59 protein-coding genes, 3 tRNA genes and 3 pseudogenes (1 of these 65 cut by a window edge) are annotated in these 57,541 nt (G+C 55.2%); 50 read left to right on the top strand and 15 right to left on the bottom strand.

Translation table 11 applies throughout. The annotated features are described in order from the left end of the window. From JNJ66_00325 to JNJ66_00310, 4 genes are all read right to left on the bottom strand, one after another. Positions 1-625 carry the start of a hypothetical protein gene (locus JNJ66_00325; GenBank protein ID MBL8158885.1) on the bottom strand. It extends 1,979 nt beyond the left edge of the window, so only the first 625 of its 2,604 coding nucleotides appear in the window; it begins with the start codon at positions 623-625; its stop codon lies off the left edge, out of view. 93 nt (positions 626-718) lie between these two features. Continuing rightward, positions 719-794 (bottom strand) — tRNA-Pro (locus tag JNJ66_00320). Positions 795-888: 94 nt separating this feature from the next. Further along, positions 889-1,608, bottom strand: coding sequence for a glutamine amidotransferase (locus tag JNJ66_00315; protein MBL8158884.1), 720 nt, complete (start codon positions 1,606-1,608; stop codon positions 889-891). Then, a complete protein-coding gene (locus JNJ66_00310; protein ID MBL8158883.1) occupies positions 1,605-2,909 on the bottom strand; it encodes a DUF1727 domain-containing protein in 1,305 nt (434 codons plus the stop codon). Before JNJ66_00310 ends, JNJ66_00315 begins: the two co-directional genes overlap by 4 nt. A 72-nt stretch (positions 2,910-2,981) precedes the next feature. Between JNJ66_00310 and JNJ66_00305 the strand changes: the two genes are divergently transcribed. Further along, a complete protein-coding gene (locus JNJ66_00305; GenBank protein ID MBL8158882.1) occupies positions 2,982-3,353 on the top strand; it encodes a hypothetical protein in 372 nt (123 codons plus the stop codon). Positions 3,354-3,364: 11 nt separating this feature from the next. Further along, the gene (locus JNJ66_00300) at positions 3,365-5,815 is read left to right on the top strand and encodes an ATP-dependent Clp protease ATP-binding subunit (GenBank protein MBL8158881.1); all 2,451 of its coding nucleotides are present in this window, start codon (positions 3,365-3,367) and stop codon (positions 5,813-5,815) included. 22 nt (positions 5,816-5,837) lie between these two features. Here JNJ66_00300 and JNJ66_00295 read toward each other — a convergent pair whose 3' ends face one another. Beyond that, positions 5,838-6,305 carry a hypothetical protein gene (locus JNJ66_00295; GenBank protein MBL8158880.1) on the bottom strand — a complete coding sequence of 156 codons (468 nt, stop codon included), beginning with the start codon at positions 6,303-6,305 and terminating at the stop codon, positions 5,838-5,840. 71 nt (positions 6,306-6,376) lie between these two features. Next, a tRNA-Gly gene (locus tag JNJ66_00290) sits at positions 6,377-6,451 on the bottom strand. A 124-nt stretch (positions 6,452-6,575) separates the two neighbouring features. On the opposite strand from JNJ66_00290, the gene JNJ66_00285 reads away from it, so the two are divergent. The 11 genes and pseudogenes from JNJ66_00285 (at position 6,576) to JNJ66_00235 (ending at position 17,340) form a co-directional block, all read left to right on the top strand. Further along, positions 6,576-6,651: transfer RNA gene (locus tag JNJ66_00285), tRNA-Arg, on the top strand. Between the two features lie 64 nt (positions 6,652-6,715). After that, positions 6,716-9,928 (top strand): SGNH/GDSL hydrolase family protein, encoded by a 3,213-nt coding sequence (locus JNJ66_00280; protein ID MBL8158879.1) that lies wholly within the window; start codon positions 6,716-6,718, stop codon positions 9,926-9,928. A gap of 16 nt (positions 9,929-9,944) precedes the next feature. After that, entirely contained in the window at positions 9,945-10,577 is a 633-nt protein-coding gene (locus tag JNJ66_00275) for a hypothetical protein (protein MBL8158878.1), read from the top strand. A gap of 131 nt (positions 10,578-10,708) precedes the next feature. After that, on the top strand, positions 10,709-11,173 hold the full coding sequence (locus JNJ66_00270) for a hypothetical protein (protein MBL8158877.1): 465 nt from the start codon (positions 10,709-10,711) through the stop codon (positions 11,171-11,173). Between the two features lies 1 nt (position 11,174). Further along, positions 11,175-11,777 (top strand): hypothetical protein, encoded by a 603-nt coding sequence (locus tag JNJ66_00265; protein ID MBL8158876.1) that lies wholly within the window; start codon positions 11,175-11,177, stop codon positions 11,775-11,777. A gap of 36 nt (positions 11,778-11,813) precedes the next feature. Beyond that, positions 11,814-12,152, top strand: a complete 339-nt coding sequence (locus tag JNJ66_00260) for a hypothetical protein (protein MBL8158875.1) — start codon at positions 11,814-11,816, stop codon at positions 12,150-12,152. 85 nt (positions 12,153-12,237) lie between these two features. Beyond that, on the top strand, positions 12,238-12,807 hold the full coding sequence (locus JNJ66_00255; protein ID MBL8158874.1) for an HAD-IA family hydrolase: 570 nt from the start codon (positions 12,238-12,240) through the stop codon (positions 12,805-12,807). A 324-nt stretch (positions 12,808-13,131) separates the two neighbouring features. Further along, positions 13,132-13,662 (top strand): annotated as a pseudogene (locus tag JNJ66_00250) (DUF4082 domain-containing protein). Positions 13,663-13,773: 111 nt separating this feature from the next. Further along, positions 13,774-14,436, top strand: a pseudogene (locus JNJ66_00245) (DUF4082 domain-containing protein). After that, positions 14,416-16,554: pseudogene (locus tag JNJ66_00240) on the top strand (Ig-like domain-containing protein). The pseudogenes JNJ66_00245 and JNJ66_00240 overlap by 21 nt, the downstream one beginning before the upstream one ends. Before the next feature lie 201 nt (positions 16,555-16,755). Continuing rightward, positions 16,756-17,340 (top strand): DUF4082 domain-containing protein, encoded by a 585-nt coding sequence (locus JNJ66_00235; protein MBL8158873.1) that lies wholly within the window; start codon positions 16,756-16,758, stop codon positions 17,338-17,340. Between the two features lie 28 nt (positions 17,341-17,368). On the opposite strand, the gene JNJ66_00230 is transcribed toward JNJ66_00235, so the two are convergent. Beyond that, the gene (locus JNJ66_00230; GenBank protein MBL8158872.1) at positions 17,369-18,487 is read right to left on the bottom strand and encodes a hypothetical protein; all 1,119 of its coding nucleotides are present in this window, start codon (positions 18,485-18,487) and stop codon (positions 17,369-17,371) included. A 120-nt stretch (positions 18,488-18,607) separates the two neighbouring features. On the opposite strand from JNJ66_00230, the gene JNJ66_00225 reads away from it, so the two are divergent. The 15 genes from JNJ66_00225 (at position 18,608) to JNJ66_00155 (ending at position 31,825) form a co-directional block, all read left to right on the top strand. Continuing rightward, positions 18,608-19,336, top strand: a complete 729-nt coding sequence (locus JNJ66_00225; protein MBL8158871.1) for a hypothetical protein — start codon at positions 18,608-18,610, stop codon at positions 19,334-19,336. 75 nt (positions 19,337-19,411) lie between these two features. Further along, entirely contained in the window at positions 19,412-19,960 is a 549-nt protein-coding gene (locus JNJ66_00220; GenBank protein ID MBL8158870.1) for a non-canonical purine NTP pyrophosphatase, read from the top strand. A gap of 11 nt (positions 19,961-19,971) precedes the next feature. Continuing rightward, positions 19,972-20,553, top strand: a complete 582-nt coding sequence (locus JNJ66_00215; GenBank protein MBL8158869.1) for a histidine phosphatase family protein — start codon at positions 19,972-19,974, stop codon at positions 20,551-20,553. Between the two features lie 66 nt (positions 20,554-20,619). Next, positions 20,620-21,129: a hypothetical protein gene (locus tag JNJ66_00210; GenBank protein ID MBL8158868.1), complete on the top strand. Its 510-nt coding sequence runs from the start codon at positions 20,620-20,622 to the stop codon at positions 21,127-21,129. Positions 21,130-21,202: 73 nt separating this feature from the next. Next, positions 21,203-21,622: a hypothetical protein gene (locus JNJ66_00205; GenBank protein MBL8158867.1), complete on the top strand. Its 420-nt coding sequence runs from the start codon at positions 21,203-21,205 to the stop codon at positions 21,620-21,622. A 94-nt stretch (positions 21,623-21,716) separates the two neighbouring features. Continuing rightward, positions 21,717-22,280, top strand: coding sequence for a hypothetical protein (locus JNJ66_00200; protein MBL8158866.1), 564 nt, complete (start codon positions 21,717-21,719; stop codon positions 22,278-22,280). Positions 22,281-22,477: 197 nt separating this feature from the next. Continuing rightward, positions 22,478-22,831 (top strand): hypothetical protein, encoded by a 354-nt coding sequence (locus JNJ66_00195; GenBank protein ID MBL8158865.1) that lies wholly within the window; start codon positions 22,478-22,480, stop codon positions 22,829-22,831. Between the two features lie 48 nt (positions 22,832-22,879). After that, positions 22,880-23,491: a hypothetical protein gene (locus JNJ66_00190; GenBank protein ID MBL8158864.1), complete on the top strand. Its 612-nt coding sequence runs from the start codon at positions 22,880-22,882 to the stop codon at positions 23,489-23,491. Positions 23,492-24,309: 818 nt separating this feature from the next. Then, positions 24,310-27,150 (top strand): SGNH/GDSL hydrolase family protein, encoded by a 2,841-nt coding sequence (locus JNJ66_00185; GenBank protein ID MBL8158863.1) that lies wholly within the window; start codon positions 24,310-24,312, stop codon positions 27,148-27,150. A 20-nt stretch (positions 27,151-27,170) separates the two neighbouring features. Continuing rightward, complete coding sequence (locus JNJ66_00180) at positions 27,171-27,809, top strand: hypothetical protein (protein MBL8158862.1); 639 nt, start codon at positions 27,171-27,173, stop codon at positions 27,807-27,809. A gap of 56 nt (positions 27,810-27,865) precedes the next feature. Then, positions 27,866-28,522, top strand: a complete 657-nt coding sequence (locus tag JNJ66_00175; GenBank protein MBL8158861.1) for a hypothetical protein — start codon at positions 27,866-27,868, stop codon at positions 28,520-28,522. Positions 28,523-28,531: 9 nt separating this feature from the next. Then, positions 28,532-28,930, top strand: a complete 399-nt coding sequence (locus tag JNJ66_00170; protein MBL8158860.1) for a hypothetical protein — start codon at positions 28,532-28,534, stop codon at positions 28,928-28,930. A gap of 35 nt (positions 28,931-28,965) precedes the next feature. After that, entirely contained in the window at positions 28,966-29,400 is a 435-nt protein-coding gene (locus JNJ66_00165; GenBank protein MBL8158859.1) for a PAS domain-containing protein, read from the top strand. A 13-nt stretch (positions 29,401-29,413) separates the two neighbouring features. Further along, on the top strand, positions 29,414-31,177 hold the full coding sequence (locus tag JNJ66_00160) for a tetratricopeptide repeat protein (protein MBL8158858.1): 1,764 nt from the start codon (positions 29,414-29,416) through the stop codon (positions 31,175-31,177). A 60-nt stretch (positions 31,178-31,237) separates the two neighbouring features. Next, a complete protein-coding gene (locus JNJ66_00155) occupies positions 31,238-31,825 on the top strand; it encodes a hypothetical protein (GenBank protein MBL8158857.1) in 588 nt (195 codons plus the stop codon). Positions 31,826-31,882: 57 nt separating this feature from the next. On the opposite strand, the gene JNJ66_00150 is transcribed toward JNJ66_00155, so the two are convergent. Then, positions 31,883-32,479 carry a hypothetical protein gene (locus tag JNJ66_00150; protein ID MBL8158856.1) on the bottom strand — a complete coding sequence of 199 codons (597 nt, stop codon included), beginning with the start codon at positions 32,477-32,479 and terminating at the stop codon, positions 31,883-31,885. Between the two features lie 108 nt (positions 32,480-32,587). Here JNJ66_00150 and JNJ66_00145 point away from each other — a divergent pair, with 108 nt between their 5' ends. The 10 genes from JNJ66_00145 to JNJ66_00100 all read left to right on the top strand — a co-directional run bounded on the left by JNJ66_00145 (position 32,588) and on the right by JNJ66_00100 (position 44,225). Beyond that, positions 32,588-34,885 carry a hypothetical protein gene (locus JNJ66_00145; protein MBL8158855.1) on the top strand — a complete coding sequence of 766 codons (2,298 nt, stop codon included), beginning with the start codon at positions 32,588-32,590 and terminating at the stop codon, positions 34,883-34,885. 540 nt (positions 34,886-35,425) lie between these two features. Beyond that, on the top strand, positions 35,426-36,025 hold the full coding sequence (locus JNJ66_00140) for a hypothetical protein (protein ID MBL8158854.1): 600 nt from the start codon (positions 35,426-35,428) through the stop codon (positions 36,023-36,025). 66 nt (positions 36,026-36,091) lie between these two features. Beyond that, a complete protein-coding gene (locus JNJ66_00135) occupies positions 36,092-36,814 on the top strand; it encodes a succinylglutamate desuccinylase/aspartoacylase family protein (protein MBL8158853.1) in 723 nt (240 codons plus the stop codon). A gap of 38 nt (positions 36,815-36,852) precedes the next feature. Continuing rightward, entirely contained in the window at positions 36,853-37,653 is an 801-nt protein-coding gene (locus JNJ66_00130; protein ID MBL8158852.1) for a hypothetical protein, read from the top strand. Then, the gene (locus JNJ66_00125) at positions 37,650-39,302 is read left to right on the top strand and encodes a hypothetical protein (protein MBL8158851.1); all 1,653 of its coding nucleotides are present in this window, start codon (positions 37,650-37,652) and stop codon (positions 39,300-39,302) included. Before JNJ66_00130 ends, JNJ66_00125 begins: the two co-directional genes overlap by 4 nt. A 20-nt stretch (positions 39,303-39,322) precedes the next feature. Next, on the top strand, positions 39,323-40,450 hold the full coding sequence (locus tag JNJ66_00120) for an AI-2E family transporter (GenBank protein MBL8158850.1): 1,128 nt from the start codon (positions 39,323-39,325) through the stop codon (positions 40,448-40,450). Between the two features lie 4 nt (positions 40,451-40,454). Further along, entirely contained in the window at positions 40,455-41,141 is a 687-nt protein-coding gene (locus tag JNJ66_00115) for a hypothetical protein (GenBank protein ID MBL8158849.1), read from the top strand. 125 nt (positions 41,142-41,266) lie between these two features. Next, the gene (locus JNJ66_00110; protein ID MBL8158848.1) at positions 41,267-43,189 is read left to right on the top strand and encodes a DUF1565 domain-containing protein; all 1,923 of its coding nucleotides are present in this window, start codon (positions 41,267-41,269) and stop codon (positions 43,187-43,189) included. A gap of 63 nt (positions 43,190-43,252) precedes the next feature. Next, entirely contained in the window at positions 43,253-43,465 is a 213-nt protein-coding gene (locus JNJ66_00105) for a hypothetical protein (GenBank protein ID MBL8158847.1), read from the top strand. Positions 43,466-43,571: 106 nt separating this feature from the next. Further along, positions 43,572-44,225 carry a hypothetical protein gene (locus JNJ66_00100; GenBank protein ID MBL8158846.1) on the top strand — a complete coding sequence of 218 codons (654 nt, stop codon included), beginning with the start codon at positions 43,572-43,574 and terminating at the stop codon, positions 44,223-44,225. Positions 44,226-44,300: 75 nt separating this feature from the next. On the opposite strand, the gene JNJ66_00095 is transcribed toward JNJ66_00100, so the two are convergent. Beyond that, positions 44,301-44,534: a hypothetical protein gene (locus tag JNJ66_00095; GenBank protein MBL8158845.1), complete on the bottom strand. Its 234-nt coding sequence runs from the start codon at positions 44,532-44,534 to the stop codon at positions 44,301-44,303. Between the two features lie 51 nt (positions 44,535-44,585). Here JNJ66_00095 and JNJ66_00090 point away from each other — a divergent pair, with 51 nt between their 5' ends. The 3 genes from JNJ66_00090 (at position 44,586) to JNJ66_00080 (ending at position 46,751) form a co-directional block, all read left to right on the top strand. Further along, the gene (locus JNJ66_00090; GenBank protein MBL8158844.1) at positions 44,586-45,530 is read left to right on the top strand and encodes a prepilin-type N-terminal cleavage/methylation domain-containing protein; all 945 of its coding nucleotides are present in this window, start codon (positions 44,586-44,588) and stop codon (positions 45,528-45,530) included. Continuing rightward, positions 45,527-45,991 (top strand): hypothetical protein, encoded by a 465-nt coding sequence (locus JNJ66_00085; protein ID MBL8158843.1) that lies wholly within the window; start codon positions 45,527-45,529, stop codon positions 45,989-45,991. Before JNJ66_00090 ends, JNJ66_00085 begins: the two co-directional genes overlap by 4 nt. Positions 45,992-46,082: 91 nt before the next feature. Continuing rightward, positions 46,083-46,751 (top strand): hypothetical protein, encoded by a 669-nt coding sequence (locus tag JNJ66_00080; GenBank protein ID MBL8158842.1) that lies wholly within the window; start codon positions 46,083-46,085, stop codon positions 46,749-46,751. Between the two features lie 215 nt (positions 46,752-46,966). Here JNJ66_00080 and JNJ66_00075 read toward each other — a convergent pair whose 3' ends face one another. Continuing rightward, positions 46,967-47,491, bottom strand: a complete 525-nt coding sequence (locus JNJ66_00075) for a prepilin-type N-terminal cleavage/methylation domain-containing protein (GenBank protein ID MBL8158841.1) — start codon at positions 47,489-47,491, stop codon at positions 46,967-46,969. A 2-nt stretch (positions 47,492-47,493) separates the two neighbouring features. Then, positions 47,494-48,048, bottom strand: a complete 555-nt coding sequence (locus tag JNJ66_00070; GenBank protein ID MBL8158840.1) for a hypothetical protein — start codon at positions 48,046-48,048, stop codon at positions 47,494-47,496. Between the two features lie 81 nt (positions 48,049-48,129). Between JNJ66_00070 and JNJ66_00065 the strand changes: the two genes are divergently transcribed. The 5 genes from JNJ66_00065 to JNJ66_00045 all read left to right on the top strand — a co-directional run bounded on the left by JNJ66_00065 (position 48,130) and on the right by JNJ66_00045 (position 51,898). Next, the gene (locus tag JNJ66_00065) at positions 48,130-48,342 is read left to right on the top strand and encodes a hypothetical protein (GenBank protein MBL8158839.1); all 213 of its coding nucleotides are present in this window, start codon (positions 48,130-48,132) and stop codon (positions 48,340-48,342) included. 114 nt (positions 48,343-48,456) lie between these two features. Next, positions 48,457-49,545: a hypothetical protein gene (locus JNJ66_00060; GenBank protein ID MBL8158838.1), complete on the top strand. Its 1,089-nt coding sequence runs from the start codon at positions 48,457-48,459 to the stop codon at positions 49,543-49,545. A gap of 88 nt (positions 49,546-49,633) precedes the next feature. Continuing rightward, positions 49,634-50,251, top strand: coding sequence for a DedA family protein (locus JNJ66_00055; protein MBL8158837.1), 618 nt, complete (start codon positions 49,634-49,636; stop codon positions 50,249-50,251). Positions 50,252-50,340: 89 nt separating this feature from the next. Continuing rightward, positions 50,341-50,937 carry a LemA family protein gene (locus tag JNJ66_00050; protein ID MBL8158836.1) on the top strand — a complete coding sequence of 199 codons (597 nt, stop codon included), beginning with the start codon at positions 50,341-50,343 and terminating at the stop codon, positions 50,935-50,937. 19 nt (positions 50,938-50,956) lie between these two features. Beyond that, positions 50,957-51,898: a TPM domain-containing protein gene (locus JNJ66_00045; GenBank protein ID MBL8158835.1), complete on the top strand. Its 942-nt coding sequence runs from the start codon at positions 50,957-50,959 to the stop codon at positions 51,896-51,898. Between the two features lie 16 nt (positions 51,899-51,914). Here JNJ66_00045 and JNJ66_00040 read toward each other — a convergent pair whose 3' ends face one another. After that, entirely contained in the window at positions 51,915-52,565 is a 651-nt protein-coding gene (locus JNJ66_00040) for a peptidase C39 family protein (protein MBL8158834.1), read from the bottom strand. Between the two features lie 126 nt (positions 52,566-52,691). Between JNJ66_00040 and JNJ66_00035 the strand changes: the two genes are divergently transcribed. The 4 genes from JNJ66_00035 to JNJ66_00020 all read left to right on the top strand — a co-directional run bounded on the left by JNJ66_00035 (position 52,692) and on the right by JNJ66_00020 (position 54,736). Next, positions 52,692-53,120, top strand: a complete 429-nt coding sequence (locus tag JNJ66_00035) for a cupin domain-containing protein (protein MBL8158833.1) — start codon at positions 52,692-52,694, stop codon at positions 53,118-53,120. Further along, positions 53,110-53,568, top strand: a complete 459-nt coding sequence (locus tag JNJ66_00030) for a hypothetical protein (protein MBL8158832.1) — start codon at positions 53,110-53,112, stop codon at positions 53,566-53,568. The genes JNJ66_00035 and JNJ66_00030 overlap by 11 nt, the downstream gene beginning before the upstream one ends. Before the next feature lie 47 nt (positions 53,569-53,615). Next, complete coding sequence (locus JNJ66_00025; GenBank protein MBL8158831.1) at positions 53,616-54,257, top strand: type II secretion system protein; 642 nt, start codon at positions 53,616-53,618, stop codon at positions 54,255-54,257. Between the two features lie 101 nt (positions 54,258-54,358). Further along, positions 54,359-54,736: a VOC family protein gene (locus JNJ66_00020; GenBank protein MBL8158830.1), complete on the top strand. Its 378-nt coding sequence runs from the start codon at positions 54,359-54,361 to the stop codon at positions 54,734-54,736. A 33-nt stretch (positions 54,737-54,769) separates the two neighbouring features. Here JNJ66_00020 and JNJ66_00015 read toward each other — a convergent pair whose 3' ends face one another. From JNJ66_00015 to JNJ66_00005, 3 genes are all read right to left on the bottom strand, one after another. Beyond that, positions 54,770-55,489 (bottom strand): hypothetical protein, encoded by a 720-nt coding sequence (locus tag JNJ66_00015; GenBank protein MBL8158829.1) that lies wholly within the window; start codon positions 55,487-55,489, stop codon positions 54,770-54,772. Positions 55,490-55,567: 78 nt separating this feature from the next. Beyond that, positions 55,568-56,287: a hypothetical protein gene (locus tag JNJ66_00010; protein ID MBL8158828.1), complete on the bottom strand. Its 720-nt coding sequence runs from the start codon at positions 56,285-56,287 to the stop codon at positions 55,568-55,570. 32 nt (positions 56,288-56,319) lie between these two features. After that, positions 56,320-57,541, bottom strand: a 1,222-nt coding sequence (locus tag JNJ66_00005) for a hypothetical protein (GenBank protein MBL8158827.1), incomplete at its 5' end; no start/stop codon positions are given.

Genomic DNA, 57,541 nt, shown 5'->3' with positions numbered 1-57,541 from the left:
ATTTGGCATAAACTTGAGCTTGAGACACGATATCGCCATTGGCAAGATCAAGAGCGTAGAGTGCATTATTTTTATTGGAGTCCGTACAGTCTGACTGCGCGAAGCCAAAGACATAGAGCGTATTGTCAAAGCCAAGTGTTGGATAGTACAACTCGGCTTGCGATAAGTCGTTTGAGTTACTATTGTTGCAGCCAACAAATGATTTCGCCCAAAGTAATACATCATCTTTATAGGCCGCAAGTCGACGCTCCGTGCTGCTATTGAGATAACGGTTTTCGTACATGTAAACTGTATTGTCGTGGCCGGTGGCTATGCCTTGGTCATTACAATTGGCTCCCATCCAATCGCTAGTGTTGGCCTTTTCAAGACCTGTGACAATCTGATTGTTTGATGCATAAGTTTTGAGATAAGTCCAAGGATACGATGATGGGCTGCAGGATGAGCCCGTAACACTCCCGTCTCTGTGGGCGGATATTCTATTTGGGATGTACTGTGCCGAGGTGACGTTTAAAGGAATATGAGTGGCGGATGCACCTGCCGGGCGGCTACTGAGTCCTGCGAGGACGAGTGATGAGAAAAGCGTCAGTAGCAATAAAACGGGTATTGTGCGAATTAAGTTTTTCAAGTGTTTATTCCTTAAAATAATTATAACTTATGCTTTAACACTATCACATTGCCATAACTAAAAAATAGCCGCTAAAGGGCTAAAACTAAGACATGGTCGGGGTGATCCGACTCGAACGGACGACCTCGGCGTCCCGAACGCCGCGCGCTACCAACTGCGCCACACCCCGATAGGTGGTATCTTCTAGGACATTATACAATAAACGGTGTAAGCTGCACCCCTTGACATTTTAGATAAAATGTGCTATACGGATGACGAAAAGACTACCGTGGCCGCCGCTTGGCAATCGCCCGCGCCTTATCCGCAAACAAATCATCTATTACGTTAGGGTCAAACTCCAGCCCGGCATGCTCCACCGCCTTCTTAATCAGCTCATCGGCAAAATTCGGGTTCTTGGGCAATAGCGACCCATGCATATACGTCCCATACACATTGTTATACACCGCACCCTCGGTCTTATCGGTGCCGTTATTGCCAGCGCCCTTGCTGACGCCGCCAAAGCTGGCCTGGCCGCTATCGAGCATGGTCATGCCGCTATGGTTCTCGTAGCCGACGATCTCGCCGAACTGCGTGTTGACGACGATGTTGCCGATCATGCGCTTGTTGCTGGCGTGTGTCTCGGCGTTGAAGATGCCGATGCCGCGCAGCTTCTCATCAGTGGCGGTTTTGAAGAAGCGGCCAAAGAGCTGGTAGAGGCCGCAGACGACCAGCATTGGAACGTTATCATCCGCCAGGGCCTGAAGCGTCTTGGCGTGGCGCTGCAGATCGGCCTCCACCAGCATCTGCCCGGAGTCCTGCCCGCCGCCGCCAATCACAATATTGACGTTTTTGGGAACGTTCTTGCCGGGGTGCAACTGGGTGATCTTGGGTGTGTAGCCGTGCCACATCAGCCGGCGGGCTACCGTCAGCACATTACCCCAGTCGCCGTAGATATTCATCTCGTTGGGGTAGAGACACAGAATATGGATGGTGCCCTTACTCATAATGCTTTCTCCATACGCAGCTCCTTCTCGGCCTGGCGGCGCAGCTTCAGCATGGCGGTGTACGTACAATAAATACGCATCGGTTTGCCGCCGTGCTTGCTCAGCATTGCTTTAAACGCTTTGGCGGTGTCGGGTTCAATGTCGCCGACGGTGACGGCATCATACTGCAGGCGCAGGGCCATGTCGTAGGCACGCACACCGCTAATCATAGCCACGCCGTGGTCCTTGAGGCTGCTAAAGTCAACGTCCCAGAGCCAGGACATGTCGCGGCCATCAGCAAAATTGTCATTGATGGCGATCATGGTGGCTTCGGTAGAGGCGGCGGTGCCGGCCGAGGCCAGGGCCAGGCGGAAACCGGCCGGGTTCTTCACCAGCACAAACTCCAGTGGCTTGCCGTGGTGCATCACCCGCTCGCCGCGCCCAAAGGCCGGTTCTACCTTGGTCAGTGCTTTGAGCCAGGTTTCCACGCCGACGCGCGGCTTGACCTGCCGTACGGTGCTTATCGCCGCGGCGGCATTCAGATAATTATAAAAACCACTGACCTTCAGCTCAGATTTATACACTTTGCTACCGACGCGGAAGCCGACCAGCTGATCTTTGAAGGCGCAGAGTTCGACATCGGTGTCCTGATTGGCTGTGGTGCTTTTCTTGGCGGCGGCTTTCGGTTTGCCAGCGTTGACGGCGCCCAGCATCTCGTCGCTCAAAAAGAGGTGGTGGAGGTTGTCATGCGCGCCAAAGAAGACGGTTTTGACGCCGGGCTGTACGTTCTTGGCCAGCCGTTTAATTAAAGGATCATCATAATTTAATATCACCATTTCGGTCGTTTCGGCGGCGACGTCGCCCAGGAGGCGCGCGGTGTAATCAATTTCGCCGAAGCGATCCAGCTGGTCGCGCAACACATTTAAGAAAACGCTGATGCGTGGCTTGGCCTGGGCTGCGAATTTGACGGCGTGCGCCTCATCCAGCTCCAGCACCGCGATGTCGTACGGCAATGTGCCATCCTTGTTGACGGCCTCAATCAAGGCCGACACCACGCCGCGTGTGAAGTTGCTGCCGGTACGGTTGGTGAAGACGCGTAGCCCGGAAGCCTCCAGCAGTTCGGTGATCATCTTGGTCGTGGTCGTCTTGCCGTTGGTGCCGGATACTAAAATGACACCCTCGGGGAGTTGTCCGAGGGCTTCAGAGAGGAAGGCAGGTTCCAGTTTTTCAATCAGCAGGCCGGGGAGGGCAGAGCCGCCGCCGCGCAACCGCGCGATCCGGCGGAAGAGTTTTCCGGCCGCTATAGTGTGTTTACGAGGCATATCCGCCTGTAAGTATAGCAAATATATCTGGTAGGGCGACACCAAAAGGCATGTAGATGATACAATATGCTTATGATTCTCATAAGCATGGTTCGCTGGTGGTACAGCGAAGGCCTCTATGGGCAGATCGGCCGGGTGGCACGGATGCTTAGCGCTACGTCCGATTATTTTTCTATCGTCCTGCTGATGCGGACGCTGTTTGCGCCGTTCAAGCAGATCTCTGCCACCAATGTCAGCGGGCCGCTGGGCGTGCGCTGGCGGGCCTGGCTGGATAAGCTGGTGTCGCGCCTGGTGGGGGCGGTCATCCGTACCATTACTATGTTCTCTGGCCTGATAACCCTGGCGGTGGCGGCTGTGGCCGGCCTGGGATTAATTGTCGGCTGGGTAGTATTGCCCCTGATGCCGATTATCGGCCTGATTGCGAGCATCGTATGGCGGGCATAACCCAGGTAGGCATGTTGGCGCATCCGCGCTGGCAGCAGGCGCGGTTTGCCAACCGTTTCAATATTCCGCTGACCAAGGCGCTGTTAGTGCTGATTTCGGTGACCCTGCTACTGGGCGGGGTCATCCTGGGGCTGATGGGCGTCAACATCGGTTGGTTCCTGGCGAGCCTGGCCAGTCCCTTTATCATGATGATCCTGTGGCTGCAGCGCGGCTTGACTGATATTTCTACCGGCAGCGGACAGACCCTGGCAGATTTACTGGATAGCCGTATCCTGGGCAAGCTGGACGCCGAGCCGTCGCCCTCACGCCTGGCGGAGGCGGTGATGCAGACCAGCGGTGGGCTGTTCTTTGCCGGCCGCTTTGGTATCGGTCCTAACTTTTTGGCCTCGCTGACTAGCAGTAACCCGGCGGATACGGGTGATGTCTGGCGCGTAGCCTTGAGCCTGCACGGTTCGCGGCCTGGTCCGGTGCTTGGCTCCGAGCTGGTGGTGGCGCTGGTGCGCTCCATCCCCAATGTCGAGACGGTGTTGGCGCAGCTGCAGTTGGATCTGGATGACATTGAGGCGGGCATGCACTGGCACCGTCATATCCAGGACCTGATTGCCTACCATAACCGGCCCAAGCGGACCGGGGGCATTGCGCGGGACTGGTCGTTTGGCTACACGCCGCTGCTCAGCCGTTTTGGGACGAATATCAGTGAGCAGATTGCGCACGGCGCACTGCTGAACGTCGATTTGGAAAGCCACGATGCGGCCCGGGCGCAGATCGTCCAGCTGTTCACGCACAGCGGACGGCAGAACGCGGCGCTGGTGGGGCCGCTCGGCGTAGGTAAGACTACCATCGTTGAGGCTTTTGCGGCGCACCTGCTGGAGGCGGGTAGTCATAACCTGCCGGCTTCGTTGCGCTACCGCCAGGTCATCAGCCTGGACGCCAGCGCGCTTATCTCGCACGCGCCGGGCCGGGGTGAGCTGGAACAATTAGTGCATGAAATCTTGGTAGAGGCCTTCCGCGCCAAGAACGTTATCCTCTGCCTGGATAATGCGCAGCTGTTCTTTGAAGAAGGTACCGGTTCCGTAGATATCAGCAACGTGCTCCTGCCAGTGCTGGAGGGCGGGGCGGTGCGCGTCATCCTTACCATGGACGAGCACCGCTGGCTGCAGATCGGCCAGCGGACGCCGGCCTTGGCAACCGCGCTGAACCGCATCGTCATCGAGTCGCCGACGCGCGAGGAGACGATGCGGGTATTGCAGGATCAGCTGATTCCCATTGAGTATCACAACCGCATTACCTATATGTTCCAGGCGTTGACGGAATCGTACCGCTTGAGCGAGCGCTACATCAATGAACAGGCTATGCCGGGCAAGGCCCTGAAACTGCTGACGAGCGCCGCGCATTATGCCGAGGGCGGCATCGTCTCGGCCGTCTCCGTACAGAAGGCGATTGAGCAGACCACCGGTATCAAGGTCAGCAACGTCAACACGCATGAAGAGCGCGACCGCCTACTGAACATGGAGAACCTCATACACGAGCGCATGATCAACCAGACGCGCGCCGTCAAGGTGGTGAGCGATGCCCTGCGCCGCGCCCGGGCCGGTGTGCGTAACCAGGACCGGCCCATCGGCACCTTCCTGTTCCTGGGGCCGACCGGTGTGGGTAAGACGGAATTGTCCAAGGCGCTATCTGAGGTATATTTCAATGGCGAGAGTAAGCTGGTACGTCTGGACCTGAACGAGTATTCGCAGCCGGGTGACGTGTCACGCTTGATCGCCGATGCCGCCCAGGACCCGCACAGCCTGACGGCCCAGGTCTCCAAGCAGCCGTTCTCTGTAGTGTTGCTGGATGAGATTGAAAAGGCGCACCCCAGCGTGCTGAACGCCTTGCTGCAGGTGCTGGACGAGGGTATTCTGCGCGACATCAACAACCGCGATGTCAGCTTCCGCGACAGCATCATCATTGCCACCAGTAACGCCGGCGCCGATATGATCCGTAATGCGCTCAAGGCCGGCTACACCATGGAGCAGGTGGAGACGACGTTCGTCAATGAGCTTATCAACCAGAAGGCCTTCAAGCCGGAGTTCCTGAACCGCTTTGATGAGATCGTGCTGTTTAGGCCGCTGAACCAGGAGGAGTTGCTGCAGGTCATCGACCTTATCCTCAAGGGGATCAACAAGAACCTGGCCCTGCAGAAGATCGCCGTGGAAGTGTCCGAGGACGCCCGCCGCCTGCTGGTTGAAAAAGGCTACGACCCACGGCTGGGTGCCCGTCCGATGCGGCGCATGGTCAGCCGTAGTGTTGAGAACCTGGTGGCTAAGCAGATGTTGAGCGGGAGTGTGATGGCGGGGCAGACTATCACCTTGACTCGCGATGATATTGTGGCGAGCTTGGAGCAGCAGGGTGAGTTGCAGAGCGGCGCCAAGCCGGCGTTGCCGGCGACGACTGACGCGGGTGCGGGCGGCGAGTAGGCCCGCACTATTGGGCTAAGGCTTATTGCTGTGGAGCGGGCTGGTCGTTCTGAGCCCGCGGATCCTTATACGCCAACGCCATAATCTCTTCACGGTGCAAAATATACTCCTCAATGATGACACGAGCATCCTCCGCCCGCAGGTGCGTGCCGATGATATCAGTCGAATCATAATAAACGGCCTGCAACAGCTCGATGGCGCTCGGGCTTTCATCGGTGATGTCGTGATCGTGGCAGAAAAAGAGCAGCTCCTCGATGTCGACATGCCCGATCATCACCATCTGCTTCAGGTACAGTTCCCAGGCCAGTTTGCGGATAAGATTATTCTGTTTATGGATGGCCCACCACATCCGGCGGTGGCGAATGGTGCCGATGAGCAGGAACCCAAAGCCCAGCGCCAGCAGTGAACTGAGCGCAGCCACCATCCAAGGTTGTTCCTGCAGGACCCATTGCCAGAGGTAGATAAAAGGTTGGAGCCAGGACTCAAGCATAAGGCCAGTATAGGGGAATTTGGCGGAAACCGCTAATGCTTGGGAATTTCAGCAAACAAAAAACCACAACCTGGTGCGGGTGGAGAGAATCGAACTCTCTTCGCCAGTTTGGAAAACTGGAATAATAACCGTTATACCACACCCGCACGTGGCTGTGATTTCTTATGAGTACGCCTTAGTATAGCAAACTTGGCAATTATCACATATAAACACCCGCCAAGGAATACCCCAGGAACTGCGGCGCATGCTATACTCACACTGTATTTATACGCCCCGGTAGCTCAGTGGATAGAGCAGAGGACTTCTAAGCCTAAGGTCGTTGGTTCGATCCCAACCCGGGGTACCAGTTACTATTTTTAGTTTGATTTATCGCGTACAATAAAAGTACAAACTTAAGGAAAACAAAAAACATGAAAAGCCGTTTTGGCAGCCCAGGCAAAAGAGTAATTATTGCACCGCTACTGATAATTGCTGTGCTGGGCATTATTTTTGCATATGCATCTGCCGTTAAGGCGACGGCTATGTGGAGCGTCAGCTCCAATCCCACATTCACCTACACACCTCCGGACCCTAACAAAGCTCTTGATGGTACCGAAGGGAAGCACTGTTCCAAGGTGCCGCTAAGTATCTACAGTACCCTAGCTAACTATGGCCAAACAACTGTAACTATTGATAGGGATGAATGTGCTGTTCAGACCGCCTTTGGTGAACTCGGCCAGAGTGGTGCGCTCAAAATGGGCTTTAATAAATTGTCCTACGTTATTGATACCGGGCACTGGGCTGCGCCGGTGCTGGTGCCCAATACGGACAAGCTGGTTGTCGCCGGCGTAGGCAACTATGCTTGGCTGAAGATTTATGAAAATCCGGATACTATGCCAATTGGTTCAGGCTACAATGACTACCAAAAAATGTACAAGCTCGATAATTTGACAGTGGGGAAAGCCTTAAAGGACGCAAATGATAATGATGTTTACACTCGAGCCATCGACTCGTCTCCAAACGGAAAATGGTTGATTGCATACACCAACAACAATAAGGTACTACGCATCAACCTTGATACATATGAAGTGCTTACATTTGCTAGCATTCAGATTAACTCCCCTAGTGAATATGATATTGCTATCAGTAACGACGGCCAGCGAGCGGCAGTGTCGGGCGGCTCATTGTACTATGGTACTGACTATGTAAAAATATTTGACCTCGATTCTTGTGCCAGTCCCAACCCTCAAGATGAGCTCCAAGTGGTAAGCGGCTGCGGAGAAAAAGATCATACTCAGTTCTTGAAAAATCAAGTAGCGGCAGCGGGTGCACAGTATAATGGGGCATACTTTCTCTCATTTAATTACGACGGCACAAGCTTGAAGATTGGAGCGCAGCAGGAGTACACGCTGACGGCCGCAGGGCACAGTAATGACAGGCTTGAGTATTTGGCCATGGGCGACTCCTACTCGTCAGGAGAAGGGGACACAGAAATTAATCCAGAAACAGGTCAAAAATATTATAGGGCGATAACTGATGTGGATGGAGATTATTCGGCCAACCCAGTGGTTTTGCGCGAAAAATGTCATCAGAGTACAAGGGCATACCCCTATCGATTGGCAAAAATGCTGGGAATTAGCAGTGGTGATTTTAAGTCGGTGGCATGCTCAGGTGCAATGATTAATGACATCAAAAATTATAAAGTAGGATTAAAGAACTATCTCGGTCAGCCTGATATTAACTACGGGCTTCTTAACGGAAGACTTTCACATATTTTTTTGGACGAACTGGAAGTTGCAAATGCTAAAGCGGCAGCTTTACTGGATTTTATTCCAGGCAGAGAAAACCAAATAGAATTTGCAGAAAAATACCAGCCAGAAATTATTACCATCGGAATTGGTGGCAACGACGCCCAGTTTGAAAGAGTTGTAAAAGACTGCGTGCAGCATGACTTGCTTACTTGTGACTGGGCTGATACCGATAATGGCCGTAAACAAGTTGGTCTATTTATTCAAGAAGCGGGCAATAAGCTCGTAAAGTTATTCAAAGACTTAAAAGATGCAGCTCCCGACAGCAAAATATATGCAATTGGCTACCCTCAATTTGTGAATGATGAAGCAACTATATGTCCGGCAAATGTATTACTTACTTCTGCCGAGAGGGAAATGCTGAAGGAAGCGGTGGCTTACTTTAATAACCATATAAAATATGCTGCGAAAAAAGCTAGTATAGAATACATAGACATAGAAAACGCATTGGCAGGCTACAGGCTATGCGATGAGTTTACGCCAAAGGTCACTGGCATCGCGCTTGCGGGTGCCAGCGAAAGAAGCGAAAGCTTCCACCCCAATGCGGCAGGCCATAAAACTATATCCTCTGTAATTCTAAACCCCGACCCTTCAAGCCCAAAGACAATTGCAAGTGATGGACTAGCTTTGCCGAACAATCAAACCACCAAGCCGGGCGTACCAACCTACTTCAATCCAACTGGTGCCACCTACAACTTTTGGCCTTATTACCATGTTAACACTGAGCTCAGCACAATCGTTAAGTCTGACAGCCTATCGTTTGACATATCTGCTAAAGGCATCAGTCCTAATAGCCAGGTCGAGGTCGTAATGGCATCAACACCCACAAGCCTCGGAACGTTCACTGTTGATTCAGAGGGTAAGATTGAACAAGAGGTTTCTCTGCCCTCTACGTTTGAGCCCGGCTCCCATACACTTCACATTTACGGAACATCGGCGGCTGGTGACTCGATAGACCTTTACCAGCCAATTGAAGTACACGAATCTCAAAACGATAAGGATGGAGATAGCATTTTAGATAACCAGGATCCGTGCTTATTTGCCGCCGCTTTAAACGAAGACGTTGATATGGATGGCACGGACGATGGGTGTGACTTGGTAGTGGAAGGCCCCCCACAGCTGTATAGGGTAAGAAACGGAACAACAAGCACGACCGAAGATGTAATATACATAGAACGTAATGTTAACTTGGCTGAAGATGTAAATATAGTTGGAGACTATGACGACAATTCAGATGGCTGGGCTGTGGTTGCGCAAAGCCAAACTGCGGCAACAAAAGGTATAAAGGCGAATTTTTGGACTGACTCTCAAGGTGTGCCGCATGTAAGCTTCCGAAGCCCGGATAACGGCTGCGTACAAGTTGCGCCATCAAGTCTCGCGGTGGTTCAGCAGTCGCAAATCAGTGGTCTGACAGTTGAAGCATACAATACCTCTACATGCCGTCCAGAGAACCCCTCCCATGACGCTGATGGCAATGGCATTCCGGACAGTACCCAGCCTTTATATCGCGTACGCAATGGAGAAAGTAGTATCAGTGAAGATCCGCAGAAGATTTATATCGAACGTAATATCTTTTCGGCTGAGGCGCAGCTTGGAATTAGTGATAACGATACGAACTACGACGGATGGGCATTGATTGGTGTGTCAAGTGAGCCTTCGCAGTACGGAGTTTCCAATAGCCTAATTGATAATTCGGGAGTACCTACTGCCCTGTTTATGGATGCGAATGACCAATGTCAGGCATTAATACCTGCAAGCCTGTCTGTTGTCAAACATGGCGAAGCTCGAGATGTTTCGCTCGTAGCGCTGCCCAGCGGAAGCAGCTGTATAAATTAATAAAGATAGGAGAGCTATGAAAAAAACACATACAGTTTTAAACGGAGCGAGCTCTAGGAAGAAATTTATACTCACACTTTTAGCTGTGCTAGCTGCGATGATCCTTCTATACAACGTATACCTTCATATCATACGCACGCTTGATTTGAATGAATTGAAGGCAATGAGATCTGCGGTTACCGAAATAAGTGATAAAGTGCATCAGAACAACAAAAATATTGCTTTTACCCATGAAAACGATTGCCCTACCGGTGGTTTGACATTCAGGCCAAGGCCCGAGCCGTCCTCGTGCTGGATAATTGCACAGGCCCAGTATAAAGTGGATAGCACCGAACAGGTCAAGCGGCTGATTGATGAGACAAATAAGTTGGTCGAGCAGTCGGAGCATGTGGTGCGAGTAAGTGTTGCCGAGGATAAAAAGTACCCAAATCTAAAAAAACCATTAGACGAACTTATAAAAAGTGAGGGGTTTCTTGATTATGAAAAAAGAGCCAGCATGAGTTTCGAAATTAAAAAGCCTAATGCTGCCGATTGTGGAATCGGGTACTTTATTGGCGAGGCAGACTCGGATGAGGCTAGGGCATTGTTACAAATCGGTGTCAGCTGCACCATTGGGACGCTTGATAATTATGCGCCAAGCGAATGGTGAGATATCAGCCAACAACTCACAAAAAAGCAAAACCCTTACATATTATCCTAGGGGTGGCGGCAGCGGGCGTTCTATTGATTCTGCTAGTAAATTTTCTCCTAATGCTTCATTCAAAAAGCAATCTTTTGCACATGAAAAGTGAAGTTGAGAGGTTAGCGACAAATATAGAGGCAAAAAATAAGAATCTAAAGTTTACTTACGAGAAGAATTGTGAAGCCCCAGGAGAAGGTTTCATAAGGATGGGCGCAATGCTATGCTCAATATCTGCAGTTTCGGATAACGACGTGCATTCACCTATTTATGTTAAAACGTTCACGAGCGAAAGTGCCAGTGTAATAGAAGCAGACGCCAACGTGTCGAAATTTGAGCCCACTGTTCCGTTTGATCTGAAACTCCCCGAGGGTTATCAGGAGCTTCGAAGCCAAGTGAAAATATGGCACGCCGATTTTGCATTGAGTGATGTAACTTCTTCAAAGTGCTTTATAGACTACTATCTGCGTAATGAGGTACTGCTTGAGGGTGATCCTGTCAGAATGAAGACTGAGATACGATGCTATGCTCCCTCGCGAGCGTTATTGGCCGAGGATCAGTGGTGATATGAAAAGCACTAAAGCTACAAAAACGAACGGCGCATACCTCATCCTGCTCCTATCGGGACTGGCCCTTACGCCTCTGTTCTTGAGCCTCGGATACTTGATTTACGGCAGAGTTCAAGATTCGAATGACAGGGAAGTTCTTAAAACTACCAGTACTATAATGGACCGCATCGTGAGTGATATTGAAGCCTCCAGAGGCCTGACCTTAGAGAAGAATAAAGACTGCAGGGATGTAGGGGAGGGCTTTGGACTATTCAAGGGCACAGCCTGTAGGTATGATGCCAACGTGGAGCTGGCGGTGTCCAAAAAAGCAGAAGTTAGTAAAGCTGTGGGCGCCCTCCTTAAGGCAATTCGCAATGACCAGCATGTTGATGCATCTGAAGCGCCCACTACAGCCTACCCGGCTTACTCTCAAAATGACGAAGCAGCCCTGCGTTCGCTATCGCGTGAGTTTTCGTTCAATGTTCGCGCACAGAAGCTGGTTCAGTGCGGAGGAGCATATAGTGTTAAGCTTAGTAAACCCGAATCTGATGATGCAATACTTACATTGGCTATGAGCTGCACAGTGCCGACTCATGGCACTGGCTACTGGCCTCGTGCGTGACGGGTCAATTATTAAGTTTAGCCTTGGAGAAAAACGATGCGTCAAAACAAATTGTTCTACACCACCGCTCTTTCTAATATTATATTCTTGCCTCTGGCGCTACTGCTATTGTACGAATTTGCAGGCCCCGGCTTACTGAATGGCATCTGGGGCGGAAGCGCAGTCGCCCCATGGCGGATAGTTTTTGGGAATATCTTAATTGGCCTCCTGCCTATTGTGGGGTTGGCGGCTGCTTTGATTGTTTCATGGTTGGGGTTCACTGCAATTCACGGCCAGAAAACATCAAAAGTACGCTTGGCAGGGGTTGTTGTCACGGGGTGTATCGCCATTTTTGTTGACTTACTGATACTATTTTGGCGGTCGTTGACCACATAGGGGGCTATAAGGCTGATCAACGTCTTGTTTGAGAGTGGTTTAATACGTGGCAATTATGGTGCAAATGCAGAGTATTATTAAGGGTATGGCTAAAAAAGCAATCATCTTCGACTGTTTCGGTGTCCTGGTTGAGGATAGTATCACCCGTTTTTACTCAACATACCTATCCGATAAGCCTGACATTGTCGAGCAGATCAAGGCGCTAGACCACTTATCTACCGAAGGAAAAATAAGCTTCGACGAGCTACTGCAGCGGACATCTGAGTTGTCTGGCGTCGGGCTGGATGAGGTGAAGTCATTCCTGGAACTTAATCCAAACAACGATGAACTGCTCAATTACATCAAGACTGATTTGAAGCCCAAGTATAAGATTGGTTTTCTTTCCAATGCTGCCGATGATTGGCTTGATGAGCTATTCTCAAAGGAAAATCAGGCGCTGTTTGATGATTTCGTCCTGTCGTATCAGCATGGCATCCGAAAGCCTGACGCAAAGATATTTCAGCTGGCGGCGCAACGGCTTGGTGTTGGGCCTGCGGAATGCGTGTTCGTTGATGATGTGATTGCATATTGTGACGGAGCACGCTCCTTAGGGATGACGGCTATCCAGTACGAGTCGTTTGAGCAGCTCAAGCAAGATCTGGCTGCTGTACTTTAGCTCCAGTATTTCCGCCTCAGTCTACTACAACTGGACGTACGCATGGAGCGGTCGGTGCCGATAACCTCGCCCGGTACCTGCAGAAAGGCGGCATATCGCACTTAGTCGGGAAGGGACGGCAATTTGTCGCAGACCTTATAGCGAGCTTCGTGAGGCAATTGAACTGTACTAAACCGCAACCGAACTTGATGATTGCTCACATCATTTTTGGTGTATACTGGGTGTAAACCATTCAAAAAACAAAAACGGTGAAACAATCAGGGAGGCTATATGGCATTAGCTGTCATTAAACGCAATACAAGGGCGAGGGCGCTCGCCGCATTCATGGTGGCGGTGCTGCTGGTGGGCGCGACGTTGTTCGTCTCGCTCTCGCGACGGACCGAGGCAGCGTCGGTCTTTACTGGTGCAGAAGTACCGGCGGTCCTCAGCGACCCGGATAGTGACGCCGTCGAGCTGGGCACTAAGTTCCGTAGTTCCATAGCCACCACTGTGACCGGCGTTAAATTTTACAAGGGCACGGGCAACACCGGCACGCACACCGGCTCGCTTTGGTCCGCGAACGGTACGCGCCTGGCCACCGTCACCTTCCAAAATGAGACGGCCAGTGGCTGGCAACAAGCCCTATTTACGACGCCGGTTTCCATCGCCGCCAACACTACTTACATCGTTTCCTACCATGCCCCTAACGGCCATTATGCGGTCACTGAGGGGTATTTTGCCAACCAGGCTGCCACCAACGGCACCCTGACCGCCCTGCAAAGCGGCACTGACGGTCCGAATGGCGTCTACCGCTACGGCGCCAGTAATTTCCCCAACGCCTCCTTCAACTCCAGCAACTACTGGGTGGATGTGGTTACGGCCAGCTCAGACACCACCGGCCCGACCGTCAGCCTGACTGCACCGGCTGGGGGTGCGACTGTTTCCGGTACGCTCGCCGTCACGGCAGATGCTGCCGATAACGCCGCCGTGGCGCATGTCCAGTTCAAAGTGGACGGCAACAATATCGGTAGCGCCGATACCAGCAGCCCGTACAGCGTCAATTGGAATACATCCGGTGTCAATAATGGTACGCACGTCCTGACCGCCGTCGCCACCGACACATCCGGCAATGTCACCACCAGTAGCGCCGTCACCGTGACCGTCAGCAACCAGGCGCCGGCTGTGGCTGCCAGTATCTGGCCCAATTCAACCACGCCGGCGGTGGCCGCTGCCAATGACACGGGCGCCGTGGAGCTGGGCGTGAAATTCCGCTCCAGCACGGCCGTCAAGATCTCTGGCGTCAAATTCTACAAGGGCACCGGCAACACGGGCACGCACACCGGCTCGTTGTGGAGCGCCACCGGTACCCGCCTGGCCACCGCCACCTTCCAGAACGAATCGGCCACCGGCTGGCAGGAAGTGCAGTTTGCGGAACCGGTTGCTATCGCCGCCAACACTACCTATGTGGTCTCGTACTTTGCGCCAAATGGCCGCTACGCCGTCAACCAGAATTACTTTGCCAACACCGCCGCCACCAACGGCAACCTGAGCGCCCTGCAACAGGGAACGGATGGCGGTAACGGTGTCTACAAGTACGGCAGCGCCAGCAGTTTCCCTGACCAGACCTACATGGCCTCCAACTACTGGGTGGATGTCATCTCGGTGCCGCTGGATAACGCCGCCCCGACCGTCACTGCAGCCACGCCGACGGGTGGTGCCACCAATGCGGCCACCGATGCCACTATTACCGCTACCTTCAATGAGGCGCTGACCGCCTCGACCGTCACGGCTTCATCCGTAGTCCTGCGTAATGCCCAGAATGCCGTGGTGCCAGCTACCGTCAGCTATGATGCCGCTGCCAATAAGATAAGCCTGACCCCGACCGCCGCATTGGAGCAGGGCACGCAGTATACCGTCACCCTGACTACCGCCATCAAGGACGCTGCCGGTAATGCCCTGGCCGCCGATTACACCTGGAGCTTTACCACCCAAGCCACCACCGCCGGTGCCGTTGACCCGCTGGCGCAAGGCCACGACGGCCCCATCCTGGTCATCACCAAGGCCGGTCAGCCGTTCAGCGCCTACTACAGTGAGATCTTGCGCGCCGAAGGCCTCAACTCCTTCAAGACCGTCGAGATCGGCGCGGTCAACAGCACAATGCTGGCCAACTACGATGTTGCCATTCTTGGCGATATGACCCTTACCGATTCACAGGTCAGCAGCCTGAGCAATTGGGTGAACTCTGGCGGTAACCTGATTGCCATGCGCCCGGACAAGAAGCTGGCCGGCCTGCTGGGCCTGACCGACCAGTCGGCTTTGCTGTCTGATGCCTATCTCAAGGTGAACACGAGCACTGCGCCTGGTGCCGGCATCGTCGACGAGACCATCCAATACCACGGCGTCGCCGACCGCTACTCGGCCAACAACGGTACCGCCACGGTGGCCACACTTTACAGCAACGGCACTACCGCCACTACCAATCCGGCCGTGACCGTGCGCTCCGTGGGCAGTAACGGCGGGCAGGCAGCCGCCTTTACCTACGATCTGGCCCGCTCCATCGTGCTGATGCACCAGGGTAACCCGGCCTGGTCCGGCGACGAGCGCGATGGCAACTCCGTCATCCGTCCCAACGATCTGTTCTACGGTGCCAAAGCCGGTGACCTGCAGCCAGACTACGTCAACCTCAATAAAGTTGCCATCCCGCAGGCCGACGAACAACAGCGCCTGCTGGCCAACCTGATCGCCGAGGTCAACAAAGACCGTAAGCCGCTGCCAAAGCTATCCTACTTCCCGTACAACAAAAAAGCCGTCATGGTGATGGTGGCCGACGACCACGCCACCGGCAACGGCACTGTCTCCGCGTTGGACTACCAGCTGGCCCAAAGCGCCCCTGGCTGCTCGGTGGCAGACTGGGAATGCGTCCGCTCCACCTCGCTCATCTACACCGACACGCCGCTGACCGACGCCCAGGCCGCCGGCTATCACGCCCAAGGCTTCGACTTTGGTGTCCACGCCAGCACCGGCTGCAACAACTGGACGCCTGCCTCGCTCAGCGCTGCCTACGACAGCGACCTGGCTGCCTTCCGCGCCAAGTACGCCAGCCTGCCGGTGCAGCGCGTCAACCGCATCCACTGCATTGCCTGGAGCACGTATGCCGATGCCGCCAAGATCGGTGTCGACAAGGGCCTGCGCCTCGACCTCAACTATTACTACTGGCCCGGCAGCTGGGTCCAGAACCGCCCGGGCTTCATGACCGGCAGCGGCCTGAACATGCGCTTTGCCGACACCGATGGCAGCCTTATCGACAGCTATCAGCTGCCCTCGCACCTGGTCAATGAAAGCGGCCAATCCTTCCCAGGTAACATCAACCTGCAGCTGGACAGGGCGCTGGGGCCGGAAGGTTTCTACGGCGCACTCGGCACGCATTACGACTACTCCGACCAGTTTGACCGCCAGCTGGTGCAGGCCGCCAAATCCCGCGGCGTGCCGCTGGTCTCCGGCCAGCAGCTGCTGGACTGGACTGATGGCCGCAATGCTTCGTACTTCACCGGTACCAGTTGGAACGGCTCAACCCTGAACTTCACTGCCTCTATGGACGCTAAATTGCGCTCCATGGGCCGCGCCCTGCTGCCGCTGAGTTCCAAGAACGGCACGCTGCTGAGCCTGCAAAAGGACGGTACGAACGTCAGCTTCGATACCGAGACGATGAAGGGCGTCGCCTATGCCGTCTTCCCAGTGACGAGCGGTGCCTATGCTGCCACCTATGGCCAGGATGTGACGCCGCCGACCGTCACCACGGTGTCGCCCGCGGCCGGTGCTACCAACGTCGCGCCAGGCGGCAACATTGAGCTGACCTTCAGTGAGCCGCTGGACGCCAGCACCGTCAACAGTACTAATGTCCAGCTGCTGAATGGCACCACGCCGGTACCTGCCGCTGTCAGCTACGCCACAGCCAGCAACAGGATCACCATCAACCCGAACGCCTCGTTGAGCCCGGAAACCGTCTATACCGTCCAGGTCTCTACCGGCGTGAAGGATGCGAACGGCGTGGCCCTGGCCAGTGCATACTCCAGCAGCTTCACCACCGGCGCCAACGTCTTCTCGCTCTGGGCGCCACAGCCACAGACCGTCTCGGCCGCCGCCGACAACGACGTGGAACTGGGATTGAAGTTCGCCAGCAGCCAGAACGGCAGCGTCAAAGCCATCACGTTCTACAAATCCCCGGCCGATACGCTCACCAGCCACACCGTGACGCTTTGGGACGCTGCCGGCGCGCCGCTCGGCACGGCAACCACCGGCACGGAAACTGCCAGCGGCTGGCAGACGGCTACCTTCGCTACGCCAATCGCCATCACGGCTAATGCTACCTATACTGCTTCGTATCGCAGCACGGCCGGCCACTACAGCTACACGGCTGGCGGCCTGAACGCAGCCTTCACCAACGGCCCGTTGACGGCCCAGGCTGGCGGCGGGGTGTTCCGGTATGGGGGCGGCTTCCCGGAGAGTTCGTTCAATGGGAATAACTATTGGGTGGATGTGGTCATGGGAGAGTAGGCGGATATATAGCCCTCGACTGCGGGGGCTATTTACTTCTCATTACCCGCTTCTTCAGATACGGATTCAACCCACTCGTCCCACCCTGCAAAATCACCCGGTAGCTCGCCTGCAGCTTCTCATTCTCCCGCCGGATGCTCAGGGCCTGCATCAGGTTGGCAAACAGCCCGATGTAAATCACCAGCGTCAACTGATTAAAGATAAGGTCAAACGCCCCTTCGGGATACTCCACCAGCGCGATGATAATGATAGTCAGCGCAACCAGCCCAAAGCCGCCCGCCGCCACAAAGAACTTCAGCGGATTGCGTAGCAGCGTCCGCGCAAACAAGGTCACACTGGTCTTGCGGGCCTTGCCGGTCAGGCGGTCGTCGCGGTAGGTGTCGATGTTGTCGTTGAGGTGCTGGGCGATGGCACGGGCGTGCGCGGCAAATCCCTCGATCTCGCGCTCGTCAATCAAGGGTGCGTACAGCAGCAGCTTGTCGTTGATGATTTCGATGTCGTAGCGGCTGGCCTCAACCATCGCCTGCATGACTTCCGGGGTGACAAAGCTGAGTGAATCGATGTGGTAGCCATCCGGCACATATGTGTCAAAGATATCATCAAAGGCACCCTGCACGGAGAAGCGCTGCGAGCGCAGATACAAGTATTTGAACTGTGACCGCTTAGCCCGCTTGCTGTCAAAGACGATGTGCGGCAAGACCCGCCGCAGCGGCAGTTCGCAGACCACATAGAACGCCTGGCGGGCCAGGTACTCGTGGTCCTTGGATTTACCATAAAAATCAAAGGCAGCCAGGATGACCCGGGCATCGCCGAAGGTGGCGATGGGGTGGATGCGGTCGACTTCGTTCAGCTCGATATCGATAGAGGTGCTGGCGGTACCGGTGGCCGCCGGAACGCTGAGTAAAGAAGCTGAGTAGCGGCGCACGTAGCGGTTGACGATGAAGGTACGCAGAATGGAGCGGAGCAGGGCATAAGCGGCAATGGCGACCAGGCCGTAGATGGTGGTGTACGGCAGGTTGTTATCGACCGCGATGTCTACCAGCAGGCAGACGCCGACCGCCACCAATACGTATATATAGAGCATCCGCTCCACGGTCTGCTTAACATAAATGGACCGGAGGCCGAAGAGGGTGCGGATGAGTTGCATGATATCTGCACTATAGCATGAAGTCGCCCATGCTGCTTATGGCAGCGGATTGTTTGACAAAAAGCTAGTTTTACTATATAATAGTATAGTTCGACTGCACACGACCATTTTGGAGTTACCGTGTACGACACGACGCCCTTCATCAACCGCGACTTCCTGACCTTTCTGGAGGCGAACGACGGGCTTGGCCCGCGCAATGTCCGCGAGCTGGCAGGTACGTACGCCGAACTGTTGACGTACGGTTGGACTAGCGACGAACTGCTGCTGGCTGCCCAGACGGGGTACAACTACAGCACGCACCGTCTGCCCGAGGAGGGTGTGCCGGTACACCTCTGGCACTTCAACGCCGGCGGCGGCCCCGAGAACTTCCGAGCCTGGCTGCAGCACCACTATGAACGGTGCAAGGCCGGCGAGGCGGGCATCGCCATCGAGGCGTTCACTGAGCACTGGGCAGTACTGTCCGTGCCGTTGTTCGCCGGCGAACTCGGCAGCGGGCGTTCCCTGGGCCGCATCCGGGCCTACATCCGCGCCCGCCGCGCCGGCCTGGAGCACGACGAGTGCTTGTGGCTGGCCCAGTGGAATGCTATGCGGCACCGCGAGTACCTGCAGCTGCGCCGCCGCGGCATGGAGCGGGAGCTGGCGGAGGATCTGGTCGATCAGTGCCGGCTGTACGGTCAACTGGTGCTGGCGCGCTACCTGCTGGAGGCACACCGCCGCGGCGCCAGCCGTGACGACCTGCTCGACGCCATCCGGCACGACAGGGTGCGGGCGCTCGCCCTGGACCTGCGCCGCACGGACCGTGAGCTGGCGGCCGTCGCTGCGCAGGGCGCACAGGACCCATCGGCCTGACGGCCATCACCCCGTCCCCCTGAGACGAAATACTCCGGGGAGGCGGGGTATTTCATTTTTTGCTAGTATGAGGGCATGTTACCCGTCTTTATTACCGGCAATCAGAACAAGGCCGACTATCTGGCTAAGATTCTTGGCATCACTTTGGAACACCGAAAACTTGACCTGGATGAGATACAATCCGCCGACCCGAAGGTGGTGATTGAGCATAAGGTACTACAGGCGTATGAGCTGCTACAGGCACCCGTGCTGGTAGAGGACACCATCCTCGGCTTTAACGCGCTGGGTGGTCTGCCTGGCCCGTTTGTCAGGTTTTTCGTCGATGCGGAGAACGGTCTGGAGAATATGTGCCGTATGCTGGATGGCTTTGCTGACCGTTCAGCCTATGGCTCGGCTACCTACGGCTATTTTGATGGTACTGAGCTACGGTTCTTTGCAGGGCATCTGGACGGTGTCATAGCAAGCAGCCCACGCGGGAAGGGCGGCTATGGCTGGGACCGCATCTTTGAACCTGAAGGGTATGGCGGGTTGACGCGGGCTGAGCTGTCTGAGGAGGATGACCTTATTACGTATAACAAGCTGCGTGATTATGATGGGTTGCGGGATTTTTTGCGGCAACGATGAACGGGGGAATCATGCAAAACAAAGAAGGTGCCAATTTTGACGAAGTATTAATTGCGTATTTCGTCCACGGCACGACCACGGACAACGAGCAAGGCTTGGCAACCGGCTGGCTGCCCGGAGAACTATCGGAGACTGGTCGTGCCCAGGCAATAAAGCTGGGAGAGCAGGCGGCAGACAAACATTTTGACGTCGTTTTCTGCTCTGATTTGCAAAGAGCGGTCGATTCGGCCCGGCTTGGGTTCGGCGGCAAGTACGAGATCATCCAGGATGAACGGCTGCGCGAGTGCAACTATGGAGATCTGAACGGCACGCCTACCGCCGGCTTTAAGAGTGATATGACCCAGTACGTAAAAAAGCCATTTCCTCATGGCGAAAGTTATGAGGATGTGGCCGGTCGCATCCAGGACTTCCGCCGTGACATTGCTAAGAAGTATACGGGCAAGCATATCGCCATAGTTGCCCACCAGGCGCCACAATTGGCACTGGAACATATCGCCAACGGCAAGACGTGGGAGCGGGTCTTTGCTGAGGACTGGCGCAAAACAGGGGCGTGGCAACCTGGCTGGACGTATCGCCTAAAAATTTACCGTTAAAGGCAGAAGCGCTACACTATACCCTAGGCATCCCGCACCCGTCCCCGACCCGAAAGGACCCCGGTCATGGCCCGGCCTTCACCCCGTATCAACTGGCCGTACGCCGCCATCCTGCTACTGGCCGTGCTGGCGTTCGCCTTCCGTGTGTATCTGGTGGAGTGGTACTGGTTGCCGCGGCTGCTGCGCCACCACATGGCCGACTTTGGCTACCCTGCCTTCTTCACGGCCATCTTCTCCACGTTCATCGCGTTGCTGACGCCGCGCCGCCACCGGCAGCAGGGCAGTGACAGGGCCGTGAGATTCCAGACCAACCTACACATGGTCATCGTGCTGCTCGGCACGCTGCACGGCTTCTACATCGAGCTCGAGGACCACATGGGCTGGGACAGGGATGGCGGCTTTGACCCCGGCATCATCCTTCGCTGGCTGGGCGCGCCCGACACCGACATCTTCGACTCGATGGACCTGGTGGCCGCGCTGGCGGGAGGCATCGTGGTCATCCTGCTGCAGTGGTATTCTACGCAGCAGCTGCGCCGCTGGCGACGCTTCCCGTTGTTGCTGCGGCAGGCCGGCTGAGCCTCGCCCCTGGCCTCATCTGGCCAGGGGCGTTCTCCTTTCTGCCGGGTTTTCAGGTACAATTGGCATAAGTATGAAAGTATTCGTTTCCGGCCAGATCACCGACATCAGCAGCGTCCGCGCCGTGCAGCAGGCGCTGGTTGACGCCGGCCACACCATCACGCACGACTGGACCCGCAATGAGACCGGCGATAGGATGCTGGGCAGTGTCGAGGACAAACTGCGCGATACCGAAGAGACCGGCCGCCGCGCCCAGCTGGACATCCAGGGCGTCGTCGAATGCGACGCGTACGTCATCTGCACCGATAACGCCAGCAGCGGCAAGGGCATGTACGTGGAGCTTGGGGCGGCGCTGGCCTTGAATGTTACGCATGGGACGCCGCTTATCTTTTTGATTGGCCAGATGAACCATATGTCGGTGTTTTATTTTCATCCGGCGGTGATGAGGATGAAGACGGTGGATGAGGTGATCCGCTACCTCAACGAGCAGTAGTCTGCCAATTGACTTAGTTTTATTTTAGTTGTATAAGTACATCCGACGGTCAAGGACTGTCGACATCATCCCATCGCACCACGGAGGAGATACCGTGACAGGCACAAGTGCCGCAGGCACCAACGGCGAGGAAAGGAATCCGACCGGCAGTAAACCGGCCGCCTTCATCCTCATTGCGGTCCTTCTGGCTGGGCTGAGCGTCCTGGTTGGCAGGTTCCTGCTGCCGGCGGCGCCGCCGGAGTCGCAGCCCTCGCGCGTTGAGCAGGCAGCGACGTTCCTGCAGGTCGTGGGCTTTGGTGAACCCGAGTACATCGGCATCAGGCCCGGGGCTACGGAGGAGTACTCTGCCTTCCGCGCCAGGGCGATCGGCGGTGAGCCGGTCGTGCTGCTGCTCCACACCAAGCCCGATGGCGGACTGGAAATCCAGCCGGAGGTGACGTTGCAAACCGTCGCATCGGCCCACGGCCTGGCCAGCATGGCCCAGACGGCGGTGTACGAGTGGGAGAACATGCCACCGGACATCCAACCCCAGACCGACGGCAGCTTCGGGGAGTACGAGCGGCGCAAGTCGGCCTACGACCTGATGAGCAGGTACAACCCTCCCTGGGAGTACTGGTTCACGCCCGTCGACATGACGGCGGGCTGGCCGCGGCAGTGAGGCTGCAGTGCGTCGGCGGATGACGGAAAACCGCGCCCCCTGGCATCGACGATCAGGGGGTATTTTCTTTTCATCGGTCATGTTGCTTATGGTAGTCTGTAGCTATGATTACCAATGCCAAAGACAGTAATTATCTGCAAGAAAAAGCAAAAGGATGACAGTTTGTTGGGAAATTACCGTACCTACGGAGTGTCTGGATGAGTAAGCCAAAAAAGTATCTGGCCAGTTTCTACAGGCTGTTTTTATTGAACGTATTTGCACTGCCAGTAATATGCGTGTTGCTGTATGTATTCCTTGGCCCTGACATATTTGGCTTTGGAGGGGGCGGTTATGTCACTGGTGGCGGTGGCTTTAGAAATAATTTTGGATGGTTCATGCTGCATATCTTTATGCCGCTAAGTATGTCGCTGGCTTTTGTGCTGACGGGCATCGCTGCAGTAAAGGCGTTCCGATTTTCAGACGATGAGGGCAAAATGATGGTAGGCCTGCTAACGTTCATTGCATTTGGCGCAAGTTGCGTCGTCGGTTTTTGGCGCTGGATTACAACGTAATGCAAAGTTACATATGAAAAAACACAGAAGAAGCAAAGCGCTAGGAAGTTGGGCGATAGGCGCAATACGAATGCTGTTGATAGGAAAATCAGTTTTATCCTTATAGTAATTACACTTCTGATTGTCGCGCTGGCGTATGTTGGATTCTTGCAGCTTAGGGCAAATTCGCGAGCCGGTGAAATAAACGAATTAAGAAACCTGTCGGAAGTCTCATCCTTGATTGTAAGCGAAAAGTCTTCTGGTGATGGCGTTGATCCTGTACTAGAAAAAAGCTGTTACAAGGATATTCATCCGCAAAGTGGTTATTGTGGTGTCACGATAACCAGCAAGAAGCCTGTTGCTACTGTAGAGGAAGCGAGAGGTGTCATTGGTGCTATGCACGAAAAGCTTGCTACATCTAAGCACGTTGAGAAATTGCAAGAAGTGAACGGTATCTACCCTGATTCATCGCTATCACTTCAAGAAATTATATCTACAAGTAGTCATAAAATTGATAAGGGCGGGGTTGAAAAATTTCAGCTTGCAAATGTAGAAAGCAGTTACTGTAATGTTAGGTATGCAGTTGTGGCATTGAATAATGACAACACTGATGCAGCTGTGCGCACTCAAGTAGAATGCTCTAAAGAAACACGCGACTACTATGATTCATCGGAATGGTAGTTATGCTCCGTGGTAAGCATGAAGAATCAAACTTCTTGGTACCATTTTGCCTTATCGCTTTTCTAGTAATCGTCGGCTTGCCCGTATTCCTGCTGCACCTCTATGATACGTACGGCCCCGGCCTGCTCAACGGAGTGGGAAGCCCACCCACGATAGCGTATGGTCCTTCTGTGGCACAAGTATCGGTCGGGAGGTCCATATTAAGTTCGTTGCCGTGGGCGGGTCTGGGTGCGCTTATCGCGCTGGCCATGTTCGCGCGGCTGGCTTATAAGAGCATTCCGGGTGGTAAATGGCAACAAAGTGCAGTACTTGTTATCACTGCGGTTGGCATAATGATGGCGCTGTTAATCATGCTGTGGCCCTCAATGCTCAGCTAGTAATGTGGTAGTCTATAACTATGGTCAAAAAAGCTGTCTCACCCCCAGCTCAACATCAAAACGGTTCACGACCGATATGCCAGAAGCCAAGGCGTTCGGTAAAAGGAAATAAAAATGAGAAGTAATACATGGTTTTTAGGTAAAAGCGCATATCGAATGACGGGGGCACTTTTGATGATGGTTGTGATTTTGTCGCTATATACTTCCGCCGTAAGGGCAACTTCTATATGGACGGTCAGTGCCAACCCCACATTGACTCAAGCCAGTGGGACTGGGCAGCCACCAACTTTTAGCACTGGGAGGTACTGTAGTGCCCAGGCCACGAAAATTTTCAAATCCAGTAGCCAGACTGAAGATACACAGGGATGCGTGGTGCAAACTTCTTGGGGTGAAATATCTAGTGCGGGAGGCGTAAAAGTTGGTTTTAATAAGTTGTTTTATATGATTAACACCTATACCTCCAATGGCTTAGAGCCAGTCCTTGTTCCCAATACAGACAAGCTGGTGATGGCTGGTGGCGGAGGATTGTCTGGAAATTTAGATATATATGAACTCCCAGAAACTATGTACTTGGATACGGGGTACAATAACTATGATCTCAGATATAAGCTTGATAGTTTAACGATCGGAAAAAGGCTGCTTGATTCAAGTAACAATCCAGTTGCCACGCGCACAATTGATTCGTCGTCGAACGGGAAATGGCTGATAGTTCAGACAAATTCAGGCAAGCTTCTTCGCATCAATCTTGATAATTATGAAGTGATGACTTTTGCGGATGGATTGCCAACTAATGGATTTTATTCTGACTATGATTTGGCAATTAGTAATGATGGACGCTATGTTTCAAGCAGTTCGTATGGCTATTTAAAAATTTATGACCTGTCAACGTGTGGTACCCCTAACGCACAAGACGAGCTGGCGGTCGTAAGCGGATGTGCGATAAAAGACCTGACATCATTTATGAACAGTAACTTTACGGGTGGATTTAGTGGGGCATTTCACGCTAGCTTTAACTCTGATGCAACTGTCCTGCGCTTTGGTATTGATGGCCAAAACACGTTAACAGCATGGGGGCATAGCAATAGTCAACTCGAATATTTGGCGCTAGGTGATTCTTACTCGGCAGGAGAGGGAGATACTGAGCTCAATCCGGATAATGGCAACAAGTACTATCGACCAGGAACAGATTTAAACCTGAACTTGAATGCTCAGCCACCAGTCGCACTAGAAAAATGTCATCAAAGCACAAGATCATACCCCTATAAAGTAGCTTTTACTTTAGGAATTACCCAAGGCAATTTCAAGTCTGTAGCTTGCTCGGGTGCGCTCATGAAGGATATTAGCGGCAGCGGTGGCTACTTTGGCCAGGCAGCTGAAGGTTATATTGAGGGACGACTCAAAGGAGTGTACAATGACTTAACTATCGCACAGCTTCAAGTGGATGCTTTGCAAGATTTTACGCCAGGCCGCACAAGGCAAATCAACTTTGTAGAGAAGTATCAACCAGAAATCATTACCATAGGGATAGGAGGTAATGATGCTGGTTTTGAGGCAGTGCTTTCGTCGTGCTGGGGCAGCCACAGCAGTCCTGTTAGTTCTGACTGCTGGTATGCTGGCACGAATAATGGACGCATGGCCGTAGCCAAGTTAATTCAATCTTCCGGTAAAAAACTTGAGGCGTTGTTTGAGAAAGTTAAAAGAGAATCAAAATTAAGTAAAGTATATGCTATAGGTTATCCGCAATTTGTAGATGATGAGCTTGAGGCTGAGGACTGCCCGATGAATGTGCTGCTTAGTAAGACAGAGCGTACGATGATAAGGGAAGGAGTTCAATACCTCAATGATTACATTGAGTTCGCTGCATATGAGGCGGGAATTGAGTATATAGACATCGAGAATAGCTTGGCTGGTTATGAGCTATGTGGAGAATTTTATCCAGAAAAGGTAACGGGTATTGTTGCAAGGGGTGAACGGGGTGAAAGCTTTCACCCTAATGCAAAAGCACACAAAATCATAGCATCGATAATTAGTCATCCGGATTCAACTAGTCCCAAGACTATTGCAAGTAATGATTTAAACTTAACGTCAAGTCAAACTCAAGAACCCGGTACACCCACTTTCTTTACCGCGCTTGGAGGTGCGTATAACTACTTGCCCTACTATCGGCCTGAGATATCTGGAGATTTGATAGTAAAGGCTGATGACTTAGATTTTGAAGTTGTCGCCCAAGGTTTCTCTCCAAACAGTTCTGTGACAGTTGTGGCCTCATCGACACCCACAACACTTGACACTATTGGCGTTGACGCGAATGGGGCGATAAGTGGTGAAGTGAGTTTACCTGCGAACTTTGAGCCAGGCTTTCATATGCTGCATCTATATGGCCAGTCGCCTGCAGGTGACCCTATAGATTTATTCAAGCCAATTACCGTACATGCATCCACTTCTGACATAGACGGCGACAATATTAGCGACAGTCAAGATGTATGCTTATTTGCTACTGAAGCTAACATTGATATCGATCAGGACGGGACTGACGACGGGTGCGACCCAGTTATTGACCATGAACCACAACTTTATCGTGTACGTAACGGTTCCGCAGAACTAAACTCTAAAGTACTGTATTTCGAAAGAAATTTAGAATTGGCTAGCATTATTAATATGCCCAATGATTTTGACTCTAATGCAGACGGGTGGGCCGTAGTAGGAGAGAGCCTGACGACGAATACCGAAGGAGAGATGGCGAGGTTCTGGATAGATAGTCAAAACATACCCCATGCTTCGTTCAGGAATCCGGAAAACGGATGCGTTCAGGTGACCCCCTCAAACCTGAATGTTGTTACTCAGGCACAGACTCGAGGTTTGACAGTAGAAACAACTAACGCGAGTACCTGCCGCGCCAGTGAAGTGGATGCTGATGACGACAATAATGGGATTGCAGATAACACGCAAACGCTGTATCGTGCCCGCAATGGTAGTGCGAGCGTAGGGGAGAGCAACGAAAAAATATACATTGAGAGAAATATCGTAGCCGCAGAGGCACAACTTGGCATTAGTGACGATGATGAAAATGGTGACGGATGGGCGTTGCTAGGAAGTTCGGATACGACTGCACAAGAAGGCATATTTAATAAATTAGTCATAATCAATGACGCACCAGTGGCTTTATATAAGGACGCGAGCGATATCTGTAAGGCACTCCAGCCAGACTCTTTGCAGTTAGTAACTAGAGCGGGGCAAAAACTACTTAATACCGTCGGCGTCCCCACTAACCAAAATTGTTAAGTAAACCAGGAAAAGCAATTATGAGTAAAAAAATCATCAAAAAGTCTTCGCTAAGTTACCGTAAAAAACTAATCCTAGCCCTTATTCTCATGCCGATAGGGATAATATTAATCCATCAGGTATATCTGTTCACTCTGCGCGCGGCTGACATACAAAAATTGGAACACTTGAGCCAGTTCGTGACCCAACTTGCACGAGAGCTTGAAGAAGTTAAGCAGAAAGACAGATTTACCATAACTAATGACTGTACATCGCTGGCTAGGGTGCTGGAGTTAATTCCAGCAAGGGAATTGTGTACCACTACTGCAGAGGCACAAGAAAAAATATATACATATGAAGACGTGAAGCGGACAATCGACATTACGCAGGCTGCCTTGGGGAAGAGCCGCATAGTTGCGGAGGTTGGTCTTGCTAGTGATAATTTGTATCCTACTGAGAACGTAAGCCTTGTTGAAGTCGCGGCCTCTGTAGCTGACAGGCAAGACGATGCAGGGAATGCGGTCTTCAAGGCTGCCTCAGACGACGTTTCAAATTGTGCCGTAGAATATGATATTGATTATTCTAACGGTCAGAACGAACCTGAGAATCAGCTAGTTTTAAAAACAATTATTTACTGCTCGACCGAGACTAACGGATCATACAACTTTAGTACATGGTAGTCGATAAAAACCTTGCAGGGCGTCAAACAGTAATGTGCTTGTGGTAGTCTATAACTATGGTCAAAAAAGCTGTCTCACCCCCAGCTCAACACAAAAACCGTTCCAAGGCCGAGGCGGCGGAAGCTGCCCACCACCGGCGCATGGTGATTATTCTTAGTATCGTGTTCGTGGCGATGGCCTTCATCGGCCTCGTGGTGTTCCAGGCAATCAACGCCGGCATCCGCGAGCAGAATCTGCGCGGCTTCAAGAACATGAAGTCCGCCGTGACCGAGGTGGCATCCGGCGTGGCCCGCAAGCTCAAGACGACGGCCAAGTTTTCTAAGGCCTGCAACAAGAACATCATGAGCTATACCACCCTGTGTAGCGCGGGTGCCGTCATTACCGTGCCGGTCACTACGGTCAAGGAGGCGAACCGGGCAATCGATACGTCGCAGAACTTCCTGGCACGTCACCGGCCGCTGGAGAACTTCAAGGTCGTGGAGGGCGTATACCCGGTGCAGATCAAGGATATCGGCCACATTGCTGACGATAGGTCTGCCGGGCGTGACAACGGCGGCGGTGCCACTTTCTCTATCCGCGGCATCGACCAGGATACCTGCCAGGTCTGGTATAACCTTAACCGCAAAGAGCCGAAAGTGAATAAGTTCGTCATGGAAATTTCGTTTGAGTGTACCAAGACGGCGGGCGGGCTTATCACTAAGTACGAGTGGTAAGATAGACGGATGAAAATCTACATTACAGCACGGTTTAAAGGAACTGAGAATAAGCCCGAGATAGAGGCGTTATGTGCAGCCGTCAAAGCTGCCGGCATGGAAGACTTCTGCTTTGTCCGCGATATCGAAAATTACCAAAAAACATTCGACGACCCTAAGGAGCTGTGGGAAAGCGCACGTCACGAAATTGAGCAGTGCCAAGGGCTGCTGATAGACGTTTCCGACGCGCCGAGCGGTGGCAGGGTGGTGGAGGCGGGTATCGCGTATGGCTTGCGCCTGCCTATCTTTGTGGTGGCGAAGCGGGGTGTGCCGTATAAGGGGCTGTATGATGGCATTGCCGTTAAAGTCATCGAGTACGATACGCTTGCCGATGTTGCTGCCGGGCTACTAGACTACGCCAATAATTAGCGATTTTGCCAGCCACAGACTATACTGTAAGACATATGTCAAACCTCCCGACTGATAAGATCATCAGCTGTTTTTATGACTCCTCCACAGACTGTGTGAAGGTGCTGGGTACTGATGGCGCGTTGCTGTCATTCAACCCCGCCGGCCTGAAGGTCATGGAAATTGATGACCCCAAGGAGGTCATTGGTAAGGATTGGCTCTCATTCTGGGAGGGCAACATGCATCAGAAGGCGGTCGAAGCACTGGCCACGGCCACCAAGGGCACGATTGCCGGCTTTGAAGGCTATTGCCCCACGTACAAAGGCACCATGAAGTACTGGGAAGTGACCATCGCGCCACTGCTCAACGACTTTGGCCAGGTGCAGTGGCTGCTGGTGACCTCACGCGATATGACGAAGTACCGCGACATGGAGGATGAGCTTGTCTTCCTCCGCCAGGAACTAACCGAGCTGAAGGCGAGTCTGGCCTAGGCCATCATCTGGTATGAAAAAGCGACGCACTCAGGCCTCGCATCCTTGGCTGCGCTGGCTCGATACCCTGGAAGACCGTTTTGTGGCGGCCATCATCGGCAGCGTGGCGCTGGTGGTGTTCTTTACGGGCCTGGGTGGCGGGTTCCAGGGCGACGACACGTTCCAGATCGTCGATAACCTGCCGGTGCATTCGTTGCAAAACTTGCCTTACTACTTCAAGTCGAGCACGTTCTTTAACGGGCAGCATCTGGTGGGGTCGTTTTACCGGCCGATGATGACTACTACCTTCGCGCTGATTTACGAACTGGCGGAGGCGGCACCCGTGGCGTACCATCTTGTGCAGCTGCTGTTGATAGCCGGGGCGGCCTTTGTGCTGCATCTGTTCCTCAAACAGTTTATGCGGCCGGCGCTGGCGCTGGGCCTGGCCCTGATCTTTTTGGTGCATCCCATCAACTCGCAGGCGGCCTTTGCGATTCCTTCCATGCAGGAGCCGCTGTTCTTTCTCTCCGGCATGTTGGCACTGTTGGTGCTCTCGCGCAGCAGCGGCTGGAAGGGGTTGGTGGTGGCGGCCGGCTTGTTGCTGTTCTCGCTATTCTCCAAGGAGACGGCGGTATTGTTTGTGCTGGTGGCGCTGCTGTACTTGTTGCTGTTTGATAAGCGCCGGCGATTGCTGCAGTTCGCGGCCATGCTGGTGGTGCCGGTGGCACTCTATCTATACCTGCGCATCAACGCCGTGGGGCTGCTGGGCGAGAACACCAACGCCGCACCCATCAGCCAGCTCGACCTGGCGGGCAGGCTGCTGACCATGCCGTCCATTCTCCAGTTCTATCTGACCAAATTTTTGTTCCCAGCGGAGCTGGCGACGGGCTATTACTGGGTGCATACCTCGTTCGGGGTGCGGGAGGTGCTATTGCCGCTACTGGCCTGGCTGGCACTGATCGCGCTGCTGGTGCGGCTGGGCGTAGCGGTGCGCGCCGGGCTGCCGACGAAGCAGTTCAAGGCGTACCTGTTCTTTGCTGCTTGGGCGGGCGTGGGGCTGGTACTGCATCTGCACTTTGTCCCGCTAGATATGACGGCCTGCGAGACCTGGTTCTACTTCTCGTCGGCTGGGGTGCTGGGGATGCTGGGCGTGGCGTCGGCACTATTGCGGCTGAAGATCGACCCGCGTTATGTGGTGGGAGGTTTTGCCGTGCTGATTGCCATTCTGGGTGTCCGCACGGCCATCCGCGGCCTCGATTACCAGAGCCAGTACACGCTGGGCATGCACGACATCGCCGTAGTGCCGGACCATTACTTTGCCATGAACAACGTCGCCCAGGCGCTGATAGGCAAGAAGGAATACGCGGCCGCGCAGGAGTATGCCCAACGTTCGATCAACCTGCATCCCACCGCTACCAATTACACCAACCTGGGCGTGGCCCTGCAGATGCAGAATGATTATCCTGGTGCCAAGCGGGCATACGAGAAGGCACTGGAATACGGCAGCCTGAACATCATCTACGAAAATCTGGGCATACTGGCCGTTTCGTACGGTGAGCCGCAGGAGAATGTGGCGTATCTGCGCCGGGCGCTAAAGGAGTATCCGCAGAGCTACAAACTGTGGATTTACCTGGCCATCCAGGAGAGCGTCAACGGCAACAGGGAAGAGGCGCGCAAGGCAATCACCAAGGCGGCCGACCACGGGCCGGTGCCGGCGCAGCTGCACAGAGCCATTACCAAAGGCGAGCCGTATGCGATGAAATTGCCGCATTCGGGCAAGCAGATCATCGTGCAGTAAGCCGTCTTAATTGATTTTTTATTAAAAATATGCTATAATTAAAAGGTACACCCCGCACATGTGCCGTTTGGCACCCTGAATAAGGAGCTGACAGGAGTGACCTTGACCATCAACGAGCCGTTCGCCGACCAAGAACGGACTGATGCGGCGCACGCCCTGCGCCTGTTGTGCCTGGAGCTGAGGGGCGGCGGTCTGGTGGAAAGCTTCACCTCGCCGGACTTCGATGATGACGACCACGTCAACCAGGTGATTGATGCCTGCCGCCTGCACCTCGCGGTGCTGCAGCGCCGGGTGACCAACTTCACCTGGGCGGTCGGCGTCATCGAGCGGTTGGCGGAGCGGTCTCTGGCCTACCACACCGGCCGCGCCGAGCAGCCGACCGCCACCGTGGAGATTCCGCTGGCGGAGGTGCAGGTGCTGCGCGGTCTGCGCGACGACTACGCCTCCTTCGTGGAGCTGCTGGCGCTCCGGCGGCCCCGCCGCAGGGGGCTGCAGCAGTTCGCCCGCCACATCGCCTACCGGCTCAACCCGGAGTACTGGCGAGAGCAGGGTGCGCGGATGCCGCGCGACGTCATGGCGCCCGCCGGACTGGTGACATGGACGTTCCTGCAGGAGCTGAGCCGCCACGGCAGTGAACCTGAGGGGTGATAAACCCCGCCTGATCCAAGCAGATACCCCGTCGCTTGGATCGGCGGGGTGTTTGTTTTATAAGCCGCCGGTATAGAGCTTAAGCAGGCTGTCAATCGCCGAAGACCCACCGCCTGGATCGCCCAGTCCTTGCAGCATCGGCAACTGCTGCACATACGTTACCGCCAGCCCGATGCCGACGACGACCGCCAGCACCAGCAGGATGACCGCGGCGTGCATCGAGACCATCATGTTCTTGGCGTACGCATAATCGCGCGGGCTGTCGCGGTGGAGCTGCTGGCCGGTCTTGCGGTCGCGGACGGTGCCGCCGAAGTAGATCCAGAGGTCGATGTACCACCAGAGGACGGCCGCGGCGTTGGCGGCTACGCCGGCCACCAGGGCGACGGTGCCAAGCGTCATGTCCACCAGAAAGAAGACGGGTGCGATGAAGACGAAGGTGAAAAGCAGGCAGCGCAGCCAGCCGGTGGCGTAATGCCGGGTATAGAGACGGTTGGTGCCCACGAAGCCTAGGAACAGGGTCAGCAGAAAGGCGGCCAGGTAGTTGGGCTGGCCGGGCTGGGGCGTAGGACCGGCATGAGTGGCGGCTGGCATGGGTGCCGGTGTCGTGGTTGGTTCGGTGTTGGTTTGTGGCGCCGCGGCGGCGGGGGTTTCCATGCCCCCATAGTACCGCCATGCAGTCTTTTTTGCTATGTTCACTTGCGTTACCGCACGTATGCGGTATAGTAATAGCCAACAAGCCATAAAAACAAAAAGGTACATTCTATGCCAAAAAAAGGCACCAAACTTAGCTCCAGGCGCCGTCGCGACTCGCGGCTGCGCTCTCTTGTCATCGCATGCGGCGTCAGTATCGTCGTGGCGGTCGGCGCACTGATTTACTTCGCAGCCAACGCGGCGACGGTGACGTATTACGTCAGTCCCTCCGGATCTGATGCCAACACTGGCACCAGCGCCTCGGCACCATTCAAGACTATCCAGCGGGCGATGGATCTGGCTCAGCCCGGCGCGGTGATTAACTTGGCAGAGGGGGTCTATACCGGCAAGGTGACCACCAAGGTTGCTGGCACCAGTGCCAATCCCATCACGCTACAGGGACCGGAGACCGGCAAGGACATCAACGGCCGGTACAAGGCGGTGGTGTACGGCACCGGCGGCCACGTCATTGATATCAACCACAGCTACTACACGCTGAAGGGCTTTACGGTTGACGGACAGAAGGCGATTGCCCGCGGTGAATACCCGACGACTCCTGCTAACATCCGCGGCTTCAAGGACAGCGTGCAGTCACGCGCCGTCAACAGCAAGCTGGTGTACGTGGGCGCGGCCAATGACTCGCGCGATATCGTCGGCACGCGCATCGATGACATGTTCCTGCAAGGCTCCGGCGGCGAATGTGTCCGCTTCCGCAACAATGCCATGGCCAGTGCGGTCAGCCGCTCGGTCATCCAGTGGTGCGGCATGTATGGCGCGGGCGACGATTCTTCACAGTACAAGTACCACAATGCCGAAGGCGTCTATGTGGGCACCAGCCCCAAGTCGACCACTCAGCCGATGTATGCCAACGACACCAGTAACGGCATCCTGGTAACCGAAACGACCATCCGCACCTTTGGTTCAGAGTGCTTCAACGTCAAAGAGAACGCGCACCACAACATCATCCAGAACAGCGAGTGTATGTATAACGACGAGCCGATTGACTACAACGGCAGCAACATTGAGTTCCGCGGCGACAACAACCGGGTTGAGAATACCGTCGTCGACGGCAGCCGGGGCTACAGCGTCAAGTTCTGGTCGGATTCCTCCACGTATGACAAAGGCGGCAACGCCATCCGTCTGAGCGCCCTGAAGAACTCGGCTGCTGCGGCTATCAGCGTCAAGCAGGCGGTGGCGCAGCTGGGTGAGATCTGCGGCAATACCTTTGCGGCCAACGGGGCTATCCAGGAGGCCAATAACGTTGGCGATCCGGCCAAGGCGTGTGCTGACACCAAGGTCGGCATCCAGGCGCCAAGCGGACTGACGGTACAATCCTCAACTTCCACCGAGGTCAAGCTGGGCTGGACGGCGCCAGGCGGTGCGGTCTCGGCCATCTCCTACAACGTGTACCGCAACGACACCAAGATCGGCAACGTCACCGACCGCGCCTACACCTCGTCCGAGCTGACCGGCGGCACTGCGTACAGCTACTACGTGAAGGCGGTGGACGCGGCCGGTACGGAATCGCTGGCATCGAACGTAGTCAACGTGACCACTCCTGCTTCACCGACGACCCAGAACATCAACTTTGAGGCCGAGACCGGCGCGCTGGTCTCGCCGATGGCCGCCCACAACGACCCAAGCGCCCAAGGCGGCAAGTATGTCGCCCAGCTGAGCGGCTCCGGCACGGGGCGCGTGACCTACACGTTCAACGTCACGACCGCTGGCAGCTACACGCTGAAGGGCCGCGTGATCGCGCCTACCAGCTCCAGTAACTCGTTCTCATACGCCTTTGACACTGCCTCTCGCCAAGACTGGAACCTGACCGCCGGCACCACCAGCTGGACCTGGGCCACTGGACCGACCGTCAGCCTGACTGCCGGCAAGCACACGCTAACACTCTACAAGAAAGAGAACGGCACCAAGGTAGATGCGCTCTCGCTGACTGCCAACACGGCGGCCACTGCACCGACTGCGCCGGGTGCCATCACGGCCACCAGCCTGTTTGAGGCGGAGGCGGGTGCTGAGAGTGGCGGCATCGTTGAGCAGTCGGAGACGGGTGCTTCTGGTGGTAAGTATGTGATTGGTAAGTCGTCGGGCACGGCAACGTACAACATCCAGGTGCCCACCAATGGTACGTACATGATTGCCGGCTACATCAAGGCGGCCAGCGGCAATGCGGACTCGTTCAATGTGAAGTTTGATAGCGGGACGTATGCCATGTGGGACCTGCAGGAGCCATCTACCAGCTGGGTGTATGACGCTACTAACAATCCCAAGTTTACTTTGACTGCCGGGACGCATACTATGACGTTGCAGTATCGGGAGGCGGGGTCGATGGTGGATCGGATAGTGTTGATTCGACAGTAGGCACTGTTAGCGAGACCGATTGACAAATCAAAGCACTTGTGCTATATTGAACACCATCAAAAGCGTTTGAGCAGGGAATATGGTCCCTGCGAGCTGACCCGTGAACCATCGCGCCACCCTCACGCAAGACGGGGTGTGGCGCGAAAGTAGCGGGCTCCGGCAGAAGTCCGTCATCATGCTTCAGCCAGTTTTTGCTGGCACCAAGGTCGCGGCAGTGATGGCGCGGCGAAGCAAGGTGGCACCACCGTAAAGGTCCTTGCAGATATTGAAAGTTCGGCTTTGGCCGGCTGTGAATATCTGCAAGGGCTTTTCAATTTAGCCGATATGCAGCAAGGAATAGACATGCATTCATCACATACCAACTACATCACCAATCACATTGCCGCCTTCTGGTGGCACTGGCGCGCCTCTCCGTAGGACGGTTTTGTGATGTCTGATTTTTCGGCAGACAGCGCCCCGTCCACGCGGGGCGTTTTGTTTGGAAGAGGCGGGTAAGCATGCCCGTCTCGACAGCCAAAAACCCTACGATGGAGGCAGACGATGCACCTTGTCAGGACTCATCCCGCTATGCGTGACGCCGTGGCGATCGCGGCTGAGGGCTTTGCCCGGCCGGTAACGCCCGAGCTGGAGCAGGACGTAGCCAGCCACCTGGCCGATGGCCAGCTGGTCTACAGTTTTGTGGCAGATGGCGCCACTGCCGGCTTTGTCATCTTTGATGTCATCGGGGAGGCAGGGGATATATTGTACCTCTCCGGGATCATCCTGCGACGCGGCTATCAGCGGCGGCGCAATGTACTGGCGGCCATTCAGGCGGCTCAGCAAGCATTGCCACGGGTGCGCTACCTGGCGTACCGTACACAATCACTGCGGATGTACACGGCAGGCATGGCAGCCTGTGAACCGGCCTATCCAAACCGGGAGAACGGGCCTTGCGGCAGTGAACTCCTGCGGGTAGGCCAGCAGGCAGCTACGCATCTTGGCGGGGTCTTCCCGGTGACGCGCGGCTGCTACGGCGGCCCGCTTTACGGCGAACGGCCACAGCACCCCGATGCGGAGCTGAGCGCCTGGTGGGATGGGCTCTGCAGCTTCGCTGATGGCGATGCCGTCATTGTGGTTGGGGCACTGCTGCCGCCCGCGTAGGTGATGGAGGGGCTGGAATCTATGCCAGTCCCTCCATCTACGAACACTGTAACGAAAGGAAATGAAATGAGGATTAAATCATCACACAAACCGACTAGAGTTGCCATTATCGGCTGTCAGCACGGCAATGAGCACATCGGCCGGCGGGTATTTAAGTATTATGAACATCGATTGGCTGACTATCCCGGCCTGACGATCATATTAGCGAACGAAGAGGCGATCGCAGCGGGAAAGCGCTGTATCGATGCCGATATGAACCGAAGTTTTCCGGGCAATCCAAGCGGCAACCATGAGGAGCGGTTGGCGGCGGAGCTGCTGCCCATCGTGCGCGAGGCGGAGTATGTGCTGGATCTGCACACGACGTCGTGTGAGGTGGGGATGGTGCCGATTGTGGCGAATGTGGAGGCGGGGGTGAGGCGGGTGATTAATCTGACTGGGCGGCGGGACATCGTGTTGATGAAGCCGGGGATTGCGGGGGCTTCGTTGATTGGTAATGTGGGGGTTGGGGTTTCACTTGAATTTAATGAACAGTACGCGGCAAGTCCAGATGCAATCGATGAAGTAGAGGTAATCATCGGCGGCCTGCTAAATCAGCAGCAAAACAAGGAGGCTGAGCGGTACATCTATGCCGTTGACGCCACCATACCGCTCAAGACAGTACTGGGTGCCAACGACGACAACTTTACGTATAGCCGGAAGTTACAAGCCTACCCCTTCCTGCTCCACGAGCGCGAGTATACGCAGCACCAGGGATTCCTAGCAAAGACCCGACAGCGGAAATTCATCTGACCAAGGCCGGAGCGTTGTCTGCTATACTATAGGCAACAATGAGAAAAACAAACATCATCGTGCAGGGACTGGTGGTGGCCGCCCTGCAGGCACTGTTGATTTCGGCGCCTGTCGTGCAGGCGTGCTCTACGCACAATCCCGCCTGGTACGTCACCAAGCTGGTAATTGAGGACAACCCGCTTGCAGATAAGATGCTTGTCAAGCCATGGGGAGACATGCTCTATTTCGGCACCTACGACAACAAGCAGGATGTTTATGTGGCGATACGGCAATACCGGGCAGATCGTACCGTGGATGGCGACAAAGTACTGCCGCCCACCGCCGAAATGGTGCCGACGAATCTGGGGAAGGAAGCGCCGCAGCTCAGCCGGGATCATGTATTCGATCTGTATGAAGTCGGCAGGTTCAAGAGTGACCGTAGTTCAGACGCTATGGCGGATAGCAGCAGCGTCTTTGCTCAGTTCAATGACCATGGCAGAATGATTCACGACTTAGTGCACACCCCTATCAAGCTTGCCAGCCTGAAGCAAGAGTCCGGACCGGGCCGTCCCACATACTTGCCCACGAAAACCGAACAGTTCACCATATCGGCGTACTTTGAAGGGAAGCGGTATGACATCAAGGGGGCGATGCATATGGTTCCCAACCCTAAATATGTCGTCCTGACCAAGGAGGAGCAGCGGGCTGCCTGTACTAAGATAATCGTCGATAATGAGAATGTGACGCTGCAGAATGCTGTACCTTGGTATGTCGCGACGGTGATCGCGCTGTTGCTTGTCTCGTTCCTGCGTACGTCTGCTAATAAAGCATCCGACACTACTGAAGGTGGGAAGCGATGAGTGAGTTCGAGGTTGCGCCGGCGGTGCCGAGCTTATTCATAGCGATGGTGGCGTGCATCGGGTTATTGGTGATTGCCGTAGCAGCATATCGGCTGCGCACCGGCACGGGGAGTGTCGCAAACCGGCTGCATCATTGGTCAGTGCATCTCTTTCACTTGTTGTTTGCCGCCTGTGTATGGCTGCTTGTGATGAATGGGCGGGAGTTCGGCACTATTGACGGGGCTTTGCGTGCTCCACTGCAATTTATGCTGATACTGGTCTTCAGTCTGGCAAATCAGATTGCGACGGTCGTGCTGATACTACTGATTGGCATGGCGGTGCTGAAATTCAGGAGGGGCCGGACGGGCTCGCAGGCGATGCGGACAGTAGCGCCCCCGGCGCCGATCAATACACAGTTCGTGGCGCGTGTGCTCGCTGTCGCGATGCTGTGTGTGGGCGTGGTGTATGCGTGGTACAATACGCCCTTCTTCTTTACGGTGAAGCAATGCGCCAACACAACAGCCGCCGTAGGTGTCACCGCATGCAGTCCACTCGAATCGTTTCTTAATACTTGGACGCCATTGCTGTTGCCAGTGTTAATTCTGCTCGCGGCCGCATCTGGTTTCTTGCTGCTGCTCGCAGGGCTGCAGCGACTGCTACGGCGGTTCGCGTCGCTGCGGTCTGTGTTCTCGCGTCATTCTGGCCCTCGTTGGCTCTATGCCTTTGCGCTGGCGGGTGGATCGCTGATGCTTGTTGGTCAGTACGTTCTGATGTCTGTTGGGTGTGCTGCTGTCCGCGATAGTGCGATGGCGTGCGGCTATTCAGTCTTTCCTTCATTGTTGAACACAATTGCCTTGGTACTGTTTGCGCTGCTGGCCGCCGCCGCGATACTTTGGGCGTTGGGTGCCGCCATTGCGTCCCGTTCGCAGAATGCCAGTAAAAACCGGGCCGCCAGGTACGCAGTCACGGCTGTGCGGACGGTTGCGACAAAAGACATCCTGCCGCGCGCCACGCTCAAGAAACTCCTGCCACCCCCAAGCTTCTATCGTACGCGCCTATTCCGCTGGGGCGTGGCCTTGCTGCTGCTTGCCTTGGTTGCGGCGGTCGCCATGGTGGTGTACGTGGCTTCATCCAATGGCAGGCAGGACAAGGAACTGACCTCTTTGGAGGTTGCCTTCTTGCAAGTCCAAAGCAAATGGCAACGGGTGCCAGGCGTCAACCAAGTGCTGCGCGGCAACGGCTGTCCAAAAGATGCGACCCGGCCCGATGACGGCACTGTGCCGTGCTTTAACCACCTGGCGGTAAGAAACATTTCAGTGCGCGATGAGCGAGAGATGGTAACTACCGTGAATAACCTCCATAGCGGCCTGATGACCGTTCCGGAGTTGCAGGATGTGCCGGGCGTAAGCTCGATGTACATAGACTATACGGCGCTGCAGACTAAAGCGAAACAAACGCCTTATAAACTGACTACCCAGAAGAAAGACTTTGATTTCAAACTGCGTGATAACAAGGAGGCAGCTTGCAAGGGCGAATATTCGTTGTCAACGGCGCACTCTCCCCCATCTGCTTTTCAGGCTAATCCAACCGATATCACCAACCTCCATCTGACCCTACGTTGTGACCTGCAAATACGCTCACGCTTGCCATTCTTCTGGGAACAGTGGTAATTTCAGGGCGAAGGAACCGTATGTCCGAGAAGAAAACAACACATCCACTGACTGCCGGGATAATTACCGTGCCATGGAGCATCCGTATCGCCCTGCTTATCGCCCTGGCTGGCGGTCTGTTCTTCATCTCTCCGTACCTGGGTGCCGTAATGTTCTCGGCGCTGATTGCCTATATTTATAACCCGGTGTACAAAAGCCTGCTGCGCCTGACCAAGCGGGCAGGCATTGCCATCACCGGTACGCTGCTCACCATTGTGCTGTCGGTAATGTTGCCGATTGCCATCGTGGCATCGGTGACCATCCACGAGGCGACCGCTTTGGTCTCGAATGTCAGCAGCAGCAACGTCAAGTTCGGCTCGGCGGATATCCAGCGTGCTTTCGATGATACGCTCGAGCGCACCAACGACGCGCTGCGCGGACTGCCAGGCGGCGAGTCGTTGCAGATAGACCGGGCGCAGGTCAACAATACGTTTAAGAACATCGCGCTTGGGGCGTTAAGTTTTCTGACGGGCAGTCTGCAGCGGGCGGGTTCGGCGGCCGTCGATTTGATCAGTACGACCATCCTCGCGGTTTTTCTGATCATCGGTATGTTGCGCCATCAGGACAGGCTGATCGCAACCATCAAGAACCTCAGTCCTTACGATGACAAGCTCAATAATCTCTACCTGACCCGCGCCGGCCACATGACCACCGCCATGGTGAAGGGGCAGTTCGTGGTGGCGCTGGCGCAGGGGTTTGCCAGCGCGCTCAGCCTATGGATCGTCGGCATCGATTATTTCTGGTTCTTCTTCGTACTGCTGACCTTCCTAAGCTTCATCCCGCTTGGCGCCGGCATCGTGACGATTCCGCTGGCCATCGTGCTGTTGCTGACGGGGCAGATCTGGCAGGGTATATTCCTGCTCATCTTCCATTTCCTGGTGGTCTCGTTCATCGACAATCTGCTGCGGCCGCGGTTGGTGCCGAAGGATGCGGCGCTGAATGATGCCCTCTTGCTGCTTGGCGTATTCTCTGGATTGGCGCTGTTTGGGGCGGCGGGAGTTATCTACGGGCCGGTGGTGATGATTCTGATTGTGACGACGGTGTATATTTATAGTGTATATAACCGTAAAGTGGAAAAAATATCTCTACCGTCAAACGACATAAAGTAGTCACATGTCTACAAAAGTTTATAGCTTAGTCGTCGTCATCACCCTGGTATGTGCGGCAACTGCTATCAGTTTGTTGTTTTCGAGAGAAAATGCACCTCATCGCACCGATACGATTAATCAGGAGCGGCCGATCAACTCCAACTCGGCAACGACAAATATAGAAGATGTGAAATCTAACGGTGTCGTTGTGACCGAAAGCCCGCCTGAAGGCTGGACTACTCACCAGAGCTCCGCATTACCTTTAGAAGTTGCACTGCCATCTGACTGGGTCGCCAACGACTCTGTTACAAAAATAGATGCAGCAGACGAGGCGAATAAAATGGTTACGATTTCAAAAGCAGAGAGAGACCCCAACCCTCCATGTACTGTAGTGAATGCTAAGGTGTCAATAAAAGAAATGGAAGTATCGTACGAAGAGACCGACTATGACGATAATGGCAAAATTGATGCACGGTCGCATCGAGTAATTGCAGATATTAAACAAAAAGAATCCTTTACCTATAACGGGAACAGGGCGGTTAAATACACGGTCACTTTTCGTAATGAAAGGCAAAGCGAAAGCACTACTATGCTGAAGTATTTAATAGAAGGCGATGGTTTTACGACTCAGTTATCATGTTATTTGTCAGAACAAGTCAGTGAAAAGTTTGTCGAAGATATTGTCAAATATTCAAGACTTATTCCAAGCTAAAACACAAAGGTGTCATTACCACTACAAAACGAATAGTGTTAGAATATTGACTTTCTGGCCAGCGCATTCCATCATGAAGATACGTTCATTGAAGTCTTAAGTTGGAGAGAGAAAGCGAGGGCCTGATGGGTCATGTTGTCGTCGTAAAAAATAAAAGGGTAGGGCAGCTTCATATCGCTGGGATGGCGGCCGTGGTGGCTGCGATTGTGTGGCTCATGGTAGCGGCTATGTCGGCGCGTGCCGTCTCAACCGCCTTGTACGTCAGTCCGACCGGGCTTGATACTAACAGTGGTACCAGTGCCGCCGAACCGTTCAAGACTGTCCAAAGGGCGCTTGATGTCGCCACGCCAGGCACCACTATCAATCTGGCTGAGGGCAACTATACCGAACTGCTCATCACCAAGACCGCTGGCACGGCCGCCGAGCCAATCACCATCCAGGGTCCAGAGACCGGCAAGGATATTACCGGCCGTTTCAAGGCGGTAGTCACCAGCCCGGGTGCGCACGCCATCGACATCAACCACAGCTACTACACGCTGAAGGGCTTTACGGTTGAGGGTCAAAAGAACATTGCCCACACGGAATACCCGGCAACACCAGCCGAGGCCCGCAGCTTCAAGGATGAGGTGCAGGGCCGGGCGGTGAACAGTAAGGCCGTCTACATCGGCGCCTCATCCGACTCACGCGACATCACCGGTGTGCGCATCGACGATATGTACATCCACGGCTCGGGCGGCGAATGTGTGCGCCTGCGCAATAACGCGTTCAACAACACCATCAGCAACTCCACCATCGAGTGGTGCGGCATGTACGGCGGCGGCAACGATGTTGACCAGTACAAGTACCACAATGCCGAAGGCGTCTATGTGGGCACCAGCCGCAAATCCACCTCCCAGCCGATGTACGAGAACGACTCAAGCAGCGGCAACGTCATCAGCAACACCACCATCAGGACGTTCGGTTCTGAGTGTTTCAACGTCAAAGAAAACGCCCACAGCAACGTCATGACAGGCAGCGTCTGCATGTACAACGACGAGCCAAGCGCCAGCTTTGCCGGCAGCAACATCGAGTTCCGTGGCCACAACAACCGCGTTGAGAACACCATTATCGAAGGCAGCCGGGGTTACAACGTCAAGCTCCGCTCCGACACGGCCGACGATGACCTGGGAGGCAACTCCGTCAAGAACAGCAGCTTCAAGGATTGGACTGGCTCGGCCATCAATAGCACCCAGAATAGCGCCACCATGGGTGAGTTCTGCGGCAATACCTTCAGTGGTACTGCTCCCATTCTGACTGGCAATAGCGTCGGTGATCCGACGGCCGCTTGTACAGTGGCTCCGCCTGCCGACATCCAGGCGCCAGTGGTGTCTATCACCGCGCCTGCCGCTGGGGCCAGTGTCAGCGGTACGGTCACCATCAAGGCGACGGCGAGCGATAACGTCGGCGTCAGCAAGGTGGAATTCCTGGTGAACAATACGTTGATTGGTACAGCCACGGCCGCTCCGTACGAGCAGGCCTGGACCGTGCCTGCTACCGCCGGCACCTATACCATCACCGCGCGGGCGTATGATGCTGCGGGCAACTCTGGTACCGCACAAATATCAGTGACGCGCCAGCCAAGCGCCGCCGTCATCTCCTTTGAGGCGGAATCCGGCACGATGACCTCACCGATGGCCATCTACAACGATACCAATGCCCAGGGCGGTAAATACATCACTCAGGCCGGCGGCACCGGCAGCGGGCGTGCTACCTATCGCATTACCGTACCGGTCAGCGGCAGCTACACGCTGAAAGGCCGCGTCATTGCGCAGACTACTTCGAACAACTCCTTCTACTATGCCTTTGACACCGCTTCCAAGAAGGACTGGCAGCTGCCCGCACCCACCACCAGCTGGACCTGGGCGAATGGCCCGACGGTTACATTGACGGCTGGCCAGCACACCCTGACCATCTACCGTAACGAAAACAACGCGCGGCTGGACGCGCTGACGCTGACGCAGAACGTGACTACTTCTGCTACCACTACAACCACGGCTACTAAGAGATAATCTGACCGTTGGTGCTAGTGCTTATGCTGCCGGCAGGCTATACTGTCGGCAGGTATACGCACGATGCACAGATCTTCCCGCAGTCACTTGCGCCTCACTATTCCGCTTATCATGATCATGGCCTTGATTCTGGGCTATCTTGGTTGGGATATGATCGCCGACCTTAACCGCACCGCCAGCCCGTATGGCCCCGGCATGCCCGGTCCGGCCGCCAGCGGGCCGCCGAGTCCGCAGCAGATGCTTGAGGCAGTCTGCTTCGCTTATTTCAACTGCTAGTGGGTAGATGACCTCGATATGCCACTTCTGTCCGAGCGTTGTTGCATTAATAAAGTAAATATTTTATAATTTACAACCGTCCCATTTCCGACCAAGGGAGCACACCATGAGCGACGAAATTCTCGCCGCCCTCTCCGGCCTCATCAAGCGTGGCCGGTTCCGCCAGGCCTACGCCGTCGGCACGTCGAACGCCGATGTCGCCTCCGTGCGTGACGACGCCAACTTCCACTTCCAGGTGGCGTTGGCGAGCGGCTTCGTCAGGGCTGGCGACACCGAGGCGTGGTGGGCGCGGGCGCGCAAGTGCCCCAACTGCACCCAGGCCATGGAGAGCGACATGCTGCGCGACAGCGCCCGCATGGCGGTACTCCTGGGCCAGCTGGACGAGGCGCAGCAGCTGCTGGCCACGTCCGCCTCGCTGGCGGAGGGTGACCGCAACCGCCAGGCCGCCGTCAAGATGGTCTGGGGGCTCATCTCGGCTGCCCGTCATGAATGGGGTACTGCCAACCAGTTCCACCGCGACGCCGAGGCCATCTGGCGGCAGCTGGGTGACGACGCCGATGAACAGTGGATGCGCGACAACCGCTTCCACTGGTTCGCCGTCATGGTCATGCTCGGCCAGAAGCGACACATCCGGCTGGGGATGATCCTGGAGGACGAGCCGCGGCGCGACCGCCGCATTCGGCTGCTGATCTGGCACTACGGGCTCCGGCCCGCCGTGCTGCTGGACCAGTACGCCATGCGCTGGTGGTTCCGACACTGACGGGACGGTCGCTTCGCCGTGATGAAGCCGTAATGGGCCCCGCGCAAGAGGGCCCTTTTCATATACGAAAATAGTTTATTCCATCCAAGGCGCCAGCACTTCATCCGCATCCGCCCCGGCCTGTACAAGGTAGTTATACGCCATGGCAAACGCCTCCTCAAAGGGCAGGGCGGCGATTTCCTCTATGGTCTCGTCGTCAAAACCGTAGTCGGGGCCTAGCTCCCGCTGTAGCATATCGGCGATCTCGCGGCTGAAGTCTGGCGGCTGGGGTTCGGACTCGGGCGAACGGGATGTGATGTTTTCAGGCATAAGAACTTTCTTCTATTTATAACGGTACGGATACATTATAATGCAGGTATCATGTGGGCACGTTCACGACAATCCGGCTTTACCATCGTGGAACTGCTGATCGTCATCGTCATCATCGGTATCCTTGCCGTTTTGGCAATCGGCGCTTTCTCACGGGCGCAGGAGCAGGCGCGGGCGGCGACGGCCCAGTCCGACCTCAAAGCATCTGCCAAGCAGTTGGAGCAGGCCAAGGCTGATGCAGGCACGTATCCTGCAACGTCGAGCGGTTTGCCGGCCAGTCCTAACACCACTTACCAATATGCCTACGATGCCGTCGCCGACACCTATTGCCTGACGGGCAACAACGGCTCGTCTACGTTTCGAATCAGCAGCGACAACCGCAATCCTGCCAGCGGCGTCTGTCCTGGCCATGGAGTTGGTGGCGCCACGCCCATCACCAACCTGATGCCCAATCCCAAGATGGCGACCAACACCACCGGCTGGAGTCCCAGAATGTCAACCGGCGGCACCGGTACGGGTACCCAACTGACGGGCCAGACGACGTTCACGCCTTCTGTCACGACCGCCTACCGCGTCACATTGACGGCAGTGCCAGCCTCTTGGTGGCGGATGACGACGCAGGGCATACCGGTGACGGTGGGGCAATCGTATACGCTCAGCTCGTGGATCAGGCCGAGCGCCACGCTTTCTACGGGAGTCATTCTGATTTGGAAGAATTCCAGCAACAGCATCATTACTGAGAACGGTGCAGCATCCTCGCACGTGGCAAATACCTGGGAGCGACGCTCGGTGACTGCCACGGCGCCAGCTGCTGCGGTGACTTTGCAGGTGGACATCGGCGCCCCCGGTAGTGCTGCAATCGGCACGTCGCTGGATGCCACGGGCGTTATGGTGGAGCAGGGTTCAACCCTGACTAATTATGCCGATGGTGACACGGCGGGCTGGATCTGGAACGGCACTGCCAACGCCTCCAGCTCGACTGGTTCGCCGCAATGATGTCTGACGGCCTCGATGCCTTCAGTGTCGTCACAATAGTCATGTTTGTCATCTTCCTGCTCGCCATGGAAATTCTCCGGCGCTGGCTGTGGAGCCGTGTATTCCGCCAGCTTGGCGAGCGCGCCTGGAAGGCCTGGGTGCCGGTCGTCGACCTGTGTACGGTCTTTAAGCTGGGCTATATGTCGCCGTACCTCGGTGTGGCGACGTACGCGGCGATAGCAGCACTGCTTCTGGCTGGGATACTGGGGTATGACGGCCTGGGTCTGGTGATGGCGTTGTTCTTTGTGGTATTGGGCCTGGCGATCTGTTCGCTGATCGCAATCTTCAGGATCGGCAAGCGCGCGGGGCTGCCGTGGGCTATCTTTTTGGTGTATTTCTTTGCCGGTGAAATCATCTGGCTGCTGGCGCTGGTGGTGGCGCGCTACTATGCTCTGAAAGAGCAAGCCGGCCAGCAACAGTAGCGGCACTGCCTTCTGTTTGGCAAAAAGAAAATCTGGCGTATAATTTAAGGCACACACTCACGCCGGCCATGGCGTGGCAATACAAACAAATATGACACAGCAACATTCACAAAGCGGTTCTGGCGCGGTTGAGATTATCGTCACGGTAGTGATGCTGGGCGTGCTTGGCTTTATAGGCTGGCGGGTGTTTGACAGTACCAGCAGTCCGAGGGCGTCCAAGCAGGACACAGCGGTACAGGGCGAGCAGCTCGGCCCGCCCGACGTGGTGCCCGAGCAAGAGATTCGATTGAAGATGAGTGTCCATGAAGGCAGCCCCTATTACCGGTTCCGCTATCCGGCTGCATGGGGCGAGGTGGCGATAGCAGGCCCTGATACATACAATTTCACCAATAAGTCCGAGGCTACGGTGACCATCCGGGCCGGCCGTGCCCCGGCAGAGGGTGAGCTGACCTACGCTCAGCTGCGCGAGCGGGCATCGGCACCCAACAAAGGTGTAAATGTCATCGGTACGTATGTATCGGTGGCGACCATCGACCCTACGGTCGAGACGCAGACTATCGACTATACCGGCATCCAGATCCATGGCAGTGACGAGATAACCGTGCAGGTACGCAAGCCACTGGATGAAGCCCGGGAGTGCCTGGAGAATGTAACCGCCGACCAGAAGATCGGCACGGGTACGCGTGCTACCGTCAACTGCTTCACGCCGCAGGAGCAGAAGGAACTGGAAGATGTACTGGCTAGCTGGGGGCGGAAATGAGACGGCGGGCCGGCGCTGTAATCTTATAGCAGAATATTGAGCAGCAGCGTCAAAAAGATGCTGGCAACGATACTGATAATAATGCTCGGCCAAAGATAAAACTTTACTTTTACTTTGCCGTCGGAAAATTTACTCATGGGGCCTCCGTGCGTATTAGGTAACCGTACCAATAGTACGGGGAGCCGTGCATCGGGGCTATGAGATTGCTTATACTGCTATTCTATGTAACCGCCGGTCACCCACGAGAATTCACTTTGCCAATCACGGCTGCTGCAGGCCCAGCCGGGACTTTTGGGGTGTTTGGCGTTGCCGTATTGCTCGGTGTGCTCAATGGCGACGACGAAGTAGCTCTGGCCGCCGTTGCAGTTGTAGCTGCCGCCGGCGTAACGGTAGTAGCGGTAGGTGTACTGACTGTTATTGGTGGGGTCGACGGGCACTTCGTTGAAGAGTCTGGCGGTCACTAAACTTTCGATGAAGCTGCCAGCGGGGTCGGTACTGACCTCCCAGCCATCAATGCCAGGGTTGGCGGTGACGGCAGGGAAGGCACCGGTACTGGCACCGTACGAGCGCACGGCCTTGACGATGGCGGTAAGGTCGGTCATGCGCTTGGCATCGCGGGCCTGCTTCTGGCTATTGCTGAAGCTGTTGAGGACGATGGCGGCCAGAATGCCAATGACCACGATGACGATCAGCAGTTCGACGATGGTGAAGCCACTAGCGCGTGGTACTGGCCGGCGCACGTCTATCGGACCGTATAGGTGGTGGTTACGTTTTCTTCGCCGAGGCCGTTGGCGCAGACCGGTGCGATCTCGCGGTTGATACCGTGCCCCGTAACGTGGCTGCAGCGCGGAATGCCAAAATTATCAAACTCGTTGGTGGGGGAGATGAGCTGCCAGTCGCCGTCATAGGTGGCGAACATGCGGGCGGTGGGCTGGTCACAACCGTAGCCCAGCAGTACTTGGCGATCGTCGTCAGTGTGGGCGATAACCTGGTAGTGTGCGGTCTCGCAGCCTAAGGCGATGTCCTTGTGGGCGGCGTCTTCCAGGGTGGCGCGCAGCGTTTGGACGACGGCGTCGTCGCGTTTGACGGCGCGTCCGCCAGTGAAGTTGAATTCCAGGCTGCCCAGCGAGATATTGATACGGTCATGATAGGGTGGCGGCTGGGCCGGCGTGTTGAGTGAGCGTTGCAGCGCAATACCCTGGGCGATGCAGATGACCGACAACACGCCGATGGCTGCAAAGAGGAGGGTCTGCAGCAGGGGGAGGGGATGCTTTGGTGGCTTGGCTTTCGATTTCATGGTGCTTATGCTCTTTAATGTAAGTATACAACGTTTATGGGCGGTGCGGCGGAGAATTTTTTGGGCTACAATAAGAACTATATGGACACTGAAAAGGTTACTCACGACTCAGTATCAACCCCTGCCGTTTCCCGCTCGCTGCTGGCGCCCAGGCAGAAATTCGGCGTACGGACAGTGCTGGAGATACTGGCACTGCTGGTAGCGCTCGGCGTTGCCGGCTGGTTCCTCTATCCCATGGTCTTTCCGCCGCCGCCCATCCAGCGCGAGGTGCAGCTGGGCCCGGCGGCCGAGTAATACAGCGCCGCTTACTTTGAGTGTTGTCAATTTCATTTGCGCGTATGGCTTATTGTGCTTGGTTTGATGCTATGATTGAGGCATAACGGGTGGCACAAGGAGAACACGTTTCATATGTCCCTGAAAATTGAACGCAAAAAGTTTGATCGCCGTCTGCTGGCCGGGCTGATTCTGCCTGTGCTTGCTTTGGTGCCGGCCATTGCCCTGACGGGTGGCCACGCCGAGACCGCCCAGACCGAACGCAAGCCTGCACCCGCTACCCGCACCGGCATGAAAATACCCAGGCTGGTGACGCCGCCGCAGACTATCACCGACCCCACCCAGCCGTTGCCGCCACCGCAGCAGCAGCGTCCTTTCATCTTTGGCATGGGTGCCGAGCTTGATCCGGCCATCGACGAACGCCTGGTGGCCGAGGCGCCGGTGAAAATGCTTTCCAGCTGGTACAACGGCCCCAACGACCTGAACTTCATGCGCGGCTGGAAAAACGGCACCGTGGCGGATGCGTATGCCCGCGGTTACAAACTCCACCTGATCGTCTATAACAACGGTACCGAACAGAACCTCAGCACCAAGTACGGCGCCGCCTGCGGCCGGGCGTATCCGCTGTCTGTCGGCTTCCTTAATGACATGAAAGAGCTGGCCACTATCTTCAATGGCAGCGGCGAGCTGTATGTCAGCATGTTCACCGAGCTGCAGACCTACCCGTGCCAGGATAACAACTGGGTGGGCAGCGAAAACTATTACCGCGCCTTGCAGGACCAATACCGCTCTGCCATGGCCATCTTCCGCCAATACGCCCCCAACTCCAAGATGAGCCTGAGCTTTGGCGGCTGGGTCGCCAACTGGGATGATCCGGCCAAGTTCGGCGGCAAATCACTGCTGCTAAAGTTTGCTGATGTCATGAACGAGAGCGATTTCCAAAGTTTCCAGGCCATGGCCACCCAGGGTGACAACAAAGAGCTGATTTTGCGCACCACCGAGGCGCTCAAGCCGTACGGCCCGGTCATGATCTCGCACTACAAGCCGGATAACGCCAGTCAGACATCCTGGAACACCGATATCGATGCCATCTTTACCGATGACAACATTACCACTCTGCAGAATCACGGCGTCTTCGCCTTCAGCTTCATGGATGCGGATCTGATCCGCGATGAGGCGGCGTACCAGAAGGTGAAAGCGGCTGTCACCAAGTACGCGCGCTAATTGGCGGCAGGCAGAAAACAGCACATACTGCGGCGCCAGTGAAATAGTTCACAGCAGTCTCTCAGCCTGATGATTATAGTAGAAGGTAATGAGCGACCTTATCACCGGCATCATCGATACGCTTGGCTATGCTGGCATTGCTTTGCTGATGTTTTTAGAAATGGTCATCCCGGTTATTCCATCAGAGGTGATTATGCCGTTTGCCGGCTTCACGGCTGCCCGGGGTGGCATGTCGCTGACGGGGGTGATCGTGGCGGGCACGACCGGGTCGCTGCTGGGTGCCACGGCCTTGTACGGTATTGGCCGGCTGCTGCCGGACGCAGCGATATACCGCTTCATCCGGCGCTATGGCAGCTGGGCGGGATTGACGATTGAGTCGGTCCACAAGGGCGAGAAAGTCTTTGACAAGCACAACCGGGCAGCGGTGTTCTTTGGCCGGCTGCTGCCAGGCATCCGCTCGGTGGTATCCTTGCCGGCTGGCATCCGCGAGATGAACCTGGGTATCTTTATGGCGTTCACGCTGTTTGGCGTGGCTATCTGGACGACGCTGCTGGGCGTATTGGGGTATGTGCTTGGCGACAAGTATGAGCAGGTGGCGCACTTTATCGGTGCCTTTTCCAATGTCATCGTGGGGCTGATCGTCATCGGCATCATCGTGTATTTCGTACGGCTGTGGCGCAGGCGGCGGGCGCGGCGTAGACATTAGGCTGCGCAGCCCGCCTGGCGCTTGGAAAAGGTGTATAATTAAGACAACAGAAGCGGCAGAGTATTCAGACCAACCAGAAGGAGGAAGATATGAAATCAAAATGGCTTATCCCAGGTATTATCGGCGGCGTGTTGCTGCTGATTGCCCTTTCCGTCATCGGGGGCTATAACAGCCTGGTGGCACAGCGCACCGGCGTGGAACAGTCGCTGGCAAACGTAGAGACGCAGTACCAGCGCCGCGCCGACCTTATTCCCAACCTGGTCAATACCGTCAAGGGCGCAGCCAACTTTGAGCAGGACACCCTGACGCAGGTGACCGAGGCCCGTGCCGATGCCACGCGCATCAACATCGACCCCAGCAAGGCGACCCCCGAGCAGCTGCAGCAGTACCAACAGGCCCAGGGCGAGCTGAGCCAGGCGCTTGGCCGGCTGCTGGCAGTGACCGAAGCCTATCCGGAGCTGCGCGCCACCGAAGCCTTCCGCGACTTGCAGGTGCAGCTGGAGGGGACCGAGAACCGCATCACCGTCGCCCGCAAAGACTTTAACGACACCGCCAGCGCCTACAACGCCCGCGTCCAGCAATTTCCCACCAACATCACCGCCGGACTCTTTGGCTTCCGCACCTTCCCGTTCTTCCAGGCCGATGCCGGTGCCGAGGACGCTCCGACCGTAAACTTTGGCGAGTAGGGAGGCTGTGGTGCGGCCTTTGCTTTTGGGACGTAAGGGCGCGGTTGTGCCAGCCTTTGTGATAGCCGTGCTGGCGTGGCTGGGCTTGCAGCTAGCCTTTGCGCCAGGCGCCGCCGCGCTCGCCGTGCCGCCCAAGCCCACCGACGTACCAATCGTCGACCAGACTGGCACTCTGACCCCAGAGCAAATCAAAAGCCTGGCCGCCACCATCGCTGGCGAGCGCCAGCATTCAGGCAACCAGATCGGTGTGCTGATGGTGCGCAGCCTGGAGGGCGAGGACGCCTTTGATTATTCGCTCAAGGTGGCGCGGCAGTGGGGCATCGGCTCCAAGCAGAGCAACAACGGCGTACTGTTCTTCATCGCCAAAGACGACCGGCGCATGCAGATCCAGGTGGGCTACGGCCTGGAGGGCGCCCTGACCGACGCCCGCGCCGGCCGCATCATCCGCGATCGCATCCGCCCGGAGTTCCGGGAGGGCCGCTACTACGAAGGCATCCAGTCCGGCCTGACCGGCATCACCACGGCCATCCATAACGAGGTTGACCCGAACCTCAAGTCTGACCCGGTCCAGGAGGAATCCGGCGGCGGCTTTCCGCTGGAACTGTTCTTTGTAGCATTGTTCTTTATCCCCTCGTGGCTGGGCTCCATACTGGCACGCAGCAAGAGCTGGTGGGCGGGTGGTGTCATCGGTGGCGTCAGCGGCGTGGTGCTGGGGTTGCTGTTCGGCTTCTTATTCACCGGCATACTAAGCATCATCGGCCTGACCATCCTGGGGCTGCTGTTTGATAAAGCCGTCTCCAGTAACTACCAACGGCGCGTCTCCCACGGCGATTCGCCCAGCTGGTGGGCGGGCGGCACCACTTTTGGCGGCGGCATGGGTGGCGGTGGCAGCGGCGGCGGAGGGTTTGGCGGGTTCGGTGGCGGCGGCTTTGGTGGCGGCGGCGCGGGCGGCGACTGGTAGTGACCGTTTGCCTAGGCTACAGGCTATGCGGCGCCTCATCCGCCGTCTTCAGCTTGATGGCGTCCAGCTTCTCCATGTTGGCGTTAGGATCGGCCCAGGCAGCCAAAAACTTATCAAACGAGACCATGCGGCTGGGGCGTGGCGGCAGGCCGGGGTCGTGGATGATCAACGTGTCCTCGGAGTATCCGATGACGACGACAGCATGCCCTAAATAGCCCGGTTTGTCATTCAGTTCATTAAGATTCACCAGGCATTTCATTATATAGCCGCGTTCCAGGTATAGTTTGATATCCTCAAAGCCGGGAGCACGGTGCTGCCACATGCCGGTGGCGACCATGCGGGCGGCGCGTTCCCGCTCCAGGTCCATATTGAAGTGCTCGGCTTCCCAATCCGCCGCTTCACGGCCGATGGCTTCGTACTGGTAATCGTTGCCCTCGGCCACAAAGCGGCGGTAATCGTATTTGGTGATGTGCTGCACGTCGTACCCGTTGTTATGAAACCAAAGCAGGCCCACGGAACTGCAGGAACCGTGGCCCGGCTCAAAACCGGTCAGCTGCGACCATTCCTCCAGATCAAACTGCCACTCCGGTTCAAAGAACTGCCGGATCATGCCGTAGGCGGCCTGCAGGCAGTGCAGGTCGTCCGGGGCGTTTGAAATAAAAGGCACAGGCCGCACCAAAGCATGGGGTGGCAAAAGTGTCGTCATGATATTTGTACGCGTTTTACAGTGTTAGTATTCGCTTATTTATGATGGTAGCACGGCTGCTATACTAAAGTAAAAGGAGAAACCCCTATGCATTCCCAAGAAACTACCGACCACGGCGGCCAACCGTTCGTCGCCGACATCGAGGCCCTGACCACCAACAACCAGACCTTCCGCACCGCCGTCTGGACCGGCGCATACCTGCAGATGACCCTGATGAGCATCGAGCCGGGCGGGGAAGTCGGATTGGAGGTTCACGACGATCACGACCAGTTCCTGCGCATCGAAAGCGGCAGCGCCACGGTGGTCATGGGTCCGGCCAAGGATGATCTGCCGCTACAGGCGGACGCCGGCGTCGACTTCGCCATCCTGGTGCCCGCCGGCACCTGGCACAATATCATCAACGAGGGCGACGAGCCGCTCAAGCTCTACTCCATCTACGCGCCGGGCGAGCATCCCTTCGGCACCGTGCATGCTACCGCGGCTGAGGCACAGGCGGCCGAAGGCCATGACCAATAACACCCACGCCCCCGTCACCGGCAGGCAACTGGGCCGCTGGCTGCTCTGTGTGCCATACGTGGCTATCTCGGCCTTTTATGTCTGGCAGGTCTGGGCTGTCTCGCCGGATCTGGCGCGGGTGGCCGCGTCCATCAGCCTGCTGACCCTTATGCTCGTCCTTTCGGTGGCGCTGCGCAAGCCGCTGCGCGGGTTTTTCAAGGTGGTGCTATGGATTGTCGGCGGCGTCTTTGCCGGCGCAACCGCCTGGGTGCTGCTGGGTTGGATCGACCAGCAGGTGGGCACCACCTGTCAAAGCCTGCTGGGCGGTACGGCGGGCTGTCTAGAGGCGAACCTTTTCATGGTGGCCATCTACCTGCACCTGGCAGCATGGCCGTTGGTGGTGCTGGCCGGGCTGGCGGCAGTGTGGCAGGCATGGCCGTTGGTGCGTCCGCTGCTCGTCAAGCGCTGAGCAATTGGATACTTGAACGCTTATGCTTGTGCTACACTTGAGGTACTATGCGTCACCGCTACAGCACTTTTCTTGGGTCAAAAAAGACCAGACGGCCGGCCGGCTTTACCATCGTCGAACTGCTGATCGGCATCGTCGTCATCGGCATCCTGGCGGTAGTAGCCATGTCGTCGTTTACCAACGCCCAAAAGAACTCCCGCAACGCCTCCCGCGTCACGGCTGCCAAAGAATACTACAAGATCACACTGGCCTATATGCAGGCCTACAGCCAATATCCCCGGCCGCATGGCGCCACCCAGACCAGCTGCCTGGGCTACAACTACGTTGACGGCGATGGCGACGGCTGGCCCAACTGCTTTGCCAGCAATAACCTCAAGAATATCGATTACATCCTGAACACCGAGCTGAAAAAGATTTCACCAACCCTGCCAGATTATCCCGCCGAGCCGGTCGTCGGCACCAACGGCATCACCTACACCGGAGTCGTCCACCGCGGCATGACCATCAACGGCGAGGCCGGACGCATCGCCCTGGTCTATTATCTGGAGGGTCTTAGCATGCCTTGTGGCCTTGGCAATCGCCTGACGGGCGGCTTGAACACTGTCGTCACCGCGGCCGCCGGTGCCACCGACAATGTGTCCGGCAATACGCAGTGCGTCATCGCCATCCCAAAACCGGAAGATCTTTAACAGCGCGCACCGCCGCGGCTGCCTTATAATAGGGGTAGGCGCACCATGTTCCACCACCACCGCGCCGCACCGTAACCATAAGGTGGAGACAAGGAGGACCCGTGTTCAGGCACACCAAAGCCTTCAGCAGTTTCTCGGTCGATGACATAGACAAAGCCAAGGAGTTTTACGGCCACACCCTCGGCATCAACTACTTTGCCGGCTACGGCCAGCTGCACCTGCACTTTCCGGGCGGCAACAACGTTTTTCTCTACACCAAGCCGGACCACCAACCGGCCAGCCACACCGTACTGAACTTCCCGGTCGACGACATCGAAAAGATCTGCGACGAGCTCAAAGAAAAAGGCGTCGATATGCTCAGCTACCCCGAGCTGGAAGCCAACTGCGACGAACGCAAGATCTACAGCGGCAGCGGGCCGCGGATTGCTTGGTTTAATGATCCGGCGGGGAATATACTCTCGATCATTGAGCAGAGCTAGGCATTACCTGATGTTGACCATTACTTTTTAATCCTAGCTAATTCGAAGTTGTCTAAACAGCATGTCAATTGTGTTTTCGGGCAGCTCGTCTCTTACGCCGCAAATTAACGAGTACGTCTTGTCCTGGTTTTCTACTACATACAATATGCGATAGCGTTTCTCTTGACTGGTCGATACGCGATTTGCAAACACATATCGCACGGCCTGGTGATTGTCGTAAGTAAAGTAGTCTTTCTCAACAACGTCGGTCCATAATCGCGTTGGCGAATCTGTGATTTTGCCATCATCGTCCGTATCTTGGCCATCTGTAACTCGAATAACTTCTTCTAAGGAGCTAGCTTGAATAGAAAGGCGACATGGCCTATCTCGAAGCTCAGAATCTGCGCCCAAATAAGCTGTGTAGAGAGAAGGCGACTCGATAGTGTGCGAGGAGCCTTGACTGGGTGGGCCTCCATTGACGTGCCAGTTGGAAGGATGGGCAAGAACGACTTTATTATGCACAGACTCCATCTCATTCCAGCCCAAAGGCTTTGTAGCGGGTGTCACGATCTGAAGCTCATCAACTACTTCATCGTGCATATCGGATATGCCGTTCAATTTTTGACTCGGGTTTGTCGAGCTTTGCATTTCTACGCTAGGTGCTGATGTGTCTATGGAATTATTATGCAGATAGAAATAAGCCCCGGCCAACGCTACGATAGGAATTGTCAGGAAAAGAGTAATTTTGACAGGTGGATGTGCTTTTTGAGTCACGCTATAATCCTATTGTATACCACCTACCCATTTGTTATGCATAGGGCCGCTTGATTGTATGCGCCTCCATAACCCTGACTAATTAATAGTCAGCTGTGTAAAGAGTTGATCTGCGAGCTCTGCAGTAACCACGTCATCAAGCTTGCAGCCAAACGTATATGTCTTCTCTCCTCCATCCACAAAATAAGTGATGCCATACTGCTTGATGGTCCGAGTGGAAAGGCGACTGGAAGAGTAATAGCGGACAGCCTTGCTGCTGTTATACGTAAAGTGATCGCGTTCGATAATATCTGTCCAGATGCGGCCGGGCGGGTCAGTTAATTTGCCGTCGTCGCCGGTATCTAGCCCTTCTTTCGTCTCAATAGAGGGAAGATAGGTAAGACTTTGCACGGCAAAGCTGCACGGCCGCTCGCGATTGTCGTCGGATGTGCCGAATGTCGCGCTATATGTATAGAGTGATTTTCCTGGGTCTCGCACTGAGGAACTTGTTGGGCCACCCTCGGCTTTCCAGTCTGATGGTATATTGGTTGCGAGCACGGAGTCTGTATAGGGTGTCCACTCCTCTGGTGCCGGTGAGGTTTTTACTTCGTCAAGCCTGTCGTTGTCAGTGATGCTTGTAGGGTTCTTTTTCCCAGGTACTTTTTTCTCTCCGTTGTTCGCGACGGGCGACGGCGGTGTTGTTGGTGATGTTGATGCTTCGCCACGGTTTTGATTGAAGGATATGAAGTACAGACCCAGGCATGCTGCAAAAAGAATGGCTATAGCAAAGAGGACTTTAAATTTATTTTTTATTAACATAACATAACCTTACTATAAATCTAGGCTCATTTCTAATAACATTCAAGACGACAGTTGGTGATGGGGTAGTGGTGATTCTTGTCTTTCGAAAAATCTTTGATTCCATTCAACACGCCCTCCCAGTCATCATTGTCTCCATTGTTGCCGTTTCCAAATGAGAAGCTCGTAATAGGTAAAGGATATTCAATCCGTATTCCATTAGCGTAGAGCATCTCATCCATTACTGCGTAGTGCATGATGCTAATATAGTCTTCAACAGGGGCGTCCTCGGATTTTTTATCGATTTTACTGAAAATGCACTTATTGTATTGGCCATCATAATCTACATTGCCACTACTACTAATGGTCCCGTCGCTAAGACAAAGCGTATGCCCAAGTTCATGCATAATAACTCTTGAATACCTTCTGTCGAAACTTCCTTGATCTACTGAGTTTGCCGTGATTGCAGAAAAAGCTATTAAGGCTTCATCGTCTCCGGGCGCAGCTTGGCCGTAAATTAATGTATAATCTGAAGAAGTAGGTGCATTGATGATTTTTGCGGATAGGACATACCTCCATATTTTACTTCTGTTGTCGAAATCGAATTGTGGATTCTCGTATAGAGCAGAAGAGATTGAGGACGACCCTCGCTTGTAGTCGATTAGATCTGGGACGTCCAAATCGTTAGAAGCATCAACTACTAGCTCGGAGAACGGCGCTAAATTGCCACCACCATAATTACCAATTTGTACGGTAGGGTCAACTTCATCGTCATCATCTCCTGTGTAGTCTCCTATATCAAAATGTGCTTCAATGCCCTGAGCCTCAAAAGCTTGCCCTATTTTCGACAACTGATTTGGGGTTGGCTGCGTTAAGATATCATTATCTTGATCGTACATTGAGTCAATTTCTACATACAAATCCTTTTTGAGAGGGTCTGGATATGCACAATGGGCAGGGGTGACGGCGGTGTTGCAGTAAGCCTGTAGTCGGTTTGAAAAAGATTCCGACTCCTGAAGGTCGCTTATGCCGTCTCCGTCGTGATCTTTAGAACGATCGCTTGTTCCCTGTATACTTTCATCGCTAATTTGCAACCCATCACCATCATGGTCATTGCTGTAAACCACTTCCGAGCGAGGATACTCACTCCCAAGCCCACTATCACTCACCTTCGACACTGCCGCAGACGACGTTCCAAAACAAGTGTATCCATAGTTTGAGTAACAAGTCAGGAAAAAGACCACTCCGTCCTCAATATCAATGGCATCACTCGCC

This window comes from Candidatus Saccharibacteria bacterium (assembly GCA_016789455.1).
Lineage (GTDB): Bacteria > Patescibacteriota > Saccharimonadia > Saccharimonadales > Saccharimonadaceae > CAIJKY01.
The sequence above is the reverse complement of the archived record's forward strand: the minus strand, read 5'-3'. Positions and strand labels throughout refer to the sequence as shown.

Bases quoted from the DNA above. Each gene is read 5' to 3' on its own strand.
- JNJ66_00315 (MBL8158884.1), bottom strand. From the start codon at position 1,608: ATGAGTAAGGGCACCATCCATATTCTGTGTCTCTACCCCAACGAGATG.
- JNJ66_00310 (MBL8158883.1), bottom strand. From the start codon at position 2,909: ATGCCTCGTAAACACACTATAGCGGCCGGAAAACTCTTCCGCCGGATC.
- JNJ66_00305 (MBL8158882.1), top strand. From the start codon at position 2,982: ATGATTCTCATAAGCATGGTTCGCTGGTGGTACAGCGAAGGCCTCTAT.
- JNJ66_00300 (MBL8158881.1), top strand. From the start codon at position 3,365: ATGTTGGCGCATCCGCGCTGGCAGCAGGCGCGGTTTGCCAACCGTTTC.
- JNJ66_00295 (MBL8158880.1), bottom strand. From the start codon at position 6,305: ATGCTTGAGTCCTGGCTCCAACCTTTTATCTACCTCTGGCAATGGGTC.
- JNJ66_00280 (MBL8158879.1), top strand. From the start codon at position 6,716: ATGAAAAGCCGTTTTGGCAGCCCAGGCAAAAGAGTAATTATTGCACCG.
- JNJ66_00275 (MBL8158878.1), top strand. From the start codon at position 9,945: ATGAAAAAAACACATACAGTTTTAAACGGAGCGAGCTCTAGGAAGAAA.
- JNJ66_00270 (MBL8158877.1), top strand. From the start codon at position 10,709: ATGAAAAGTGAAGTTGAGAGGTTAGCGACAAATATAGAGGCAAAAAAT.
- JNJ66_00265 (MBL8158876.1), top strand. From the start codon at position 11,175: ATGAAAAGCACTAAAGCTACAAAAACGAACGGCGCATACCTCATCCTG.
- JNJ66_00260 (MBL8158875.1), top strand. From the start codon at position 11,814: ATGCGTCAAAACAAATTGTTCTACACCACCGCTCTTTCTAATATTATA.
- JNJ66_00255 (MBL8158874.1), top strand. From the start codon at position 12,238: ATGGCTAAAAAAGCAATCATCTTCGACTGTTTCGGTGTCCTGGTTGAG.
- JNJ66_00230 (MBL8158872.1), bottom strand. From the start codon at position 18,487: ATGCAACTCATCCGCACCCTCTTCGGCCTCCGGTCCATTTATGTTAAG.
- JNJ66_00220 (MBL8158870.1), top strand. From the start codon at position 19,412: ATGTTACCCGTCTTTATTACCGGCAATCAGAACAAGGCCGACTATCTG.
- JNJ66_00215 (MBL8158869.1), top strand. From the start codon at position 19,972: ATGCAAAACAAAGAAGGTGCCAATTTTGACGAAGTATTAATTGCGTAT.
- JNJ66_00210 (MBL8158868.1), top strand. From the start codon at position 20,620: ATGGCCCGGCCTTCACCCCGTATCAACTGGCCGTACGCCGCCATCCTG.
- JNJ66_00205 (MBL8158867.1), top strand. From the start codon at position 21,203: ATGAAAGTATTCGTTTCCGGCCAGATCACCGACATCAGCAGCGTCCGC.
- JNJ66_00195 (MBL8158865.1), top strand. From the start codon at position 22,478: ATGAGTAAGCCAAAAAAGTATCTGGCCAGTTTCTACAGGCTGTTTTTA.
- JNJ66_00185 (MBL8158863.1), top strand. From the start codon at position 24,310: ATGATTAACACCTATACCTCCAATGGCTTAGAGCCAGTCCTTGTTCCC.
- JNJ66_00180 (MBL8158862.1), top strand. From the start codon at position 27,171: ATGAGTAAAAAAATCATCAAAAAGTCTTCGCTAAGTTACCGTAAAAAA.
- JNJ66_00175 (MBL8158861.1), top strand. From the start codon at position 27,866: ATGGTCAAAAAAGCTGTCTCACCCCCAGCTCAACACAAAAACCGTTCC.
- JNJ66_00170 (MBL8158860.1), top strand. From the start codon at position 28,532: ATGAAAATCTACATTACAGCACGGTTTAAAGGAACTGAGAATAAGCCC.
- JNJ66_00165 (MBL8158859.1), top strand. From the start codon at position 28,966: ATGTCAAACCTCCCGACTGATAAGATCATCAGCTGTTTTTATGACTCC.
- JNJ66_00160 (MBL8158858.1), top strand. From the start codon at position 29,414: ATGAAAAAGCGACGCACTCAGGCCTCGCATCCTTGGCTGCGCTGGCTC.
- JNJ66_00150 (MBL8158856.1), bottom strand. From the start codon at position 32,479: ATGGAAACCCCCGCCGCCGCGGCGCCACAAACCAACACCGAACCAACC.
- JNJ66_00145 (MBL8158855.1), top strand. From the start codon at position 32,588: ATGCCAAAAAAAGGCACCAAACTTAGCTCCAGGCGCCGTCGCGACTCG.
- JNJ66_00140 (MBL8158854.1), top strand. From the start codon at position 35,426: ATGCACCTTGTCAGGACTCATCCCGCTATGCGTGACGCCGTGGCGATC.
- JNJ66_00135 (MBL8158853.1), top strand. From the start codon at position 36,092: ATGAGGATTAAATCATCACACAAACCGACTAGAGTTGCCATTATCGGC.
- JNJ66_00130 (MBL8158852.1), top strand. From the start codon at position 36,853: ATGAGAAAAACAAACATCATCGTGCAGGGACTGGTGGTGGCCGCCCTG.
- JNJ66_00125 (MBL8158851.1), top strand. From the start codon at position 37,650: ATGAGTGAGTTCGAGGTTGCGCCGGCGGTGCCGAGCTTATTCATAGCG.
- JNJ66_00120 (MBL8158850.1), top strand. From the start codon at position 39,323: ATGTCCGAGAAGAAAACAACACATCCACTGACTGCCGGGATAATTACC.
- JNJ66_00115 (MBL8158849.1), top strand. From the start codon at position 40,455: ATGTCTACAAAAGTTTATAGCTTAGTCGTCGTCATCACCCTGGTATGT.
- JNJ66_00110 (MBL8158848.1), top strand. From the start codon at position 41,267: ATGGGTCATGTTGTCGTCGTAAAAAATAAAAGGGTAGGGCAGCTTCAT.
- JNJ66_00105 (MBL8158847.1), top strand. From the start codon at position 43,253: ATGCACAGATCTTCCCGCAGTCACTTGCGCCTCACTATTCCGCTTATC.
- JNJ66_00100 (MBL8158846.1), top strand. From the start codon at position 43,572: ATGAGCGACGAAATTCTCGCCGCCCTCTCCGGCCTCATCAAGCGTGGC.
- JNJ66_00095 (MBL8158845.1), bottom strand. From the start codon at position 44,534: ATGCCTGAAAACATCACATCCCGTTCGCCCGAGTCCGAACCCCAGCCG.
- JNJ66_00090 (MBL8158844.1), top strand. From the start codon at position 44,586: ATGTGGGCACGTTCACGACAATCCGGCTTTACCATCGTGGAACTGCTG.
- JNJ66_00085 (MBL8158843.1), top strand. From the start codon at position 45,527: ATGATGTCTGACGGCCTCGATGCCTTCAGTGTCGTCACAATAGTCATG.
- JNJ66_00080 (MBL8158842.1), top strand. From the start codon at position 46,083: ATGACACAGCAACATTCACAAAGCGGTTCTGGCGCGGTTGAGATTATC.
- JNJ66_00070 (MBL8158840.1), bottom strand. From the start codon at position 48,048: ATGAAATCGAAAGCCAAGCCACCAAAGCATCCCCTCCCCCTGCTGCAG.
- JNJ66_00065 (MBL8158839.1), top strand. From the start codon at position 48,130: ATGGACACTGAAAAGGTTACTCACGACTCAGTATCAACCCCTGCCGTT.
- JNJ66_00060 (MBL8158838.1), top strand. From the start codon at position 48,457: ATGTCCCTGAAAATTGAACGCAAAAAGTTTGATCGCCGTCTGCTGGCC.
- JNJ66_00055 (MBL8158837.1), top strand. From the start codon at position 49,634: ATGAGCGACCTTATCACCGGCATCATCGATACGCTTGGCTATGCTGGC.
- JNJ66_00050 (MBL8158836.1), top strand. From the start codon at position 50,341: ATGAAATCAAAATGGCTTATCCCAGGTATTATCGGCGGCGTGTTGCTG.
- JNJ66_00035 (MBL8158833.1), top strand. From the start codon at position 52,692: ATGCATTCCCAAGAAACTACCGACCACGGCGGCCAACCGTTCGTCGCC.
- JNJ66_00030 (MBL8158832.1), top strand. From the start codon at position 53,110: ATGACCAATAACACCCACGCCCCCGTCACCGGCAGGCAACTGGGCCGC.
- JNJ66_00025 (MBL8158831.1), top strand. From the start codon at position 53,616: ATGCGTCACCGCTACAGCACTTTTCTTGGGTCAAAAAAGACCAGACGG.
- JNJ66_00010 (MBL8158828.1), bottom strand. From the start codon at position 56,287: ATGTTAATAAAAAATAAATTTAAAGTCCTCTTTGCTATAGCCATTCTT.